Here is a 57,671-nt window from a genome sequence, read left to right as displayed (position 1 = left end):
GTGGCCGACGATCTCGTGGCAGTCGCGGAACGGCAGGCCCTTGCGCACCAGGTAGTCGGCCAGGTCGGTGGCGGTGGAGAAGCCGCGCAGCGCCGCCTCGCGCATGATCTCGCGCTTGGGCTTGATCGCCGGAACCATGTCGGCGAAGGCACGCAGGCTGTCGCGCAGGGTGTCGGCGGCATCGAACAGCGGCTCCTTGTCTTCCTGGTTGTCCTTGTTGTAGGCCAGTGGCTGGCCCTTCATCAGCACCAAGAGGCCTGCCAGCGCGCCAAATACGCGGCCGGTCTTGCCGCGCACCAGCTCGGGTACGTCCGGGTTCTTCTTCTGCGGCATGATCGAGGAGCCGGTGCAGAAACGGTCGGGCAGGTCGATGAACTGGAACTGCGCGCTGGTCCAGAGCACCAGTTCTTCGGAGAAGCGCGACAGGTGCATCATCGCCAGCGAGGCGGCGGCGCAGAATTCGATGGCGAAGTCGCGATCCGAGACGCCGTCCAGCGAATTGCCGGAGATCGCTTCGAAGCCCAGCAGTTCGCAGGTGATCTCCCGCTGGATCGGGTAGGTGGTGCCGGCCAGCGCCGCCGAGCCCAGCGGCATACGGTTGGTGCGCCGGCGGCAGTCGACCAGGCGCTCGTAGTCGCGGCTGAGCATCTCGAACCAGGCCAAGAGATGATGGCCGAAGGTCACCGGCTGGGCAGTCTGCAGGTGGGTGAAGCCGGGCATGATGGTCTCCGCCTCGGCTTCGGCCAGGCCCAGCAGGCCCTGCTGCAGGCGGGTGATTTCGCCGAGGATCAGGTCGATCTCGTCGCGCAGCCAGAGGCGGATGTCGGTGGCGACCTGGTCGTTGCGACTGCGTCCGGTGTGCAGCTTCTTGCCGGTGACGCCGATGCGGTCGGTCAGGCGCGCCTCGATGTTCATGTGCACGTCTTCCAGGTCGACGCGCCAGTCGAAGGTGCCGGCCTCGATCTCGCTCTGGATGTCCTTCAGATTGGTGATGATCTGCTCGCGCTCATCGGCGCTCAGCACGCCGGCCTTTTCCAGCATGGTGGCGTGGGCGATGGAGCCCATGATGTCGTGGCGGTAGAGGCGCTTGTCGAACTCGACGGAGGCGGTGAATCGGGCGACGAAGGCGTCGACGGGCTCGCTGAAACGGCCGCCCCAGGACTGGTTGGTCTTGTCGGTGCTCATGTTTGCGCTCGCTGAAATCCGAAGGCTGAGGAAAGGCGGCGATGATAACAGGGATGGCGCTGCTATCGGGGACCTCGGCGCGGTGCTGGCGAAGGGTGAGCTGGCTGGCAATTCCGCATTATTCCCCCTGGCTGACCGGCGCCCGGCTTGCCGTTGTCCGGGTGTGCAAGGAAACTGCCGGACAGGTAAACCACAGGCTGAAGCGCGTGAAATCCACTGCCGTATCCGATGATTTCTTCGTCCCCGAGCTGTGCCAGCCCGATGCCTTGCTTGGCCTGGTCCTGCTCGCCGAACTGCTGGTGTTCGTGCTGGTACTGGCCGAGCCGATGCAGCCGGGCTTCGACTGGATGCGCCTGGCGCTGACCTCGTTGTTCGTGCAGTGGATCGTGCTGCTCTCGGCCGGCACCATGTGTCTGCTGCGGCCCGTGCTGGCGCGTCTGCGCACGGCCTTCGCCGGGCTCGCCTGTTGCGCGCTGGTGGTCGGCCTGACCCTGGCCTGTACCGCCGTGGCGGACATCTACCAGCTCGGCGGCCCGCTTTCACGCGACGGCGAGGTCAACCTCTACCTGCGCCACGCGCTGATCAGCCTGATCATGTCCGGGCTGCTGCTACGCTATTTCTATCTGCAGAGTCAGTGGCGCCGGCAGGAGCAGGCCGAACTGCGGGCACGGATCGAATCGCTGCAGGCGCGCATCCGTCCGCATTTTCTGTTCAACAGCCTCAACAGCATCGCCGCACTGGTGGCCAGCGATCCGGCCAAGGCCGAGCAGGCCGTGCTGGATCTGTCCGACCTGTTCCGTGCGAGCCTGGCGCGGCCCGGCACGTTGGTGGCCTGGCGCGACGAGCTGGAGTTGTCGCGGCGCTACCTGTCGATCGAACAGTATCGCCTGGGCGACCGTCTACAGATGGACTGGCAGGTCGACGGCGTACCGGACGATCTGCCGATTCCGCAGCTTACGCTGCAACCCTTGCTGGAGAATGCGCTGGTGTATGGCATCCAGCCCCGTATCGAGGGAGGTGTGGTGAGCGTAACCGCCGATTATGTCGATGGCGTGTTTCAGTTGGTGGTCAGCAACCCCTTCGACGAAACCGCTCAAGCGCAGGCTTCACGCGGGACACGTCAGGGTCTGCAGAACATCGACGCACGATTAGCGGCACTTTTCGGTCCGCTAGCGAGTCTCAGCGTGGAGCGCCGTGAAGGCCGCCATTACACATGTCTACGCTATCCATGTGCGAGACAAACGCAGGAAGCCAGATCTATATGAATGTCCTGATTGTCGATGACGAACCTCTAGCCCGCGAGCGCCTCAGCCGACTGGTAGGTGACCTCGACGGCTATCGTGTCCTCGAGCCCGCCGCCAGCAATGGCGAAGAAGCACTGACGCTGATCGAGGAACTGCGCCCTGATGTCGTGCTGCTGGATATCCGCATGCCGGGGCTAGATGGCCTGCAGGTTGCAGCCAGGCTTTGCGAGACGGATGCGCCGCCTGCCGTGATCTTTTGTACTGCCCATGATGAATTCGCGCTGGAGGCTTTCCAGGTCAGCGCGGTTGGCTATCTGGTCAAGCCGGTGCGCCCGGAACACCTCACCGAGGCGTTGAAGAAGGCGGAACGGCCGAACCGGGTGCAGCTCGCCGCGCTGACCCGGCCGGCGGCGGTTTCCGGTGCCGGACCACGCACCCACATCAGCGCGCGTACCCGCAAGGGCATCGAGCTGATTCCGCTGGACCACGTGATCTACTTCATCGCCGACCACAAGTACGTCACCCTGCGCCACGTTGGTGGCGAGGTACTGCTGGACGAGCCGTTGAAGTCCCTGGAAGACGAGTTCGGCGAGCGCTTCGTGCGTATCCACCGTAACGCGCTGGTGTTCCGTGATCGCATCGAGCGCCTGCAGCGCACGCCGCTCGGGCATTTCCAGCTGTTCCTCAAGGGGCTCGACGGCGAGGCGCTAACCGTGAGTCGGCGTCATGTGGCCGGCGTGCGCAAGTTGATGCAGAACCTCTGAGCCAGCACGGCTCGCTGCGTTGGTGACCGTCAGCTGGTACGGCTGGCGGGCTCCGGCGTGGTGGCATGACAGCGCGCTTTACTTGATTCCGGCCAACCCAGGCTGGTTGTCCGGCCTGTTATCATCGCCGGCAATTCACTGTTCTGGAATTGTCCATGTCTCGCGAAATTCGCATCGCCACCCGCAAGAGTGCCCTGGCCCTGTGGCAGGCCGAATACGTCAAGGCGCGCCTGGAGGCGTCGCACCCGGGGCTGAAGGTCAGCCTGGTGCCGATGGTCAGCCGCGGCGACAAGCTGCTTGACGCGCCGCTGGCGAAAATCGGCGGCAAGGGCCTGTTCGTCAAGGAGCTGGAAACGGCGCTGATGGAGAACGAGGCGGATATCGCCGTGCATTCCATGAAGGACGTGCCGATGGAGTTTCCCGAAGGGCTGGGTCTGTACTGCATCTGCGAGCGCGAAGACCCGCGCGATGCCTTTGTCTCCAACCGTTTCGACGACCTCGATGCGCTGCCGCCCGGCAGCGTAGTCGGCACCTCGTCGCTGCGCCGTCAGGCCCAGCTGCTGGCACGCCGGCCGGACCTGAAAATCCAGTTCCTGCGCGGCAACGTCAACACCCGTCTGGCCAAGCTCGATGCCGGCGAATACGACGCCATCATCCTCGCCGCCGCCGGGCTGATCCGCCTTGGTTTCGGCGAGCGCATCCGTTCCAGCATCGGCGTCGACGAGAGCCTGCCGGCCGGCGGCCAGGGCGCGGTCGGCATCGAATGCCGTACCACTGATAGCGAACTGCACGCGCTGCTGGAATGCCTGAACCACGTGCCGACCGCGACTCGCGTCGTCGCCGAGCGCGCCTTGAACAAGCGCTTGAACGGCGGCTGCCAGGTGCCGATCGCCTGTTACGCGGTGCTCGAAGGCGAGCAGCTGTGGTTGCGCGGATTGGTCGGCCAGCCGGACGGCACCGTGCTGCTGCGCGCCGAGGGCCGTGCGCCGGCCGCCGATGCCGAAGCGCTGGGTGTGCAGGTAGCTGAAGCGCTGCTGGATCAGGGCGCGGAGCAGATTCTCCAGGCAGTTTACGGCGAGGCTGGTCACGCGTGACCGGCTGGCGTCTGCTGCTGACCCGGCCAGCCGAGGAGTGCGGCGCGGTTGCGGCAGCATTGGCTGAAGCCGGAATTCACAGTGCCAGTCTGCCGCTGCTGGCGATCGAGCCGCTGCCGGAAACTGCCGAGCAGCGTGCGACGATTCTCGAGCTGGATCGCTACTGCGCGGTCATCGTGGTCAGCAAGCCCGCGGCCCGGCTGGGCCTCGAGCTGCTCGACCGCTACTGGCCGCAGCCGCCGTTCGCCCAGGCCTGGTTCAGCGTCGGTGCCGCCACCGGCGCAATACTCGCCGACTACGGGCTGGACGCCAGCTGGCCGGAGCGCGGCGACGACAGCGAGGCGCTGCTGGCGCTGCCGCGGCTCGGCGAGGCATTGGCAAGGTCCGATCCGAAGGTGCTGATCCTGCGCGGTGAGGGCGGCCGCGAGCTGCTCGCCGAGACATTGCGCGCACGCGGGGTGCAGGTGGATATCCTCGAACTGTACCGGCGCTACCTGCCCGATTACCCCGCCGGAACACTCGCCGCCACGCTCCGCTCGGAACGGCTCAACGGCCTGGTGGTCAGCAGTGGGCAGGGTTTGCTGTCGCTGCGTGAGCTGGCGGCCGATACCTGGCCCGAAATGCTTGAGCTACCCTTGTTCGTACCCAGCCCGCGGGTAGCGGAGATGGCTCGGCAGTTGGGCGCCAAACGAATTGTGGATTGCCGCGGCGCAAGCGTCGCGGCCTTGCTGGCGGCGTTGCGGGAAACCGCGGTGACCGCCTCCTGAAGCAAAGGATGGAAACGTGAGCGAAGCAGACTCCAAGAAAGACCCGCTGCAACCCCCCGCCAGTGAGCCGACCCCCGCCGTCGATCCCGTCAAACCCGCCAAGCCTTCCCCGTCCAGGCCGGCTTCCAGCGGTGGCGGGAAGTCTCTTGCGGCGCTGGCCTTGCTGGTCGGTTTGGGCGGTGTGGCGCTTGGCGGTTATGGCGTCTGGCAGCTGCAGCAGCTCGGCGCCAACGAGGATCGTCAGCTCGAAGCCTTGCAGAGCGCCGATGAGAAGACCCGCCAGCTGGCCGAGCGTGAGCGTGAGCTGGCGGCACGTCTCGGTCGTCTGGAGCAACTGCCTTCGGCCAGCGAACTGGAGGAGCGGCGGCGCTTGCTGGCGACATTGCAGAGCGATCAACAGCGCCTTTCCGGGCGTGTCGAGCAGGTGCTCGGTGCCAGTCGCGAGGAGTGGCGCCTGGCCGAAGCCGAACATCTGCTGCGCATGGCGATGTTGCAGCTGTCGGCCATGCAGGATGTGAAAAGCGCCGAAATGCTGGTGCACGAAGCCGACCTGATCCTGCAGAAGCAGGACGACCCCGGCGCCTACAGTACGCGGCAGAAGCTGCTGGAGGGGCTCGAGGCCCTGCGCAGTCTGCCGGAGCTCGATCGCACCGGGTTGTTCCTGCAGCTCGGCGCCTTGCGCGGGCAGACCGCTCAGCTCAGCGCGCTGGCACCGGAATTCGTCAATGGCGCGGCGCAGCCGGAAAGCGCGCAGGACAGTCGCTGGCAACGCTGGCTGAGCGAGCTGACGCGCTATGTGCGGGTGGAGTTCGATGCCAGTGGCGACGTCAAGCCGCTGCTCGCCGGGCAGACCCTGGGGCAGGTGCGACTCGCCCTTTCGCTGGCCATCGAGCAGGCCCAGTGGGCGGTGCTCAATGGCAATGCCGAGGTCTATCGGCAGTCGCTGGGGCAGGCCAGCTCGGTGCTCAAGGATCACTTCAGCGAGGATAACGGCCAGGCGAGTGGCCTGCGCAAGCGTCTCGATGAGCTGTCGCAGCGCGAGGTGGAGGTGACCCTGCCTGATCTTGCGCCAGCATTGCAGGCGCTACAGGGCTACGTGCAGAAGCGTGAGCGCGGCGATGGGGCGCAAGCGCCGGCATCGCCGGCTCAGCCCGAGGCGGAGAATGAGGCGCAGGAGGCTCAGCGCACATGAAACGTCTGGCCCTTGTATTCATCCTTCTGCTGGCGATCGCGGGCTTTCTCGGCTGGGCGATCAGTCAGAGTGCCGGCTACGTGCTGATCACCTACGACCAGTTCCGTTACGAATCCAGCTTCTGGGTATTCCTCGCCCTCGTCGCCTGCCTCTGGCTGGTGGCCATGGCGGTGCACTGGTTGCTCGGGCTGCTGCAGGTCTCGGGGGCGCTGGTAAACCCCTGGTCGCGCCGGCATCGCGCCCGGCGGGTGGAAAAGGCCTCTCGCCGTGGGTTGCGCGAGCTTGCCGAGGGCCAGTGGGCACCGGCGCTGGGTCACCTGCAGCTGGCGGCAGAAAAGGATCAGCAGCCGCTGGTGCATTACCTGGGCGCTGCGCGCGCGGCCAACGAGCTGGGTGAATATGCGCAGAGCGACGAGCTGTTGCAGAAGGCGCGCGAGCGCGAGCCCGAGGCGGCGCTGGCGATAGGCCTGACGCAGGCGCAGCTGCAGATCGCCCGCGGCCAGTATGTCGAGGCGCGCGCATCGCTCGGTGAGCTGCAGAACGATCACCCACGTCACCCTTACGTTCTAACCTTGCTCCAGCAACTCTATGTGCAGCTGGAGGACTGGTCGGCGCTGTGCCGGTTGCTGCCGGAGCTGCGCAAGCACCGCGTGCTGCCACCGGCACGCCTGAACGAGTTGGAAGTGCTGGCCTGGACTGCTGCGGTGGAGCAGGCCGGTCAGCCGTCCGAACTGGCTGCCGAGACCAGTCTCGAAGCGTTGAACCAGCGCTGGCAGACCGTGCCCAGCGCGCTGCGCGGCGAGCCATTGGTGGTGCGTGCCTATGCTGACGGGCTCGCTCGTCTCGGCGCCCAGGCGAAGGCCGAAGAGGTGCTCTACGCGGCGATCAAACGCCAGTTCGATGATCGCCTGGTCGAGCGCTATGGAAGGGTGCAGGGTCGCGATCCGGCGCGCCAGCTCGCGCATGCCGAGGGCTGGCTCAAGGATCATCCGCAGAACCCGGTGCTGCTGCTGGCGCTGGGGCGGATCAGCCTGCGCAACGAGCTGTGGGGCAAGGCGCGTGATTACCTGGAGGCGAGTCTGCGCTTCGATCACCGTCCGGAAACCTGTGCCGAGCTGGCGCGGTTGCTGGCTCAGCTGGGTGATACCGAAAGCAGCAACCGGCTGTTTCAGCAGGGCGTGGTTCTGCTCGATCGCAACCTCCCGGCCACCTTGTGATCGGTTAGTCAGGTCCGCCATGTGGCGGGCCTGACGCTATCGCGCGGCTTGTAAGCCTATCGACGTTTCCACTACCGTAGCGAACTTTTCCAGCTAGTGGAGCCATCATGCGCCTGGCCAGCCCTCGTTCCCTATTCGCTCTCGCTTTTCTGGGCAGCGCCCTGCTGATCGCCATCGCGCTCTACATGGAGCATGTGATGGGGCTTGCACCTTGCCCACTGTGCATTGTCCAGCGCATCTGCGTCATCGGCTTCGGCTTGATCTGTCTGGCGGCGGCGATTCACGGGCCGGCGAAAACAGGAAGACGTGTCTACTCCGGTTTCGCCTTGCTCTTCGTGGTGGCCGGCGCGGCCACGGCGATTCGCCAGATCTGGTTGCAGAGCGTGCCGGCCGATCAGCTGCCGAGCTGCCTGCCAAGCCTGGAATACATGATGGAGGCGCTGCCGTTCCAGGAGATCGCGCGGCTGGTGCTGCACGGTACCGCCGAGTGCGCCGAGGTGAGCTGGACCATGCTCGGCCTGAGCATCCCCGAGTGGAGCCTGCTGGGCTTCATCGGCATGGCCATCGTCTGCGTATGGCAGCTGCTGCGCCGCGACTGAGCCGATCTTTACCTTCCCCTGGCGAACTCCCGTCACGCTTGTGCGGTCTTCTTCTCGACGTGCGGCATCCACCCGGTGCCGTTGCGCTCGCAAGATTCGTCGGCATTTTGCTTGATGCATCGAGCAGCGCGGCATAGTCTGCTCGTGCGGTGACGGATTCTTGCCACTTGTCACCGTCACTCACCCAAAGGCCGATACCGAAAGACAAAAACGTCTCGGAATGGCGTAAAGCAATATCGATTAGGGAAGTGAGGTCATCATGCTCGAGAGCTGTCGGAATGCCCAGGAACGCTGGGGTGGTGTACATCTGCTGATCGACCGTTGGTTGAACGAGCGCCACGCGCTGATCAATGCATACGACGGGCTGCATACCGAGCGTGACGATGCCGCCGCTCGCCAGGCCCTGCAGCGATTCTGCGAATATCTGGTCGACTACGTCTCTGCCGGCCACTTCGAGATCTACGAACAACTGCTCGCCGAGGCCGAAGCCTTCGGTGATGCTCGCGCCATCGAACTGGCCAAGCAGATCTATCCGCGTATCGAAACCATCACCCAGGCCTCGCTGGGCTTCAACGATCGTTGCGAGAAGGGCGATTGCCTGGGTAGCCCGGGTTTGGCCGACGAGCTCAAGACGCTCGGCCAGCTGTTGCATGAGCGGTTCGAGCTGGAAGACTGCCTGATCGAGGTGCTGCATACCGCGCACAAGCAGGCGGCTGCTCCGGCCTGAGATCTTCCATCCGCTGCGGCGAGTGTGGCGCTTCGTGTCCACTGGCGGCCTCCTGGCGGGCCGTCTAGTATGGGGGCATCGTTCCCGCCAGGAGGCACTTCCATGCCCGCGAAGAAGAAGTCGGTCACCACTCCGCTACATCTGTTGCAGCAGCTTTCGCACAGTCTCATCGAGCATCTGGACAAGGCCTGCAGCCAGGCGATCAAGGATGCCGAAAGTGCGCTCGCCAAGCTGCAAAAGCAGCGTGGCAAGGCGCAGGACAAGTTGACCAAGGCGCGCGCCAAGCTTGACGAGGCCGGCAGCACGGGCAAAACCAAGGCGCAGACCAAAGCGCGCTCCCGGCTCGGCGAGCTGGAAGAATCGCTCGCATTGCTGCAGAGCCGGCAGAGCGAAACCCTGACCTACCTGGCCGACCTCAAGCGCGATGCCGAGCAGAGCCTGAAGCTGGCTCAGGGTATCCGGAAGGTCGCCGATGACGCTGACAAGGCCTTGCGCAGCCAGCAGCAGGCGACTACCGTCAAGTCCGCCGCAGCCTCTCGTCCGGCGCCGCGCAAGCCGGCCAGCAAGGCCACCCCGACCGCAGCCAAATCGGCAGCAGCATCCGTCAAAGCACCGACCACCAAGGCAGCGACAACGCCGGCCGCTAAAACGCCAGCCAAGACTCCGGCGAAAGCACCGACCAAGACAGCAGCGAAGACATCAGCTGGCGGCGCTGCGGCCAAGCCTGCAGCTCAACGCCCCGCAACGGCCAAGGCACCGGCTCGCGCCCGCTCGGCCACTGCGGCCAAACCCGCTGCGGCCGCGCAATCCGCAGACAGCGCCGTACCCGCCCCGCCTGAGACGGCGGCCAAGCCTGCGACAGCCAGGCCCGCGGCGAAAAAGCCTGCTGCTCGCAAGCCTGCAGCCAAGCGCAGCGCGACTCAGACACCTGCCAGCTCCAGCTGAGTCTGATAGGCCGCGTTGCGCAGTGTTTCCAGCGCAGCGCGGCAACTACCTTTCGGCGCAACAGCGCTCAACCACTGATTGGCGCCAGCGCTTGCGCTCCATTCGCGGCTCGCCATCTGCAGCCGTTCCAGCAGGTAGCGCTCGGCTTGCAGTTCCAGCATCTTGAGCGCTTCGCGCAGTTCTCGCAGCGCATCGTCCTGTTCAGCCGGCGAGCGCCACGCCTGGCGCAGTTCGCGCAGTGGCTCCACCACCCTGCGTCGCCAGGGCGCGGCGACTTCCTCCAGCGCACGCATCCGCTCTTGATTGCATGCGACCCCGCGTGCCTCCAGCCAGGCCGCGCAGATCAGCACACAGACATCCGCCCCCTGACTCTGTAGGTCCAGACAGGCAGTCTCGACCCCCTCTCGTGCGTAGCAGTGCAGGGCGAACGTCCAGAGATCCGGGTTGGGCATAAGTGGTACGCCTTTTTTTGCGGGTGGCCCGGCTGGCTTTCCAGGCGAACTGATAAACTTGCCGGCATTATGATCCGACTCCAGAACCTCACTCTACAGCGTGGCCCTCAGCGATTGCTGGACGGCGCCGAGCTGACCCTGCACCCCGGCCAGAAGGCCGGCCTGATCGGCGCCAATGGCGCTGGCAAATCCACCCTCTTCGCGCTGCTGCGTGGCGAGCTGGTGCCCGACGGCGGCGATTGCCAATTGCCGCCGGACTGGCGCATCGCGCACATGCGCCAGGAGATCGATACCCTCGATCGCCTGGCCGTGGACTATGTGCTCGATGGCGACGTCGAGCTGCGGCGCATTCAGCGCGAGCTTGCCGCCGCCGAGCAGGCACACGATGGCAACGCACTGGCGCGTCTGCACACCGAATTGGACAACGTCGACGGCTACAGCGCCGACGCCCGCGCGCGCAAGCTGCTCGCCGGGCTGGGCTTTGCCAACGAGCAGATGACGCTGCCGGTCAGCAGCTTCTCCGGTGGCTGGCGCATGCGTCTCAACCTCGCCCAGGCACTGATGTGCCCGTCCGACCTGTTGCTGCTGGATGAACCGACCAACCACCTGGATCTCGATGCGATCCTCTGGCTCGAGGACTGGCTCAAGGGCTACCCCGGCACCCTGCTGCTGATTTCCCACGACCGCGACTTCCTCGACTCGGTGGTCGATCACGTCATCCATCTGGAACAGCGCAAACTGACGCTCTACCGTGGCGGCTACTCGGCCTTCGAGAGAACCCGCGCCGAGCGTCTGGCGCAACAGCAGCAAGCCTTCGAGAAGCAGCAGGCGCAGCGCGCGCACATGGAAAGCTATATCCGCCGCTTCAAGGCCCAGGCGACCAAGGCACGCCAGGCCCAGAGCCGGATCAAGGCGCTGGAACGTCTGGAAGAACTGGCGCCGGCGCACGTGGACTCGCCGTTCGACTTCCGTTTCCGTGAAGCGGACAAGGTTTCCAGCCCGTTGCTGGACCTTGCCGAAGGGCGCCTCGGCTACGGCGAAAAGGTGGTGCTGGACAAGGTCAAGCTGCAGCTGGTGCCCGGCGCGCGTATTGGTTTGCTGGGGCCGAACGGTGCCGGCAAGTCAACGCTGATCAAGACGCTCTCCGCCGAACTGCCCCCGCTGGCCGGCCGCTTGCAGCGCGGCGAGAACCTGGCGGTCGGCTATTTCGCCCAGCATCAGCTGGATTCGCTCGATCCCAAGGCCAGCCCCTTGCTGCACCTGCAGCGCATCGCTCCAGCCGAGCGCGAGCAGACGCTGCGTGATTTCCTCGGCGGCTTCGATTTCCGCGGCGCTCGCTGCGACGAGCCGGTGCTGAATTTTTCCGGCGGCGAGAAAGCGCGCCTGGCCCTGGCGCTGATCGCCTGGGGCAAGCCCAACCTGTTGCTGCTCGACGAACCGACCAACCACCTCGACCTGGAAATGCGCCTGGCGTTGACCCTGGCCCTGCAGGATTTCGAAGGTGCGGTACTGGTCGTATCCCACGACCGTCATCTGCTCAAGAGCACCACCGACGAGTTCCTGTTGGTCGCCGACGGCCAGGTGCAGAGCTTCGATGGCGATCTCGAAGACTACGCGTGCTGGCTGGTGGATTACCGGGCGCGGCAGCAACCCGTGGCAAGCGGCGAGCCTGCAGCGGACAAGACCGACAAGCGCGCCCAGCGTCAGGCCGCTGCCGCCCTGCGCCAGCAGTTGGCGCCGCACAAGCGTCAGGCGGACAAGCTGGAGAAGGACCTGGCGACGGTGCACGAAAAGCTGACCGAGCTCGAAACGCGCCTGGGCGACAGCGCGCTTTACGAAGCGGCGCGCAAGGATGAGCTGCGCCAGCTGCTGGCCAAGCAGGCCGAGCTGAAGGTTCGCGAAGGTGAGCTGGAGGAAGCCTGGCTGGAGGCGCTGGAAATACTGGAGAGCCTGCAGGCGCAACTGGAGGCCAGCGCATGAGCGAGCCCTGGCTGACATTGGTCGAAGAATGGCGCCTGCAGTGGATGCTCGGCCTGCAGGTGCTGTTGATTCTGCTGGTGGCCTATGTGCTGCAACGTCTGGTCGCCCGTGGGCTGACTCGGTTGTCGTCACGTTATCCGCTGCCGCCGGAGTTGCTGATTCCGGTGCGCGGCGGCATCCGCTGGTTCATCATCGGCGGCGCGCTGATCATGGTGTTGGAACGCTTCGGCGTTTCCGCCACGGTACTGTGGACAGCCATCTCCGGTTTCGTCGCGGTGGCGGCCATCGCCTTCTTCGCGATCTGGAGCGTGCTGTCCAACCTGCTCTGTGCGGTGCTGATCCTCACCGTCGGCCCGTTCCGGCTGGGTGATGTGGTGGAAATCGTCGAGGCGTTCGACAAGCCGATCGTCAAGGGCCGGGTCATCGACATCAATCTGGTCTACACCACATTGGAAGAGGTGGCCGAAGCCGGCACCGGCGCCATCGTGCAGGTGCCCAACAGCCTGTTCTTCCAGAAGGCCGTACGCCGTTGGCGTGGCAGCGAAGTGCAACTCTATAACCGTAACCCCAACGAGTAAGAACCCTCATGGAATGGCTCAGCAACCCTGAGATATGGGTCGCCTTTCTGACCCTGACCGCCTTGGAAATCGTCCTCGGCATCGACAACATCATCTTCATTTCGATTCTGGTCAGCCGGCTGCCCAAGGAGCAGCAGCCGAAGGCGCGCTTCTTCGGCCTGGCGCTGGCCATGGGCACGCGGATTCTGCTGTTGCTATCCATCGCCTGGGTGATGCGTCTGACCAGCGATCTGTTCACGGTGCTGGGCGAGGGCGTTTCCGGGCGCGACCTGATCCTGTTCTTCGGAGGCCTGTTCCTCCTGTTCAAGAGCACCATGGAGATCTGGCACAGCGTCGAAGGCGAGGAAGAGGAGCAGGCTGCTGGCAGCGGCGCGGTGAAGGCGGGTTTCATCGGCATCATCCTGCAGATCGCGGTGATCGATATCATCTTCTCGCTGGACTCGGTGATCACGGCCGTTGGCCTGGTGCAGAATGTGCCGGTGATGGTCGCGGCGATCGTCATCGCGGTGCTGGTGATGATGCTGGCCGCCGGCACCATCAGCGAGTTCATCGACAAGCACCCGACACTGAAGATTCTCGCCCTGTCGTTCCTCATCGTCGTCGGTACGCTGCTGATCGCCGAAGCCTTCGACGTGCATGTGCCCAAGGGCTACGTCTACTTCGCCATGGCGTTCTCGCTGGGCGTCGAGGCGCTGAACATCCGCATGCGCAAGGCCATGAAGCGCAAGCTCAAGGACCCGGTAAAGCTGGGCAAGGGCTCACCGGACTGAACCGAAGCGCCGGGCGGCCGGCGCTCGTTGAATGGAGGTAATCAGTATGTCCCTGGAAACCTGGCTCGCGTTCTTCGTTGCCTGTTGGGTGATCAGTCTCTCGCCGGGCGCCGGCGCCATCGCGTCGATGTCCTGCGGCCTGCAGTACGGTTTCTGGCGCGGCTACTGGAATGCCATTGGCCTGCAGCTGGCCCTGGTACTGCAGATCGCCGTGGTCGCGGCCGGCGTCGGCGCGGTGCTGGCCACCTCGGAGCTGGCATTCAGCCTGATCAAGTGGTTTGGCGTCGGTTATCTGCTCTGGTTGGCCTGGAAGCAGTGGCAGGCGCAGCCCGAGGCGCTGGACGATTCCGCCGCCCCGCGGCCCATCGGCAGGCCGCTGAGCCTGATGTTGCGTGGGTTTGTGGTCAACGCCAGCAACCCCAAGGCGATCGTCTTCATCCTCGCCGTGCTGCCGCAGTTTCTCGATCCGCAACGGCCGTTGCTGCTGCAATACAGCGAGATGGCCGCGACCATGGTGGTGGTCGATCTGATCGTCATGGCCGGCTACACCGGGCTGGCGGCGAAAGTGCTGCGGCTGTTGCGCACGCCGCGTCAGCAGCGCCTGGTCAATCGCAGTTTCGCCGCCATGTTCGCCGGCGCGGCGGCGCTGCTGGCGACGGTCAGGCGCGCGGCGGCATGAGCGAGGCGACCGCCATGCGCGTGTGGATCGATGCCGATGCCTGTCCACGCGCGGCCAAGGACCAGGTGATCAAGTTCGCCCTCAAACGCCGGTTCGAGGTGCTGCTGGTTGCCGGGCAGAGCCAGGTCAAGCCGGCGTTCGCCTGCGTGCGGCTGATCGTGGTGCCGAGCGGGCCGGATGCCGCCGACGACTACCTGGTCGAGCACGCCGTTCCGGGTGACCTGGTGGTCTGCAGTGACGTTCCGCTGGCCGATCGACTGGTGAAGAAGGGTGTCGCGGCGCTCGACCCGCGCGGTCGCGAGTTCGACGAGCGCAACATGGGCGAGCGGCTGGCGGTGCGCAACCTGTTCACCGATCTACGCGATCAGGGCCAGATGGGCGGCGGTCAGGCGGCCTACAGCGAGCGTGACCGTCAGGCCTTCGCCAACGCCCTGGACCGCCTGCTCACGCGGTTGTCGCGGCCGCGCTGAGGGTCCGCCGCGCGGCCAGCCAGCCGCGCAGCTCCGTCAGTGGCAGCGGGCGGCTGTAGTAGTAGCCCTGGATGTAATCGCAGCCGTTCTCGCGTAGATAGGCCAGTTGCACCTCCTCCTCGACACCTTCCGCCACTACCCTGAGGCCGAGCTTGTGCGCCATGGCGATGATCGCTGCGGTGATGGCACGGTCATTGGCCTGCTCGGCGATTTCCTGAACGAAGGCGCGGTCGACCTTCAGGGTGTTCACCGGCAGCTTGCGCAGGTAGGCCAGCGAGGAATAGCCGCTGCCGAAGTCATCGATGGAAACCTTCACCCCGAGTTCGCGGACGGCATTGAGGGAGCGCACCGCCGCGCCAAGGCTGTTCATCAGCGCATTCTCGGTGACTTCCACGGTCAGTCGCGCCGGGTCGAGGCCGGTGCGTTCAAGAATGTGCGCCACGACCTCCGGCATCTGTGGATTTGACAGGTTGAGCGCCGAGCAATTGACCGCGACCCGCAGGTCGTAGCCCTCATCGAGCAAGGTGACCAGGTCGACACAGGCGCGACGCGCGACCCAGGCGTCCAGTTCGGCGACGAAACCGTGCTGCTCGGCCAGCCCGACAAAGCGCTCGGGGCTTATGAAACCCTGCTGCGGATGCTGCCAGCGCACCAGCGCTTCGAGGCTCACCGGCTCGCCGCTGCGACCGTCGACGATGGGCTGATAGTTCACGCTGAGCAGGTTTTCGTTCAGCGCTCGGCGCAGGTCTTGTTCCAGCGACAGATCTTCCTGGGCGCGCAGTTCGAGCGCCGGGTTGAAGCGCAGGCTGCGGTTGCGACCACTGGCCTTGCACTGGCCTACCGCGAGGCCAGCGTGGCGGAACAGCGCGTCGAAGCTGAGCCCGTCTTCGGGGTACTGGCTGATACCGATGCTGGCGGTCAGGTGCAGCTGAGTGTCGCCGAGGGTGAAGGGCGGGCGCAGCTGTTCGAGGATGTGGTTGGCGAGCGCCTGGGCATGCTCCCACTGGCCGAGCGTCAAGACGCAGAACTCGTCGCCGGAGAAGCGCGCCAGCATATCGTGCTGTCCGAGTACCGCGCGGATTCGATGCGCCGCCTGCTGCAATGCCAGGTCGCCGCTGCGGTGACCGAGGCTGTCGTTGATCCGCTTAAAGTTGTCCAGGTCCACCACCAGCACGGCCAGCGCCTGGCGTTCCTCGCGCGCGGCCAGGACCTGGGTGACCATCTCGGTGAAGGCGCGGCCGTTGAACAGATTGGTCAGCGGGTCGTAATGGGTCATCGCGTTGAGCTGGTGCTCGGCCTGGTCGAGTGCCTGGCGTTGCTCGCTGAAGCGCTGTTCGGCCCAGCTGGCGGCGATGCCGGTGACGATTACCAGCAGGGCGACCAGACCGATTGCCGAGGCGAGGACGGCATGCTGGCCGCCGTGACTGCCGAATGGGGCGGTGTGCTCCAGCATGTGGGCGGGGACTGCCAAGGTCAGCGCATGCATGCCGGTGTAGTGCATCGAAACGATCGCCGCACCCATCAACAGGCTGCAGAGCAGGCGCTGCCAGTGCTGATGCCGGCTCTGGCTGGCGCGGAAGTGAAACCCCAGCACCAGCGCGGCGATCGAGGCGCCGATGGCGATCAGCACCGAGGCGGCGAAGGCCAGCGGTGCGTAGTAGAGCGTGGCCAGCGAGCGGATCGCCGCCATTCCGGTGTAGTGCATGGCGGCAATGCCGATGCCGGCGGCCGTTCCGGCCATCGCGTACTGCGGAATGCTGAGGCGATCGCGGCCGAGCAGATGCATCACCACATAGGACACGGCTATGGCGATCAGCAGCGAAAGCAGGGTAATGCGATGGTCGTAGCTGATGTCCAGCGGTGCGCTGAAGGCCAGCATGCCGATGAAATGCATCGACCAGATGCCGCCGCCCAGGGCGAACGCACCGACCCAACGCCACAATTCGCGACCGCGCGGGCTGCCGCTGCGGCTGACCCGCTTGGCCAGCGCCAAGGCGGTGAACGCCGCCGCGCTGGCGACCAGGTAGGAAAGAACGACCAGCAGCGGGTCGTGACTGTGGCCAAGCAGAGCGATCTGGTCGGCGGGAAGCTCGGAAAACAGGAGTCTGGACACGCGGCGGCACTCGAACAGTTCGGGCGTCCTGCCTCGTGGAGATAGTGGCTCATGGCCATCTTGGGCCGGAGTGTACGAGAGGTCACTCTGGCCGCCAATCTCCTATCGGCCGATCAGCCGCAAAGATAAGTGCCGGTGCCCACGGCGATCAGAGTGCCCAGTTCGTTGTGCAGCTCCGAACGCACCACCGCGACCTTGTTGCCCGAGCGCAGCAGCACCGCGCTGGCGCTGAAGCGCGTGCCTCGACCTGGGCGCAGGTAGTCGATGCGCAGGTCGATGGTACCCAGCCGGGAAAGCCGTGCGGCGCGCTGCTGGGTGGTCAGATGGCGATGCTTGTCGAAGGCGCCGAGCATCGCCATCGCCCCGCCGGCCACGTCCAGCAGCGAGGCGATGACCCCGCCATGCAGGATGCCGTGGACGAAGTTGCCGACCAGCTCCGGCTTCATCGGTAGATGCATGACGACCTGGGAGGTCGATACCTCGTCGAGTTCGATGCCCAGCGCCTGGTTGAAGGGAATGCGTTCGAACATCTGGCGTACCGCCTGGGTCTGCTCGGCGAGCAGTGCGTCGTCGTGGTTCATGGTCGGCGTTCCTGTGGATGAGCGATCAAGCTGCCCGAGGATGTTCGTGCTGAACAGGGCTGCGGCACGAGCAGCCGCGGCTTTGGCGACTTTCGCGCAAAAAAAAATCCCGGGCGGACCCGGGATCATTCGGCGGCGTTCGGATCACTCCTCGGTGGTCATCTCCAGTACCCGGTCGACCAGCTTGTAAATGCCCGAAGCGGCTTCGCTGATGGACTGCGCCAGCATGTACGCCGGGGTGGTCACCAGTCGATGCTGCTTGTCCACGACGATGTCGCTGACCTCGCACGCCTGATGCTCGGCGCCCATCTGCGCGACCGCCTTGGCGGCATCGGCCTCGTCACTGCCGAGGGTGCAGACCACGCCGGCGCCGAAGATCTGCGCGGCCATGGTCGGTGCGATGCACATCATGCCGACCGGCTTGCGTGCCTCGGCAAAGGCCTGGGCCAACGCCACCACATCCGGCAGTGCCTTGCTGCTGGCGCCTTCGGTCGCGAAATTGGAGAGGTTCTTCGCGGCGCCGAAACCGCCGGGAATGATCAGCGCGTCGAAGTCCTCGGCGCGCGCCTCGCGCAGGTCCTTGATCTCGCCGCGGGCCAGGCGAGCCGACTCGGTCAGCACGTTGCGCGACTCTGGCATCTCCTCGCCGGTCAGGTGATTGATCACGTGCATCTGCGCGATGTTCGGTGCGAAGCACTGCACCTTGACGCCACGCTGGTCCAGGCGCAGCAGGGTGATGACGCTTTCGTAGATCTCCGAGCCGTCGTAGACGCCACAGCCGGAGAGGATCACGGCGACTTTCTTGTTCATGGTGGTACTCCTGGTCAAGTTCAGCGGCCCTGCGTCGGGCACGGCGGATGCGTTCGATGCTAATACCTGGGACGGTTCCAGGTAAGCCCCACACGTTCCGTTGGATTCGCGCGATGCGCCGGTGTTCATTGCCGCAGGTCTGGCGCGGCAGTTTGCGCCTGATCAAAGCACTGGCAGTCGCCGGCATGGCTGGCGACAATGGGCGCGGTTTCGGAGGCTCGACGGCCTGGCGTTGTCATCATTTCGTCATGTGTCGGGCCTATAAACGTCATATTCGCCCGTTCTGCGGGCCAGGAGTCCGTCGTGAGTTTCGTTCCTGCCAGCCGGCTGTTCCCCGCTACTCGTCTGCGTCGCAATCGTCGTGACGATTTTTCCCGCCGTCTGGTGCGCGAAAATGTGCTGACCGTCGATGACCTGATCCTGCCGGTGTTCGTGCTCGACGGCGAGAACCGCCGCGAGCCGGTGCCGTCGATGCCGGGAGTGGAGCGCCTGTCCATCGACCTGCTGCTCGAGGAGGCCGAAGAGCTCGTGGCGCTGGGCATTCCGGCGCTGGCGCTGTTTCCGGTGACACCGCTGGAGAAGAAGTCCCTCGATGCGGCCGAAGCCTGGAACCCGGAGGGCATCGCCCAGCGCGCCACGCGCGCCTTGCGCGCGCGTTTCCCTGAGCTGGGGATCATCACCGACGTAGCCCTCGATCCATTCACCACGCACGGCCAGGACGGCATTCTCGACGACAGCGGATACGTGCAGAACGATGTCACTGTCGACGCGCTGGTCCGCCAGGCGCTATCCCACGCCGAAGCCGGCGCTCAGGTGGTCGCGCCGTCGGACATGATGGATGGTCGTATCCAGGCGATTCGCGAGGCGCTGGAAGTGGCCGAACACCACAACGTGCGCATCATGGCCTACTCGGCGAAATACGCCAGCGCCTACTACGGCCCGTTCCGAGATGCGGTGGGCTCTGCCGCCAACCTCGGCAAGAGCAACAAGAATACCTATCAGATGGACCCGGCCAACGGTGACGAGGCGCTGCACGAAGTGGGCGCCGACCTGGCCGAAGGCGCGGACATGGTGATGGTCAAGCCCGGTCTGCCCTACCTGGATATCGTCTGGCGGGTGAAAGATGCCTTCAAGGCGCCGACCTTCGTCTATCAGGTCAGCGGCGAGTACGCCATGCACATGGCCGCCATCCAGAATGGCTGGCTGAGCGAGGCCGTCATCCTTGAGTCTTTGGTCGGCTTCAAGCGTGCCGGGGCCGATGGCATCCTGACTTACTTCGCCAAACAGGCGGCACAACAATTAAAACGGGGCCAGTGAGCCCTTTCGAGGCAAAGCGATGATCAACCAGGGACTCAGCGAAAAGGATCTGCAGGACGCCGTGGTCGGCGAGGTGCTGGAACAGACGTTGCCCGAGGTGGTGTCTGCGCCACTGGAAGTCGTCGAGGAGACGCCGGTCGCGCTGGTGACCAACCTGGACGACAGTGCGCTGTACATCCATCGCGAGCTTTCGCAGCTTCAGTTCAACGTCCGCGTGCTCGAGCAGGCGCTGGATGAGTCCTATCCGCTGCTGGAGCGGCTGAAGTTCCTGCTGATCTTCTCCAGCAACCTCGATGAGTTCTTCGAGATTCGCGTCGCCGGACTGAAGAAGCGCGTCACCTTCGCCCGCGAACAGGCGGGCGCCGACGGCCTGCAGCCGCATCAGGCGCTGGCGCGCATATCCGAGCTGGTCCACGAACAGGTCGACCGCCAGTACGCGATCCTCAACGACGTGCTTCTGCCAGCGCTGGCCGAGCATCAGATCCGCTTCATTCGCCGCAGGCACTGGACGGCCAAACTCAAGACCTGGGTGCGCCGCTATTTCCGCGACGAGATTGCGCCGATCGTTACGCCGATCGGTCTCGATCCGACCCATCCGTTCCCGCTGCTGGTGAACAAGAGCCTGAACTTCATCGTCGAGCTGGAAGGCGTCGATGCCTTCGGCCGCGACTCCGGTCTGGCGATCATCCCGGCGCCACGCCTGCTGCCGCGGGTGATCCGCGTGCCGGAGTCGGTCGGCGGCGCCGGCGACAACTTCGTCTTCCTCTCCTCGATGATCCATGCCCATGCCGACGACCTGTTCCACGGCATGCGGGTCAAGGGCTGCTACCAGTTCCGCCTCACCCGTAACGCCGACCTTTCGGTTGACACCGAGGACGTCGAGGACCTGGCACGCGCGCTGCGTGGCGAGCTGATCTCGCGTCGTTATGGCGATGCCGTGCGCCTGGAAGTGGCCGATACCTGCCCGCAGCACCTGGCCGATTTTCTGCTCAAGCAGTTCAACCTCGGCGAAAGTGAGATGTACCGGGTCAATGGCCCGGTCAACCTGACCCGGCTGTTCAGCATCACCGGCCTGGACAGCCACCCCGAACTGCAATACAGCCCGTTCACGCCGTCGATTCCCCGACTGCTGCAGAACAGCGACAAGATCTTCAGCGTGATCAACAAGCAGGACATCCTGCTGCTGCATCCCTTCGAGTCCTTCACGCCGGTGGTCGACCTGCTGCGCGAGGCGGCCAAGGACCCCTGCGTGCTGGCGATCAAACAGACGCTGTATCGCTCCGGCGCCAATTCCGAGATCGTCGATGCGCTGGTCGACGCGGCGCGCAGCGGCAAGGAAGTCACCGCGGTGATCGAGCTGCGCGCCCGGTTCGACGAGGAATCCAACCTGCAGCTGGCCAGCCGTTTGCAACAGGCCGGCGCGGTGGTGATCTACGGCGTGGTCGGCTACAAGACCCACGCCAAGATGATGCTGATCCTGCGCCGAGAGAACGGCGAGCTGTGCCGTTACGCGCATCTGGGCACCGGCAACTACCACGCCGGCAACGCGCGGCTGTACACCGACTACAGCCTGCTGACTTCCGACGACGCGCTCTGCGAGGACGTCTCCAAGCTGTTCAGTCAGCTGATCGGCATGGGCAAGACCATGCGCATGAAGAAGCTCTTGCATGCGCCGTTCACGCTGAAGAAGACGCTGCTCGACCTGATCGCGCTGGAGACCCAGCACGCCGCCGAGGGCCGGCCGGCGCACATCATCCTCAAGGTCAACGCGCTGACCGATCCGAAGATGATCAAGGCGCTGTACAAGGCCAGCCAGACCGGCGTGCGCGTCGACCTGATCGTGCGCGGCATGTGCTGCCTGCGCCCGGGCATCGCCGGGGTCTCGCACAACATCCATGTGCGTTCGATCATCGGCCGTTTCCTCGAGCACAGTCGGGTGTTCTATTTCCAGAACGATGGCGACGAGAAACTCTATCTCTCCAGCGCCGATTGGATGGAACGCAACCTCGATCGGCGGGTGGAAACCTGCTTCCCGGTCGAGGGCAAGAAGCTGGTGATGCGGGTGAAGAAGGAGCTGGAGGGTTTCCTCAGCGACAACACGCAGAGCTGGATCCTGCAGCCGGATGGCAGCTACGTACGCAACAGCCCGACTGGCAACCAGCATCCGCGCAACGTGCAGAACATACTGCTGGAAAAGCTCACCGCGCCGGTGATGAGCACCCGTTAGGCTGTTGCCGTTTCGGTGCGGCCGGCCCCGGAGATGATCGCGCAAAGGTTTTAGCGGCGGCGGCAAACCTTTGCCAGCCGGGGCCATGGCAGACTCGTGGCCCCGATCATTCACGCCGGAGGCCCGCATGTGGGCAACCCTGGGTGCCGCGTTGAGCCTGCTGGGCGCGCTGGCCCTCTACCTCGCCTCACCCCACCAACGCCTGCTCGTCCGCTCCTGGCCGCCTTTCGCGCGGGCGGGGGGAGCAGGCTGCCTGGGACTGGCGTTGCTGGCCTGGTCGCAGGCGCAGCCACGCGAATCGCGATGCTTTTTCGGGTGCGCTACGCGCACCGCCAGGCCCCGGTGCCCGCGGTGCGCGCAGCGCACCCTAGATCAGGCCCGTGCCGAGCCGGCTTCTGGTCATTTCATCCGCAGTTCGTAGCCGACCCGTGCGAGCCAGGCGGCTTCGGCCTCGAAGTCGGCGCGGGTCAGCGGGTTGGCGTCCAGCCAGCCAGCCGGGAAGACCAGCTCGAGGCCGCGCTCGCTGGCCTCCAGCTGCACCTCGGAAACGGCATTGGCGCCGCGGATATGGTGGAACAGGATGGCGAAGCGCAGCAGGATGCATAGGCGCACCAGGGCATCGGCGTCGGTGCCGATCTCGCCGAACTTGTCCTGCGGGATGTTGCGTCGGTGGCCGCGTACCAGCAACGCCAGCATCAGCTGATCTTGACGTGAGAAGCCGGGCAGGTCGGAATGTTCGATCAGGTAGGCGCCATGCTTGTGGTAGTGGTAATGAGCGATATCCAGGCCCACTTCATGCACCCGGGCGGCCCAGGCGAGCAGCTCGCGGTGCCAGTCCTGATCAAGGTTCCAGGCTTGCGCCACCTGGTCGAACGCCTCCAGTGCCTTGGCTTCGACTCGCGCGGCCTGCTCCATGTCGACGTGGTAGCGCTCCATCAGGAAGCTCAGCGAGCGGTCGCGGATGTCCTCGTCATGGTGCCGGCCGAGCAGGTCGTACAGCACGCCTTCGCGCAATGCGCCTTCGGAGTGGGTCATGCTGCTGATCTCCAGGGCATCGAAGATCGCCTCCAGAATCGCCAGGCCGGCCGGGAACACGCCGCGGCGGTCCGGCTTGACGCCATCGATGTCGATCTTCTCCACGTCGCCGAGCTTGAACAGCTTGCGCTTGAGCCATCCCAGCCCTTCGACATTGACTTCGCCGTTGCCGAAGCCGCCGCTCTTGATCGCCAGACCGACGGCGCGGATGGTGCCGGACGCACCGATGGATTCCTGCCAGCCGAGCCGGCGCAGGCCATGCTCGATGCCCATCAGTTCGACCCGCGCGGCGGTATAGGCCTGGGCGTAGCGTGCCGGGGTGATCTTGCCGTCGCGGAAGAAGCGTTGGGTGTAGCTCACGCAGCCCATCTGCAGGCTTTCGCGCAGCTGCGATTCGAAGCCCTCGCCGATGATGAATTCGGTACTGCCACCGCCGATGTCGGCCACCAGGCGCCGGCCGGAACTGCTCGGGATGGTGTGCGACACGCCGAGATAGATCAGACGCGCCTCTTCGCGGCCGGAGATGACCTCGACCTGATGATTGACGATCTCTTCGGCGCGGCGGATGAAGGTGGCGCGATTGCGTGCTTCACGCAGTGCGTTGGTGCCGACGATGCGCACCGCGCCCTGCGGCAGATGATTGACCAGTTGCGCGAAACGGCGCAGGCAGTCGAGCCCGCGCTGCATCGCCGCTTCGTCGAGCAGGCGGTTCTCGTCGATGCCCGCGGCCAGCTGTACCTTTTCGCCGAGCCGTTCGAGTATGCGCATCTCGCCGTTGCTGGTGCGTGCCAGCACCATGTGGAAACTGTTCGAGCCCAGGTCGAGGGCGGCGATCATGGGAAAACTTTCGGCGGGGGATTGGGGCATGTTAACGGCGTCTCGTTCGATTACGGCGCCATCCTGCCACGAGCCGGCGGATGAGCCAACGCAAAAGGACGGCGCCGGCACTTGTCTAGATGACCTGCTCTGCCCGGCCCAGGCTTGGCCGGGGAGCGTTGCAGTGACTGCTCGTCGCATGCGACAACCTTTCCGAAGGCTATGTCTTCGTCATGGATCGCGAGTAGGTTGGCGCTGAGCGTAGCGAAGCCCGACTGGGATCGGCATGGAGTCGGCACGAATCTGTTGGGCTTCGTCGCTAGGCTCCTCAGGCTGCGCGCCCCGACCCAACCTATGTGCCCCGATCCAACCCGTGCGTTTCCGTGATGCACGGCTTCACAGGTTCACCGAGCCGATGAAGTTGCGCAGCTCCTCGGTCTGTGGCGCGGCGAACAACGCCCTGGGATCACCAATCTCGTGCACCTTGCCCTGGTGCATGAACACCAGCTTGTCGCCCACTTCGCGGGCGAAGCGCATTTCGTGGGTGACCATGACCAGGGTCATGCCCTCGCTGGCCAGTTGCTTGACCACCGCCAACACCTCGTTGACCAGTTCCGGGTCGAGCGCCGAGGTGATCTCGTCGCACAGCAGCACCCTGGGCGACATGGCCAGGGCGCGGGCGATGGCCACGCGCTGCTGCTGGCCGCCGGACAGGCGCTCGGGGTAGGCATCGAACTTCTCCGCCAGGCCGACGCGCTCGAGCATCTGCCGGGCGATCCGCTCGGCCTCGGCGCGCGGCGTCTTCTTCACCACCTGCGGCGCCAGCATGACGTTCTCGCCCACCGTCAGGTGCGGGAACAGGTTGAACTGCTGGAACACCATGCCGACCTTCTGCCGCAGGCTGCGCAGGTCGGCGCGGGCGGCGTCGATGTACTCGCCGTCCACCTCGATGACGCCGTCGTCGATCGATTCCAGGCCGTTGAGGGTGCGCAGGAAGGTGCTCTTGCCCGAGCCGCTGCGGCCGATGATGGCGACCACTTCGCCTTCCTCGACGGCCAGGTCGATGCCCTTGAGCACGTGGTTGTCGCCGTAGTACTTGTGCAGGGCGGTGACGTTAAGCAGTGACATTCAGCCTCCTTTCCAGGCGGTATGCAGCGAGCGAGAGCGGGTAGCAGAGCAGGAAGTAACCGAGGGCGACGAAGCCGTAGACCATGAACGGCTCGAAGGTGGCGTTGGCCAGCATGCTGCCGGTCTTGGTCAGTTCGGTGAAGCCGATGATCGAGGTCACCGCGGTGCCCTTGACCACCTGCACCGAGAAGCCGACGGTGGGCGCCACGGCGATGCGCAGCGCCTGCGGCAGCACGACGTGGCGCAGGGTTTCCAGGCGGCTCATGGCCAGGCTTTCGGCGGCCTCCCACTGGCCGCGGCCGATGGCTTCGACGCAGCCGCGCCAGATCTCGGCGAGAAAGGCGCTGGTGAACAGGGTCAGCGCGATCGCGGCGGCCAGCCAGGGCGAGACGTCGATGCCGAGCAGGGCGATGCCGAAGAACACCAGGAACAGCTGCATCAGCAGCGGCGTGCCCTGGAACAGCTCGATATAGCCCTTGGCCAACAGGCGTGGCAGCCGTAGCGGCGCGATGCGTGCCAGCAGCACCAGCAGGCCGGCGAGGCCGCCGCAGACGAAGGCCACCAGCGACAGCAGCAGGGTCCACTGCAGGCCCACCAGCAGGTTGCGCAGGATGTCCCAGAGGGTGAAGTCCATCAGCGCGCTCCCATGACGAAGCGGCGGCCGAACCAGGCCAGCAGCTGGCGGATGAGGATGGCCATGAGCAGATACAACGCGGTGGTGACCAGGTAGGTCTCGAAGGCGCGGAAGTTGCGCGACTGGATGAAGTTGGCGGCGAACGACAGCTCCTCGGTGGAGATCTGCGAGCACACCGCCGAGCCGAGCATGACGATGATGATCTGGCTCGACAGCGCCGGCCAGACTTTGGCCAGCGCCGGGCGCAGGACCACGTGGCGGAAGGTCTCGAAGCGGCTCATGGCCAGTGCCGCCGCAGCCTCCAGTTGCCCGGCCGGGATGGCCTGGATGCCGGCGCGGATGATCTCGGTGGAGTAGGCGCCGAGGTTGATCACCATCGCCAGCACCGCAGCTTCCCACTCGCCCAGGCGAAAGCCCAGCGAGGGCAGGCCGAAGAAGATGAAGAACAGCTGGACGATGAACGGCGTGTTGCGGATCAGCTCCACGTAGGCGCCGAAGATGCGGTCGAACGGGCGGATGCGCCAGGCGCGCAGGATTGCCCCGACGATGCCGAGAGCGACGCCGAGCAGGGTGCCGATCGCGGTCAGGCCGAGGGTGAAGGCCGCGCCCTGCAGCAGCAGGTCGCTGTGCTGCAGGACGGCGGCGAAGTCGAACCGGTATGCCATGTCTCAGACCTCCGCGCGCGGGCTCAGAGTTCGGCCGGCAACGGTTGCTTCAGCCACTTCTGGCTGATCGCGTCGAGGCTGCCGTCGGCCTTGGCGGCGGCGATGATGGCGTTGACCTTCTCCAGCAGGGCCGGCTCGTTCTTGTTCAGGCCGACATAGGTGGGCGAGTTCTTCAGGTTGAGCTTCATCACCGGCACGCGCCTGGGGTTGCGCTCGGCGATGGCGGCCATCACCACGTTGCCGCTGGCGATCAGCTCGACCTGGCCGGAGAGGTAGGCGGCGATGGTCGAGTTGTTGTCCTCGAAACGCTTGAGCGTGGCCCCTTTGGGGGCGACGTTGCTCAGCTCGATGTCCTCGACCGAGCCACGGGTGACGCTGATGGTCTTGCCGTCGAGATCGTCGAGGCTGGCGACTGCCGCTTCTTCCGGGCCGAACACGCCGAGGTAGAAGGGCGCATAGGCGGCGGAGAAGTCGATCACCTGCTCGCGCTCGGGATTCTTGCCGAGGCTGGAGATCACCAGGTCGACCTTGCCGGTGGTGAGGAAGGGGATGCGGTTGGTGCTGTTGACCGGGGTCAGCTCCAGTTTCACCGCCAGCTTGTCGGCCAGCAGTTGCGCGGTGTCGATGTCCAGGCCGCGTGGCTTGAGGTCCGGGCCGACCGAGCCGAATGGCGGGAAATCCTGCGGCACGGCGACCTTGAGCACGCCGCGGGCGCCGATGTCGTCGAGGGCGTCGGCGTGGGCCGGGGTCAGGCCGAAGGCCAGGGCGGCGAACAGGGTGCCCAGCAGGCTGCGGTGGATTCTGCGCATGTCGATCTCCAGCAAGAAATGAAGTGTTTTGCCGGTTCGCGCAGTGCATTGCCCATGCCAAGTCCCAGGCAATTCATGGCTTCGGCCGGTCCGCCAGTGGAAAAACAAGGTCTTACTGGTCTGAACAGTTGCGGTATTTGACCGAACGGTCATATGTGCGCGTGCCTCATTCGGGGGCGTGCCCGGAATGGGTGTTTCATAAGGGGGCGTCGCTTGCCTGCGGCGGGGTTCTGGTCGTACAAAGGCGACTCCACTGGACTGACCGGCCCGAACAGCCATGCATGCTTCCGCCCCCCGTGCCGTACCCGAATATGCCTTGCAGGCGATCCGCCGTCTGATCGACGAGCAGGGCTACCGCCCGGGCGATGCCCTGCCGTCGCAGCGCGAGCTGGCCGAGCGTCTCGGGGTCAGCCGGGCTTCGCTGCGCGAGGCGCTGTCCTCGCTCAGCGCGCTGGGGCTGGTCAGTGTGCAGGCGGGCAAGGGCGTGTTCGTACAGGAGCCGCAGCGGCTGGAGGCGGCCACGGGCTTCGCCTGGCCCTTCGCCGCCGTGTCGGCGGCCGATACCTTCCAGCTGCGTTTCGCCCTGGAGGGGTTCGCCTGCGGTTTGGCCGCCGGGGTGCTGACCGCCGAGGAGCTGGACGTGCTGCAGGACAATGTCGAGCGGATGCGCGGCGAGTTGCGCGCCGGGGATTTCGAGCAGGCGGCGCGGCTGGACTTCGAATTCCACCAGCGCATCCTCGCCGCCAGCGGCAACCAGGCCATGTTCGGCCTGGTCGCATCCCGTGCGGAGATCTTCCTGGAAAGCCAGAAACTGCCGTTCATTCGCCCGGAACGGGCGCTGGAAACCTGGCAGGAGCACCGCAAGATCCTCAAGGCCCTGGCCCGGCACGCCGCCGGCCCGGCGCAGAAGGCGATGCAGCAGCATATCCGCGCGGCGGCCCTGCGCACCGGTATCGCGTTCGCCACGCTCGGCGACTGAGGCCCGGACCGTTTTCCGTTTCGGCCCGGTCCGCCGGGCGGGAACGGTCCCCGGAATATCGGGTCCATCGAGAGACCCAATCGTTCCGCGTCTTTCGGTACGGCTGAAGCCGGGCTATGATGTCGCCACTTTTTTGCTTCCGAATCACGGAGACTTCCCATGAGCGAATTCATCACCAAAGTCAGCGATGCCAGCTTCGAACAGGACGTCCTCCAGGCGGATGGCCCGGTGCTGGTCGATTACTGGGCCGAGTGGTGCGGTCCCTGCAAGATGATCGCTCCGGTGCTCGACGAGATCGCCAAGGATTACGAAGGCAAGCTCAAGGTCTGCAAGCTGAACATCGACGAGAACCAGGAAACCCCGCCGAAGTACGGCGTGCGCGGCATTCCGACGCTGATGCTGTTCAAGAACGGCAACGTCGAGGCGACCAAGGTCGGCGCGCTGTCCAAGTCGCAATTGGCGGCGTTCCTCGACAGCAATATCTGAGTTCCGAGCCTTCCGGGTTCACTCGAAAAGCCCCCGCAGACGCGGGGGCTTTTTTCATCGGCAGGGTGGACGCTGCGCCTGCACGGTGCTAAATTCGGCCTCGCGACGCATTCTTCCGTCGCCCTCTGCATGCCGTCGCCGACGCACTTCAGCCTCATAAAGCACAACGAATCCGTTCGTCTCCTGCTGCGCGGCTTCTCAAGCTAATCGCTTTCTACATCCTTCCTGACTCTCTCTATGAATCTGACTGAACTCAAGCAAAAGCCCATCACCGAACTGCTGGAAATGGCCGAACAGATGGGCATCGACAACATGGCCCGTTCGCGCAAGCAGGACGTGATTTTCTCCCTGCTCAAGAAGCACGCGAAAAGCGGCGAGGAAATCTCCGGTGATGGCGTGCTGGAGATTCTCCAGGACGGTTTCGGCTTCCTGCGCTCCGCGGATTCTTCCTACCTGGCCGGCCCGGACGATATCTACGTGTCGCCCAGCCAGATCCGCCGTTTCAACTTGCGCACCGGCGACAGCATCGTCGGCAAGATTCGCCCGCCGAAGGAAGGTGAGCGTTACTTCGCCCTGCTCAAGGTCGACTCGATCAACTACGATCGGCCGGAAAACGCGAAGAACAAGATCCTGTTCGAGAACCTTACGCCGTTGTTCCCCAATGAGCGCCTGAAGATGGAGGCCGGCAACGGCTCCACCGAGGACCTCACCGGTCGCGTGATCGACCTGACTGCGCCTATCGGCAAGGGCCAGCGCGGCCTGATCGTCGCCCCGCCGAAGGCGGGCAAGACGATCATGCTGCAGAACATTGCCAGCAACATCACCCGCAACAATCCCGAGTGCCATCTGATCGTCCTCTTGATCGACGAGCGCCCGGAAGAAGTGACCGAGATGCAGCGCACCGTGCGCGGCGAGGTGGTCGCCTCCACCTTCGACGAGCCGCCGACCCGTCACGTGCAGGTCGCCGAGATGGTGATCGAGAAGGCCAAGCGCCTGGTCGAGCACAAGAAGGACGTGGTCATCCTGCTCGACTCCATCACCCGTCTGGCGCGCGCCTACAACACCGTGATCCCCAGCTCCGGCAAGGTGCTCACCGGTGGTGTCGACGCCCACGCGCTGGAGAAGCCCAAGCGCTTCTTCGGCGCCGCGCGTAACATCGAGGAAGGCGGCAGCCTGACCATCCTCGCCACTGCGCTGGTGGAAACCGGTTCGAAGATGGACGAGGTGATCTACGAGGAATTCAAGGGCACCGGCAACCTGGAGCTGCAACTGGACCGCCGCATCGCCGAGAAGCGCGTGTTCCCGGCCATCAACATCAACCGCTCCGGCACCCGCCGCGAAGAGTTGCTGACCGCCGAGGACGAGCTGCAGCGCATCTGGATCCTGCGCAAGCTGCTGCACCCGATGGACGAGATCGCCGCCATCGAATTCCTCCTCGACAAGCTCAAGGACACCAAGACCAACGACGAATTCTTCATGTCGATGAAAAGGAAATAAAGCGGGAAGCCTGAAGCTGGAAGCTAGAAGTGGATTGGCTTCCAGCTTCCAGCTTCCAGCTTCCAGCTATGAAATACTCCGACCTGCGCGATTTCATGCGCGTCCTCGAACAACGCGGCGAGCTCAAGCGTGTGGCCGTGCCGGTTTCCCCCGTTCTGGAAATGACCGAAATCTGTGACCGCACCCTGCGCAAACAGGGCCCGGCGCTGCTCTTCGAGAACCCGACCGGTTTCGACATGCCGGTGCTCGGCAATCTGTTCGGCACGCCGCAGCGGGTCGCCCTCGGTATGGGTGCCGAGGATGTCTCCGAACTGCGAGAGATCGGCAAGCTGCTGGCTTTTCTCAAGGAGCCGGAGCCGCCGAAGGGTCTGAAGGACGCCTGGAGCAAGCTGCCGATCTATAAGAAGGTCATCAGCATGGCGCCCAAGGTGCTCAAGGATGCGCCCTGCCAGGACGTGATTCTCGAGGGTGACGATGTCGATCTGGCGAAGATCCCGGTGCAGCACTGCTGGCCGGGTGACGCGGCGCCGCTGATCACCTGGGGCCTGACCATCACCAAGGGACCGAACAAGGAGCGGCAGAACCTCGGCATCTACCGTCAGCAGGTCATCGGTCGCAACAAGGTGATCATGCGCTGGCTCAGCCATCGTGGCGGGGCACTGGATTTCCGTGAGTGGTGCGAGAAATATCCGGATCGGCCATACCCGGTCGCCGTAGCGCTGGGTGCGGATCCGGCGACGATCCTCGGTGCGGTCACGCCGGTGCCCGATACGCTGTCCGAATATGCCTTCGCCGGTCTGTTGCGCGGCTCGCGCACCGAGCTGGTCAAGGCGGTCGGTTCCGATCTGCAGGTACCGGCGTACGCGGAGATCGTCCTCGAAGGGCACATCCATCCGGGGGAGATGGCCGACGAAGGACCTTACGGCGACCATACCGGCTACTACAACGAGGTCGACCGCTTCCCGGTGTTCACCGTCGAGCGCATCACCCAGCGCAAGAACCCTATCTACCACAGCACCTATACCGGGCGTCCGCCGGATGAGCCGGCGATTCTCGGCGTGGCACTGAACGAGGTGTTCGTGCCGATCCTGCAGAAGCAGTTCCCGGAGATCGTCGATTTCTACCTGCCGCCGGAAGGCTGTTCCTACCGCATGGCGGTGGTGACCATGAAGAAGCAGTATCCCGGCCACGCCAAGCGGGTCATGCTGGGTGTATGGAGCTTCCTGCGGCAGTTCATGTACACCAAGTTCGTCATCGTCACCGACGACGACATCAACGCCCGTGATTGGAACGACGTGATCTGGGCTATCACCACGCGCATGGATCCCAAGCGCGACACGGTGATGATCGACAACACGCCGATCGACTACCTGGATTTCGCGTCGCCGATCTCCGGGTTGGGCTCGAAGATGGGCCTGGATGCCACCCATAAATGGCCGGGCGAGACCAACCGCGAATGGGGCCGGGCCATCGTCCAGGATCCGGCGATAAAGCAGCGGGTCGATGAACTCTGGTCGCAGCTGGGTATCGACTGACATAACCGAAGAGGCGGGCCCGAGCCCGCCCGAAGCCTTGGCGGGTCATCCCGTTCACTGATAAGACGTGCACATGAAAGTTACCTTGCAGCCATCCGGTGCCGTGCTCGACGTGCAGCCCGGCGAACGATTTCTCGATGCCGCCAAGCGCTTGGGCTACGAATGCCCGCAGAGCTGTCGCAACGGCAACTGTCACATCTGCGCCTCGTTGCTGGTCGAAGGACGCGTGCTTCAGGCTGGCGAAGTGCGGGATCACGGTGAGCTGTTGGCCTGCCTGGCCGAGCCGCTGGAAGACTGCGTGCTGCTCTGGGATGGCGTGCTGGCGCCTGGCGAACTACCGGTGCGCGAGTTGAGCTGTCAGTTGAGTGGCGACGAAGAGGTCGGTGGCGATGTGGTGCGCCTGCGCTTGCGCCTGCCGGCTGGCCGGCAACCGCGCTATCACGCTGGTCAGTACCTGTTGTTGCAGCGGGAGGATGGCGAGTGGTCGGCTTTCTCTCTCGCCTCGGCACCCGGCAGTGGCCGCGAGCTCGAACTGCATGTGCTGGCTCGTGAGGCGTCCGCGATCGAGCTGCTGGCATTCCTGCGACGACAGGGGTATGCACGGATTCAGCTGCCATTCGGCGACACCCACCTGGCCGAGTTGCCGGATGGCCCTTTGGTATTGATTGCGGCGGGCACCGGCATGGCGCAGATGCACAGTCTGATCGAATATTGCCGGGCCGCAGGGTTCTCGCATCCGGTGCACTTGTACTGGGGGGTGCGCCATCCCGAAGACTTCTACCAGCTGCCGCACTGGGATGAGTGGCAGGGCATGAGCAATCTGCATCTGCACCGTGTCGTCAGCGATATCTGCGGTTGGGAGGGTCGCTGCGGCATGCTGCACGAAGCGATTCGCGAGGATTTCAGCGATCTCAAGCCGCTGCATATCTACGCCAGCGGTTCGCCGTCGATGGTCTATGGCACGTTGGACGCGCTGGTGGAGGCGGGGATGGACCCGCATCAGATGCGCGCTGACGTGTTCGCTTACGCGCCGCGGGAAAGTTGACTCGTTTTGCTACGCCAGAATGAAAAACGCCGGGTCGAAAGCCCGGCGTTTTCGTTCAGCGCCTTCAGCGTGCCTGGCGCTGCTGTAGCAGCAGGTTCTTGTAACCACTGGCGGCTAGCGTCTTCTGTGCGCTGTTCAGCTGCTCGCGACTGCTGTACGGTCCGACCAGCACGCGATACCAGGGCTCGTCGCGCACCTTCACGTTCTCCACACGTACGTCCTGGCCGAGCAGGATGATCTGCGCGCGTACCCGATCGGCCTCAGCCTGCTGGCGAAACGAGCCGGCCTGCAGGAAGAACTGCGTCACCGGCGCCTTGGCCACCGTTGGGGGCGGTGGTGGCACCTGGCCGTTGAGCGCGGCCTGGGCGCGTGCCTCGTCGATCTTGGCCGCTTCCTCCGGTGTTACCGGCTTGGCCGGCGGTTCTGGCTGCTTGGTTTCCGGCGGCAGAATCACTTCCGACTCCGGCAGTAGGGTATAGAAGTCGTACTTCGGCTTGGTCGGTTGCTCGCTGGCTGGCGTGCGCTTGGGCTGCTCCTTGATCGCGGTCTTGGGCGCATCCTTGTTGCGTTTGACCTCTTCGCCACCTGGTTCGAGGCTCATCAGGAACATGATGAATCCGCCGATCACCAGGCCACATACCAGCCAGATCCAGCCTGGTACGGCCTGTTTGGCGGGCGCCTGATAGCGGCTGGCGCCTCGTTTGGGCGCGGCTTTCTTCCTTGCAGCCACTTACATGCGCTCCAGAGTTTCCAGGCCGAGAAGTTCCAGGCCCTGCTTGAGGGTCTTGCCGGTCAGGGCGGCGAGGCGCAGCCGGCTCCGCTTTTGCTCTTCCTGTTCGGCGCTGAGAATCGGGCAGTGCTCGTAGAAACTGGAGAACAGCCCGGCCAGATCGTACAGGTAAGCGCACAGCAGGTGTGGTTCGCCTTTCTCGCTGACGCTGTTCAGCACTTCGCCGAACTGGGCGAGCTTGGCGGCCAACGCCAGTTCCTGCTCGGCCTCGAGCTGGATCTGTCCGGCAGTCTCGTCGATGCCCTTGCCCAGCTTGCGGAACACACTGGCCACGCGGGTGTAGGCATAGAGCAGGTAGGGCGCGGTATTGCCCTCGAAACTCAGCATCAGTTCGAAGTTGAAGCGGTAATCGCTGGTGCGATGCTTGGACAGGTCGGCGTACTTGACCGCGCTGATGCCCACGGCACGGGCGATCTGGCGCAGCTCGGCCTCGTCGAGATCCGGGTTCTTGCCCTTGACCAGGGCATAGGCGCGCTGCTCGGCTTCGTCGAGCAGGTCGATCAGCTTTACCGTGCCGCCGTCGCGGGTCTTGAACGGGCGGCCGTCGGCGCCGTTCATGGTGCCGAAGCCCATGTGCTCCAGCTGCATGCCTTCATGCACGAAGCCTGCGCGGCGGGCCACTTCGAAGGCCATCTGGAAATGCAGGGCCTGGCGCTGGTCGACGAAATACAGCACACGATCGGCGTGCAACTGCTGGCTGCGGTAACGCATGGCCGCCAGGTCGGTGGTGGCGTAGAGGTAGCCGCCGCCAGCCTTCTGCACGATCACCGGCAGCGGATTGCCTTCGGCGTTCTTGAATTCGTCGAGGAAGACGCACTGCGCGCCGTTGTCCTCGGTGAGCAGGCCCTTCTCGCGCAGGGACTCGACGATGCCCGCCAGGTCGGCGTTGTAGGCGCTCTCGCCCTTGACGTCGGCCGGGGTCAACTTGACGTTGAGGCGGTCATAGATCTTCTGGCAGTGCGACAGCGAGATGTCGTTGAAGCGTGTCCACAGGCCCAGACACTGGGCATCGCCAGCCTGCAGTTTCACTACCAGTTCTCGGGCGCGGTCGGCGAACTCGGCGGACTCATCGAAGCGCTGCTTGGCGGTGCGATAGAACTGTTCCAGGTCGGACAGCTCGCTTTCCGCGGCGGCCGGTTTCTCCTCGAGATAGGCCAGCAGCATGCCGAACTGGGTGCCCCAGTCGCCGACGTGGTTCTGCCGGATCACCTCGTCGCCGAGGTGCTCGAGCACGCGACCGACGGCGTCACCAATGATGGTCGAGCGCAGGTGGCCGACGTGCATCTCCTTGGCCAGGTTCGGCGACGACAGGTCGATCACCACGCGCTGCGCGGCGCCGGCCTTGCGCACCGAAAGATGCGGATCGGCCAGGGCGGCTTCGAGGCGCCCGGCCAGGGCGTCGCTGTTCTGGAAGAAGTTCAGAAAGCCTGGTCCGGCGATTTCCACCTTGCTGATCTGCGCGTCCTGCGGCAGGGCGGTGATCAGCTTCTCGGCCAGGTCGCGCGGCTTCAGCCCGGCCGGCTTGGCCAGCATCATGGCGATATTGCTGGCGAAGTCGCCGTGACTCTTGTCCCTGGTGTTTTCCACCTGAATCGCCGGCGTCAGGCCTGCGGGCAGCACGCCTTCGTCGGTCAGGCGGACAAGGGCTTGCTGGATCAGGTGGCGAATGCTGTCTTTCATGGTCGGCTCGGTCCGCAGGAGTGCGCGAAAACCCGGCATTATAAAAGCAGCGGCAAGCTGCAAGCCATAAGCTTCAAAACGCAGCCTCGAGCTGCAAGCCATAAGCTGCAAGAAAAAGCTTGGCGGGCATTTGGCGCCGGCCGCCACACTGATTCGCTTGCAGCTGTAGGTCGGATCACGCTTCACCGATCCGACGAGCGGAGCCACGGTGGATGTAAAAAACGACATCCACCCTACGCTCGCTTCCAGCTTCCAGCTCAAAAAAGATCGATCGGGTCGACATCCAGGCTCCAGCGCACGGCGCGACCGCCGGGCAGTTGTTCGAGCAGCGGGACCCAGGTGCCCATCAGCCGGTGCAGGGTCGCCCGCGCGTTGCCCTGAAGCAGCAACTGCGCGCGGTATCGACCGGCACGCCGTTCCATTGGTGCGGGAACCGGTCCGAGCAGTTCGACGCCGTTGAGGTGCAGCTGCTCGAGCAGCTGTTCGGCGAGGCTGCAGGCATCGTCGAGGAAGGTTTCGGCCTGGCCGGGCTTCTGTGCTTCGGCACGCAGCAGTGCCAGATGGCTGAACGGCGGCAGACCGGCTGCGCGGCGCTCGGACAGGGCCTGCTCGGCGAAGGCGAAATAGCCCTGTTCGGTCAGCTGCACCAGCAGCGGATGGTCGGCCAGATGCGTCTGGATGATCACCTTGCCAGGCTCCTCCGCACGCCCGGCGCGCCCGGCGACCTGGACAATCAGCTGGGCCATGCGCTCGCTGGCGCGGAAGTCGGCAGAGAACAGTCCGCCGTCCGCATCGAGAATCGCCACCAGCGTGACGCGCGGAAAATGGTGACCCTTGGCGAGCATCTGCGTGCCGACCAGCAGGCAGGGCTCGCCGCGGTTGATGGTGCCGATCATCTGCTCCATCGCGCCCTTGCGCGCGGTGCTGTCGCGATCGATGCGCAACACCGGATAGTCGGGGAAGAGAATGCCCAGGCGCTCTTCGGCACGTTCGGTTCCGGCGCCCACCGGGCGCAGGTCCACTTTGCCGCAGTCCGGGCAGTTGCGCGGCGGCCGCTCGACGTGCCCGCAGTGATGGCAGCGCAGCTCGTTGTGGCGCTGATGCAGGGTCATCCGTGCATCGCAGCGTGGACACTGGCTGAGCCAGCCGCAGTCATGGCAGAGCAGGGTGGGGGCGAAGCCGCGCCGGTTGAGGTAGACCAGCACCTGCTGGCCGGCGCCAAGGGTCTGGCCGATGGCCTGCTGCAATGGGCCGGATATACCGGCGTCCAGCGGGCGGCTCTTCACGTCCAGGCGCAGGAAGCGCGGCGACTGTGCATTGCCGGCCCGTTGCGTGAGCTTGAGCAGCGCATAGCGGCCGCTGTGTGCGTTGTGCAGGCTTTCCAGCGAGGGCGTGGCCGAACCAAGCACGATCGGCAGGTTTTCCTGGCGTGCGCGCAGCAGGGCCAGATCGCGGGCGTGGTAGCGCAAGCCTTCCTGCTGTTTATAGGAGGCGTCGTGCTCCTCGTCGATGATGATCAGGCCCGGATTCTTCATCGGGGTGAACAACGCCGAACGCGTGCCGATGATGATGTCCGCCTCGCCGTCGCGGGCAGCGAGCCAGGCATCGAGTCGTTCACGATCATTGACGTTGGAATGCAGGAGCGCGATCCGGGCATTGAAGCGTTGCTCGAAACGGGCGAGCGTCTGTGGTCCCAGATTGATCTCGGGGATCAGCACCAGGGCCTGTTTGCCGGCTTCCAGTACGCGGTGAATCAGTTGCAGATAGACCTCGGTCTTGCCGCTGCCGGTCACCCCGGCCAGCAGGAACGCCTGAAATCCTCCGAGGCCGGCGCTCACCGCTTCGAAGGCTGCGCGTTGCTGTGCATTCAAGGTGAGTTCGGCCTGCAGCAGCCAGCTGCCACTGTGCCCGCGGGGCGGCTTGCTGCGGCGCGATTCGATACGCACCAGGCCCTTTTCCAGCAGCAGGTCGAGGCTGTCCTTGTTCAGCTGCAGTTTGCTGAGTAGTGCGTGCGGCAGGCCGTGAGCGTGCTGGGCGATGGTCTTCAGGGCTTCGCGCTGCCGGGGCGCGCGGGTCAAGCGTGGGTCGTCAGGACTGGCGCCTTCCACCAGGCGCCAGTAGCGCTCCTGGCGCGCTTCGGCGGGTTCGCCCTGGCGCAGCAGTACCGGCAGTGCCCAGCTGAGGGTGTCGCCCAGGCTGTGCTGGTAGTACTGCGCCGTCCACAGGCAGAGCTTGAACAACGGGGCGGGCAGCGGTGGCTTGGCGTCCAGCAACTCCAGCGCCGGCTTGAGCTTTTCCGCCGGTACTTCGCTCTGTTCGCTCAGCTCGACCAGAACGCCGACGACTTCGCGTCGACCGAAGGGCACGCGCAGGCGCACGCCTGGTTGCAGAGCGGCGCGCGACACGCCAGCCGGCGGCAGGTAATCGAACAGGCGACGCAGGGGCGAGGGCAGCGCCAGGCGGAGGATGCAGGAAGACACGCGATGATCCTTGGTGATGTGCGGCGATGGTAAACGATGACGCGATTCGGCGTCGTCGCGAGCACGCCTCCGGCGGCTCTGTACATCTGTCGCCCGCGCTTGCATCACCCTAGCGCTCTGGTATGATTCGCGCCCTACTTCGTGCGGTACTCGACATAGGGTCGGGTGGCGGCACGCAATCTTAGAGGATTCATCATGAAAGCCGATATCCATCCGAATTACGTCGAAATCGAGGCCACCTGCAGCTGTGGCAACGTCATCAAGACCCGCTCCACGCTGGGCAAGAACCTGAACATCGACGTGTGCTCCGAGTGCCACCCGTTCTACACCGGCAAGCAGAAGGTGCTGGATACCGGCGGCCGTATCGATCGCTTCAAGCAGCGTTTCGGTGTGTTCGGCGCCAAGTAAGCTGGCGTACCGGGAATCCGATGGGGTTTTCCGAGCACATGAAGAAGGCGTCCCTGGTGGGCGCCTTTTTCGTTTCCGTCTTCTGGCAAATTCAGGCACTGGCGTTCTGTCCATCGCCGGGGCACTTATCGATGCTGGAGGTGGCGCAGGTCGTCGACGGCGACACGCTGCGTCTGGTCGATGGTCGCAGCGTGCGGCTGATCGGTATCAACACGCCGGAACTGGGGCGTGACGGGCGCAAGGCCGAGCCGTTCGCGGTAGCCGCGCGGCGCCGACTGCAGGGGGTGGTGCGGGCCAGTGACGGGCGGGTCGGTCTGGTCCTGGGCGAGGAGCGACAGGATCGTTATGGGCGTACGCTGGCCCATGCCTATGATGTGCAGGGGCGTAATCTCGAAGCCGTACTGCTTGCTGATGGCCTTGGCTTCATGGTCGCTGTGGCGCCGAATACGCGGCTGGTGGCCTGTCAGCAGCGGGCGGAGCGGCAGGCGCGGCAAAGCGGTCTGGGTGTCTGGCGCGAGCTGAAGCCCGCCTCGCCGCAATCGTTGAGGCGCGGTGGCTTCACGCTGCTCGAGGGCAGGGTCGAGCGGATCGAGCGCAATCGCGGCGGCTATTGGCTGGAAATGGATGGTCCGCTGGTGGTGAACATACCGCCGCAGGCGCTTGACGCATTCGATGCCCGGGCAATGACTGCGCTTGCCGGGAAGCGACTCCAGCTAAGGGGCTGGGTGGTCGATCGCCGCGGGCAGGCTGGTGCCGGGCAGGCCCGCTGGATGCTGCGCGTTACCCATCCGGCGATGCTGGGGTTGTCGCGCTGAATCGGTTGTTCGTACTGGCGCGTGAATCTACCCGGAAAGTCGTAGCGGCTTGGGCTTGACAGTCAGCCGGCCTGCTGGCTTGTGAGTGCGCTTGTTCTTGGCGTATGCTCGACCGCCTGTCTGTCCCAGTAAAAATAAGCGGAAATGCCACATGACTGACCTGAAAACTGCCGCTCTCGAGTATCACGCCCAGCCCCGTCCAGGAAAACTGAGCGTCGAGCTGACCAAGCCCACCGCCACCGCTCGCGACCTTTCCCTGGCTTACAGCCCAGGTGTCGCCGAGCCTGTCCGCGAGATCGGTCGCGATCCGGAACTGGCTTACCGCTACACTGGCAAGGGCAACCTGGTGGCGGTGATTTCCGATGGCACCGCTATTCTCGGCCTGGGTAACCTGGGCCCGCTGGCCTCCAAGCCGGTCATGGAGGGCAAGGGCGTGCTGTTCAAGCGCTTCGCCGGTGTCGACGTGTTCGACATCGAGGTCGATGCCGAAAGCCCGCAGGCCTTCATCGATACCGTCAAGCGCATCTCGATCACCTTCGGTGGCATCAATCTGGAAGACATCAAGGCGCCCGAGTGCTTCGAGATCGAGCGCGCGCTAATCGAACAGTGCGACATTCCGGTGTTCCATGACGACCAGCATGGCACCGCCATCGTGACGGCTGCCGGTATGCTCAATGCGCTGGAAATCGCCGGCAAGACTCTCGAGCAGGCCAAGATCGTCTGTCTCGGTGCCGGGGCTGCCGCGACTTCGTGTATGAAACTGCTGGTCAGCATGGGGGCGAAGATCGAGAACATCTTCATGATCGATCGCAAAGGCGTCATCCATGCTGGCCGTGACGACCTGAATCAGTACAAGGCTGTGTTCGCCCACGAGACCGACAAGCGTACTCTGGATGACGCCCTCGATGGCGCCGATGTTTTCGTCGGCCTGTCGGGTGCCAATCTGCTGAGCCCGGAGGGCCTCAAGCGCATGGCGGCCAATCCGGTGGTGTTCGCTTGCTCCAATCCGGATCCGGAGATCAGCCCTGAGCTGGCACATTCGACGCGTTCGGACGTCATCATGGCGACTGGTCGTTCGGACTACCCGAACCAGGTCAACAACGTATTGGGCTTCCCGTTCATCTTCCGCGGAGCGCTGGACGTGCGTGCCAAGCGCATCAACGAGGAAATGAAGATCGCGGCCGCCCTGGCCCTTCGCGATCTCGCCAAATTGCCGGTGCCGGCTGAAGTGGCTGCTGCATATGGTGTGGATAGCCTGGAATTCGGCCGCGAGTACATCATTCCGAAGCCAATGGACCCGCGTCTTATCACGTTGGTGTCTGACGCCGTGGCCAAGGCTGCCATCGAAAGTGGCGTGGCGACATTGCCTTATCCGTCGCATTACCCGCTGCAGTCGGTGAACGACGTTTTCAACGGCTGATCTGCGCTGAAAAACAAACCCCGCCAAGGCGGGGTTTTTTGTTGGTTGGCGAAGGCCGGTTCGATCAGAACAGATCGAGTGGGGCGGCTTCATCGGCCGGAAGAGGGCTTCCAGGCGCCTGGGTTCCAGAATCGAATTCACCCATGGGGGGCGGCGAATCCTCGCTCTTGAAGACCTCGAAATAGGCATCAGGCGTGCTGGGCGTGGCAGCGCGACCGCTGACCGGATCTATGCGTAGCTTGAGCAGTCCGTCCGGTTCCGCTGGCGGATGCTCGGGCATGTCCTTGAGCACTGCGCTCATGTAGCTCATCCAGATCGGCAGCGCGACCGTTCCGCCGTACTCGTTGCGCCCCAGGCTCTGTGGCTGGTCGAAGCCCGCCCATACCGTGGTGACGATGTCGGCGTTATAGCCGGAGAACCAGCTGTCGATGGAGTCGTTGGTGGTGCCGGTTTTACCCGCGATGTCACCGCGACCCATGGCCAGCGCACGCCGTCCTGTACCGCGCTTGATGACGTCCTGCAGCATGCTGGTCATGATGTAGGCGGTACGTTCATCGAGTACCTGCTCGGCAAAGCGTGGCTCGTTGTCGAGTTCTTCGCCGTCATTCAGGTCTCGATTGTCAGGCGCTGCGTAAACCTCGGTTTCCGTTTCCTGGGTATCGGTACTGCGCGATGGCACTCGTGCCGGGTTGGCCTCGAAGAGCAACTTGCCTTCACGGTCTTCTATGCGCTGGATCAGGTATGGCTCGATCTTGTAACCACCGTTGGCAAAGGTCGTCCAGCCGGTGGCGATCTCCATTGGTGTCAGCGTCGCCGTTCCCAATGCCAGAGACAGGTTGCGCGGTAAGTCCTGCGAATTGAAACCGAAGCGGCTGATGTAATCGATCGTGTGATCGATGCCCATGGTCTGCAGTAGACGAATCGAAACCAGATTCCTCGATTTGTACAGCGCCTCGCGCATGCGAATCGGTCCGAGGAACGTATTGTTGTCGTTCTTCGGGCGCCAGATGCGGTCCATGCCCTGCTCGACGAACACGATGGGGGAGTCGTTGACCAGGCTTGCGGCGGTGTAACCCGCGTCCAGCGCTGCGCTGTAAATGAATGGTTTGAAGCTCGATCCGGGCTGGCGCTTGGCTTGAATGGCCCGGTTGTAGTTGCTCTGGCCAAACGAGAAGCCGCCTGCCAGCGCTTCGATCGAACCATCCTGGGGGTCGAGTGAAACCAGTGCCGCCTGCGCCTGCGGCACTTGGCTGAATACGGCAGTCTCATCATCCTGCCAGCGAATGCGTACTACGTCGGCTAGCTTGACCACATCGGCTGGGCGTTGCGGCCTTGGTCCCATGCTGTTGATGCCGAGGTAGGGACGGGCCCACTTCATGCTGTCCCAGGCAACTGCGTGCTCGTTTCCGTCGCGCGTCAGCACCAGAATTCCGCTGGTCTCTACCTGCGTGACGACGGCCGGCTGCAAGCCGGAAAGGCTTCGGTACTTGGCCAGCTCACTGGGCCAGCTGTCGCGCGGTAGTTCTGTGAGGCGCGCTTCCGGCCCGCGGTAGCCGTGTCGCTGGTCGTATTCAATCAATCCGTTGTCGAGTGCGAGGTTGGCGGCAAGCTGTCGCTCGCTGGATACCGTAGTCTGCACCCGGAAGCCATCCGTGTAGGCCGCGCTGCCGAAGCGGCCTACCATCTCGGCGCGGGCCATCTCGGCTATGTAAGCGGCATCCAGCTCGGGTGCTGCGCCGTGGTACCGAGCGGTCTCAGGTTCGGCGAGTGCTTGCCGATAGCTAGTTTCATCTAGTGAGCCAAGTCTGTGCATGCGGCCCAGGATCCAGTCCCGTCGTTCTTTGCTACGGGTCGGATTAACCAGTGGGTTGAATGCGGAAGGCGCCTTCGGCAGGCCGGCGATCATCGCCAGCTGAGCGACGCTAAGCTCCGAAATGGGCTTGCCGTAATACACCTGAGAAGCCGCCTCGATTCCATAGGCACGATTGCCGAGGTAGATCTTGTTGACATACAGCTCGAGAATCTCGTTCTTGCTGAGCTCGCGCTCTATCTGCAGGGCCAGCAGGATCTCGTTGATCTTGCGCGAGAAACTTCGCTCACTGGTAAGGAAGTAATTTTTCGCCACCTGCATGGTGATGGTGCTGCCGCCGGTCTGAATCTGGCCACTTTTCAATAATTGCGTGGCAGCGCGCATCAGGCCGGTGATGTCGACGCCATAATGATTAGCGAAATTGTCGTCCTCGGCAGCCAGCAGTGCGTGGATGAATTCCTCGGGGATGTCCTCGAAGCGGATCGGTGAACGTCGCATTTCCCCGAACTCGGCGATCAGCTTGTCATCTGCGCTATAGACCCGCAGCGGAATTTGAAGCTGTATGCTCCGCAGGGAATCGACGGAGGGGAGGTTGGGGCTGAGGTAGAGAAATGCGCCGCTGATGCTCAGCAAGAGTGCGCAAAAAACTGCGAAGCACGACCAGAGAAGAAATTTCAAAAAACGCATCAGGGTTCTTGGAATCCAGGATTTGGGGGAGGAAGACTGCGGCGATGCTGAAAGGGAAAACCGTTCACATTATATGCGTTTTTTTTGCCGGGTAGCCATTTGCGCTTCTGTCAAGGCTGTTATCTAATGTGGATAAACATAATTAATCCGTAAGTTGCGGATAAAGATAGGAAATCGGTCGTGCTAGGGCTCTTCACTAAGAAAGCGAACACGCTGCTTGGGATCGATATCAGTTCGACCTCAGTCAAGCTCCTCGAATTAAGTCGATCAGGTAGCCGTTACCGCGTCGAGGCGTATGCTGTCGAGCCGCTCCCAGCAAACGCCGTAGTTGAAAAGAACATCGCCGAGCTCGAGGGCGTCGGTCAGGCATTGCAGCGGGTGGTCGCCAAGGCCAAGACTGGATGCAAGTCGGCGGTGGTGGCTGTTTCCGGTTCTGCGGTAATCACCAAGATCATCGAGATGGACGCTGGATTGTCCGACGAAGAGCTCGAGAATCAGCTGAAAATCGAGGCCGACCAGTACATTCCTTATCCGCTGGAAGAAGTGGCGATTGATTTCGAAGTTCAGGGCCCGGCTCCTCGCTCTCCTGGCCGAGCAGAAGTCCTGCTCGCGGCTTGCCGCAAGGAGAACGTCGAAATCCGTGAGGCAGCGCTCGCACTGGCGGGGCTCACTGCCAAGGTGGTTGATGTCGAGGCCTATGCGCTTGAGCGGTCCTACGGTCTGCTAGCACCACAGCTGGGCGCGGGGCATGGTGAGTTGACCGTTGCCGTTGTTGATATCGGGGCTACCATGACTACCCTGAGCGTTTTGCATAACGGCCGTACTATTTATACCCGTGAGCAACTTTTCGGAGGGCGTCAGCTGACGGAGGAAATCCAACGGCGCTACGGCCTATCCCAGGAAGAGGCTGGCCTTGCCAAAAAGCAAGGTGGTCTCCCAGACGACTACGACAGTGAGGTTCTGCTTCCGTTCAAAGAAGCAGTCGTGCAGCAGGTTTCTCGCTCGTTGCAGTTCTTCTTCGCGGCAGGGCAGTTCCATGATGTCGATTGCATCCTATTGGCAGGCGGGACGGCATCGATACCTGGGTTGGATCACATGATCCAGCAGAAGATCGGTACTCAGACTCTAGTTGCGAATCCATTCGCCGATATGGCTTTGAGCAGCAAGGTAAATGCTGGAGCGCTGGCTAGCGATGCGCCGGCCTTGATGATTGCTTGTGGCCTGGCGCTAAGGAGCTTCGACTGATGGCGCAGATCAACTTACTCCCGTGGCGTGAACAGCTGCGTGAAGAGCGGAAGCAGCGTTTCCTCGCGTCCCTTGTCGGTGTGCTCGTAGTGGCGGCTGGTCTAGTGTTTCTTGGTGATCGTTATTTCCAAGCGGCAATTGAGGAGCAGAGCGCGCGTAACGAGTTTGTCAAAAAGGAAATTGCGGTTCTTGATGCTCGTATTAAAGAAATCAAGGAATTGAAAGAGCGTCGTCAGCAACTGCTGGAGCGAATGAAGATCATCCAGGACTTGCAGGGCAATCGTCCCATTATCGGGCGGGTTTTTGATCAGCTTGTAAGGACGCTACCGGATGGGGTGTATTTCACTTCTGTAAAAATGACCGGAAAGAACATTGCGATTATTGGCGCAGCCGAATCGAACAATCGTGTCTCCAACCTCATGCGAAATCTTGATGCCTCTGATTGGCTCGAGGCGCCGAATCTGAACGAGGTGAAAGCCGTCACCGCTGGTGCCGTGGATCAGGAGAATGTGTTCCAGCTGACAGTTCAGCAAACGCAGCCGGTCGCCGCTACGGAAGGAGCAAAGCCATGAGCCTGGCTGAATCGTTAGATAGTTTTCGCAAGATAGACTTCGCTGATCTCGATCTTAATAACCTCGGGTCCTGGCCTGCACCGGTCAAGTTCATTGCTGGCGTGATGCTTCTCGCTGCGGTGCTTGCGCTAGGTTATTACTTTCATTTGCAGGATATGCAACTGCAACTGGAGCAGCAGCGCGCCCAGGAAGAAACCTTGAAGCAGCAGTTCTCGACCAAAGCCTTCCAAGCTGCCAATTTGGAGGCTTATAAAGCGCAAATGGCCGAGATGGAAACGTCGTTTGGTGCGTTGTTGCGGCAACTGCCGAGCGATACTGAGGTCCCCGGGCTTCTGGAGGACATCACTCGAACGGGGCTCGGTAGCGGGCTGGAGTTCGAGGAAATTAAGTTGCAGCCGGAGGTGGCTCAGCAGTTCTATATCGAGTTGCCGATAAATATTAAGGTCGTTGGGGGATATCACGATCTGGCAACTTTCGTGAGCGGTGTAGCAAGCCTTCCGCGTATCGTCACGCTGCATGATTTCGAGATCAAGACTGAAAAGAACGAAGCTACATCCAAATTACGGATGAACATCGTCGCTAAGACTTATCGTTATAACGACAAGGGGCTGCAGAAATGAATCGCGCGAGACTTACTGCGTTGGGCTTAAGTCTGGTTGCGCTGACTGGCTGCGGCAGCAGCAACGACTTCGGCGATCTGCAGCAATATATGAATGAGGTAAGGGCGAAGCCGAAAGGGACTATTGAGCCGCTACCGGCATTTATTCCCTACGAAGCCTTTACCTATAGCGCTGCCGCCTTGCGGCATCCGTTTCAGCCTCCGGTCAAGCTTGATTTAACCCAACGGCAAAAGGGCTCAAAAGATATCCAGCCCGATGAGTCTCGAGTTAAGCAGTTCCTTGAGGGGTTCAATATCGAGAACTTCACCATGGTAGGTACGTTGGCCAATGGTGGGGGGCGGTACGCCTTGATCAAGGGCGGCGACGGGGTTCATCGCGTCAAGATTGGCGACTATTTAGGGCGCAACCATGGCCGTATCGTCGAGATCAGCGATGCGGGAGTGGATGTAGTGGAAATCGTACCTGATGGAGAGGGTGGGTGGCTCGAGCGCCCGCGCAGTCTGACCTTGAAAGAGCGCACCTAGCGCGGGGCAAAAGCATGGAAAACCTTTACCGGTCTGCACAACGGAAGCAATTTATGAACACTACCCTTTCACGCCTAGGTATCTCTTTGCTGGCGGCGTTTATTTCCCCTGCCCTGCTGGCGGCCAACCTGAACGCCCTCGATGTCGCTTCGCTGCCCGGCGACCGTGTTGAGTTGAAGCTTGCGTTCGACGAACCGGTGACAACCCCGCGTGGTTATACCCTTGATCAGCCAGCGCGAATCGCGCTCGACCTGCCGGGCGTATCCAATAAGCTCGGAGCGAAGAATCGCGAACTGGGAGTCGGTAACGCGCGGAGCGTGACCGTCGTTGAAGCTCAGGGCCGTACCCGACTGATCGTTAATCTGAATACACTGGTGCCCTACTCTACGCGAGTGGATGGTAACAACCTCTTTGTAGTACTGGGCGAAAGTTCGGGGGCCGTCCGTGCCCCGGCTGTTTCAGCTGCGCCCATTGCTCCAGTGGCTGCGCCTGCCAAGGCGGCAGCTGTAGGTAAGGCAATCGAGAATATCGATTTCCGTCGGGGTGAAGATGGTGCCGGGAACGTGGTTATTACCCTCTCTGACCCATCGGTAGGCTCGACCATCGAGGAGCAGGGCGGAAAGATTCGTGTCCTCTTCGACAAGGCACAGCTGCCAGAGGCGCTGCGTGTTCGTCTTGATGTTCAGGATTTCGCTACGCCCGTGAAGTTTGTCGATTCGTCCGCTCAGGCCGGTGGAGCTAGTGTCGCCATCGAGCCGACCGGCCGATACGATTATCTGGCGTACCAGACAGACAACAAGCTGACCATCAGCATCAAGCCTCTGACCGAGGATGAAGCCGAGAAGCGCAAGGCTGAGCGTTTTGCTTATTCGGGTGAGAAACTCTCGCTCAACTTCCAAGATATCGACGTTCGTTCCGTGCTGCAGCTGATCGCTGACTTTACCGATCTGAACTTGGTGGCGAGCGATACCGTAGCTGGCAATATAACCCTGCGTTTGCAAAACGTGCCTTGGGACCAGGCGCTTGATCTGGTGCTGAAAACCAAAGGCCTTGATAAGCGTCAGGTTGGTAACGTGTTGCTGGTCGCGCCTGCCGACGAGATTGCTGCCCGTGAGCGTCAGGAACTTGAGTCGCAGCGGCAGATCGCCGAGCTTGCTCCGCTGCGTCGCGAGGTCGTTCAGGTCAATTATGCAAAGGCTGCCGATATTGCACGGTTGTTTCAATCGGTGACGGGTAGTGATGCCCCCACAGCGGATCGCGGTTCCATCGCAGTTGATGATCGTACCAACAACATTATTGCGTATCAAACGCAAGATCGACTTGATGAGTTACGTCGCATTGTTGCGCAGCTAGATATTCCTGTGAGACAGGTAATGATCGAGGCGCGCATAGTTGAGGCTAACGTTGGATACGACAAGGCGCTTGGAGTGCGTTGGGGAGGCAGCTATACCAATGATAATTGGGGCTTCTACGGTAAAGATGGCGCAATTGGCGTTGACGAGGAAACTGGGCGTGCAGGTTTGCCTGGAACTGACAAGGTCGGTAATTTCACTCTAAAGGATGCGCTGGCGCCTGTTCCATTCGTTGACCTAGGTGTGGCGAATAGTACCGCCGGCATCGGGATCGGTTACGTGTCCGACTATGGCATCTTGGATCTCCAGCTGTCGGCAATGGAAAAGACTGGGAATGGGGAGATCGTTTCGCAGCCCAAGGTCGTAACCGCTGATAAAGAAACCGCCAAGATCCTAAAGGGCTCCGAGATACCCTATCAAGAGGCTAGTTCGAGTGGGGCTACCTCTACGTCCTTCAAAGAAGCAGCTCTCTCGCTAGAGGTGACGCCGCAGATTACCCCTGACAATCGCATCATCATGGAGGTGAAGGTTACAAAGGATGCCCCTGATTTCGCGAATGCACTGAATGGAGTGCCCCCGATTAATAAGAATGAAGTCAATGCGAAGGTTCTTGTTACGGATGGCGAGACGATAGTCATCGGCGGTGTCTTCTCCAATAGTCAGATCAGCAGTATCGAAAAAGTTCCTTTCTTGGGTGATGTTCCGTTCGTTGGCCGCTTGTTCCGGCGAGATATAGTCGAAGATACAAAATCCGAGCTTTTAGTGTTCCTAACGCCTAGAATCCTTAACTACCGAGCGGTCGCCGTAGGGCAATAGTCGTTGCACAATTTCATTCTCGTAGGCCCGATGGGTGCTGGCAAAAGCACCATCGGGCGTTTGCTTGCCAAAGAGCTTCGTCTCCCATTCAAGGATTCCGATAAGGAGATCGAGCAACGGACCGGCGCCAGCATTCCACTGATCTTTGACGTGGAGGGTGAGGGTGGTTTTCGCGAGCGGGAGCGGGCGGTGATCGCCGATCTCTGTCAGCTCGAGGGAGTGGTGCTGGCCACTGGCGGGGGGGCGGTGTTGCGAGAGGATAATCGGCAGGCCCTTCGTGCGGGCGGGCGAGTCGTCTATCTCTGCACGTCGGTCGACCAGCAACTCGAACGCACCGCTCGCGACCGCAACCGGCCGCTATTGCAGGCTAGCGACCCTCGCAGCGTTCTGTCCGGCCTCATGGCCATTCGCGATCCGCTATATCGGTCGATAGCGGACATCATCATCGAAACCGACGAGCGACCGCCGCGCATGGTGGTGACGGAGATTCTCGACCGGCTCGCGTCTTTGCCGCCTCGTGAAAGCCGAGATGAATCTGCGCTATCCTAGACCCCTTTATTATTGGGGGCCCCATGCAGACTCTTCAGGTCGATCTCGGTGAGCGTAGCTATCCCATTCATATTGGCGAGCGGTTGATCGATTGCGCCGAGCTGTTTTCCGACAGGATCCGTGGTCGACAGGTGGCCGTTGTCACCAACGAAACCGTTGCGCCGCTATATCTCGATCGACTGACTCAGACCCTTTCCGACTACGCTGTCACTCCGGTGATTCTTCCCGACGGAGAAGAGCACAAGAATTGGCAAACCCTGCAGCTGATCTTCGACGCTCTGCTCGGAGCCAGGCACGACCGCAATACTACTGTCATCGCACTGGGTGGTGGCGTCATTGGTGACATGGCGGGCTATGCCGCGGCCAGCTATCAGCGCGGCGTGGACTTCATCCAGGTTCCCACCACGCTGCTGTCGCAAGTGGATTCTTCGGTTGGCGGCAAGACCGGTATCAATCACCCTCTAGGCAAAAACATGATCGGGGCGTTCTATCAGCCCCGAGCGGTCATCATCGATACCGCGACCCTGAAGACATTACCGTCTCGTGAGCTTTCTGCTGGGCTGGCTGAGGTGATCAAGTATGGACTTATTTGCGATGAGCCCTTCCTTGGGTGGCTTGAGGCAAATATTGATCGACTTCGAGCGCTTGATTCTGCGGTGCTGACGGAAGCGATCCATCGCTCCTGCGCTGCAAAGGCCAAGGTAGTGAACGCTGATGAGCGCGAGTCCGGCGTGCGCGCAATTCTCAATCTAGGTCACACATTTGGCCACGCGATAGAAACTCATATGGGCTATGGCGTCTGGTTGCATGGAGAGGCTGTAGCGGCGGGAACCGTGATGGCGTTGGAGATGTCTTGTCAGCTGGGCTGGATCACGCGGATGGATCGTGATCGGGCCATCAGATTGCTGCAGCGCGCGGCGCTTCCGGTCGTGCCTCCTGCGCAGATGAAGCCGCAGGACTTTCTCGAGCACATGGCCGTCGACAAGAAGGTTCTGGACGGTCGGCTACGCCTGGTTTTGTTACGGCAAATGGGCGAGGCAGTTGTGACCGGGGACTTCCCTCGCAACGTGCTGGATACCACCTTGAGCGCCAATTACGGTGCAATGACGGAACACCTGGGAGCATAAGAAAATTTCCATGACCAGTTTGTCTGCGGACGACGCGTTTCTGAATCACTATGGCTTCAGCCATGACCCGTTTGCTGCCCGCGTGCCGGGCTTCAAATTCTTTCCCGCGCAGCGCAAGCCGGTGCTTGGGCAGCTTCATCATCTGGCGCGCTACAGCCAGCTGCTGCTGCTAGTGACGGGGCCGGAGGGAAGTGGCAAAACCTTGTTGCGTCAGGCGCTGGTTGCCAGTAGCAACAAGCAGGCGGTTCAGAGCGTGGTCATTACCCCTCAGGCTACGATGGACGCGAGCGCGCTGCTGGCGCAGATCGCCCAAGCCCTGAACAGCCAGGACGCCGATTTTGACGGCGTGATGGCGCAGGTGGTCCAGCTGGCGCTGACGGGCCAGGAAGTCTACCTGCTGGTGGATGACGCCGAGCAGTTGACCGGTGCTGCGGTGGAGACTCTTTTGCGTCTGTCTACGGGCACCCCTGAGGCCCGGCCGCATGTGTTCCTGTTCGGTGAGTCTGCGCTCAGCGGGCGGCTCGAGGCCTTGAGTGATGGCGAGGAGCGCTACCATGCCATCGCGCTGCAACCGTATGAAGAGGATGAAACCAGAGAGTATCTGGCTTTGCGACTCGAGGGGGCTGGTAGCGGCCTCGAGTGTCTGAGCGAAGAGCAGATCGGACGTATCCATGAGCAGTCTGGTGGTTGGCCGGGGGCGATCAATCAGTTGGCTCGAGACGAGCTCATCGCCGCGATGCAAAGCAAGCGCGGGCGGCGGAAATCGGGCGGTATCGGATTTCCGCTACCAAAAAAACATTTGGTCGCTGTAGTCGCAGTGCTTGTACTTATAGCCGTCGGCTTTCTTTTCTTGCGTGGCGGCGATTCCGAGCGCCCGTCGGTCCCTGAAGTGACCTCCCTGCCGCTCGATGGCTCGTCTGCCTCGGGGCCGGTTGCTGAGACCGGGGAGCAGGACCCGACTGCCATCGAGTTCGATGGGCAAGAGCGGCCGTTGTCCCTGCCGCTGGGGGGCGACGCACAGCCGGTGGTGCGTGAGCCGCTGGCAGCTGCGGCTGGTGGCGAGAGCGAGGACGAGAGCGGCAGGCCCACCGCGAATGCCGCCGCCCCTACAATTCCGGCACCAGCACCAGCACCAGCACCAGCACCAGCACCAGCACCAGCACCAGCACCAGCACCAGCACCAGCACCAGCACCAGCACCGAGCGAGCGTGTTCAGCCCGCACCTGCACCCGCTCCGCAAGTTGCTGCACCTGCTCCGGCTCCCGCGTCACCCCAGGTGCGGCCGAATGCCGCAGAGCGTGCGCCTGCTGTAGCAACTCCCTCGGGTTCAACCAATGGCGCTTGGTATGCGAGCCAGCCGGGAAGCAATTATCTGGTTCAAATCCTGGGAACCCGTGTCGAGAAGAATGCTCAGGCCCTCGTCCAGCAGCATGGCGGCAACTACCGATACTTCGTCAAGGTTCACGAAGGCAAGCCGCTCTACGTCGTGACTTATGGCAACTTCGCGAATCGTGCTGCTGCGGTTGCGGCGGTCAAGACGCTGCCCGCTTCGTTGCAGACTGGCAAGCCGTGGATACGAAATTTGGCAAGCGTGCAACAGGAAATCAAACAGTCTCGTTAGAAAAACGCCCCAAAAAAGTGCGCAATGCACCTTTTTGGGGCTTGCAAAAATAAATTGTGTCGCTCTAGCTGGCTTTGTAAACTGCTCCCCCTTTTGCCCACGTGAATGACGGGGTGAGTCTCTGCCCGTCAATAAGGGGTTGATTTACAACGCATTTAGCTGGTGGAGTGCCTATGAGAGCAGGTCTGTTTCGTCCTGAAGAGTTCAAGGATAACTGCGGCTTCGGTCTGATTGCCCACATGCAGGGCGAGGCTAGCCATCACCTGCTAAAGACTGCCATTCAGTCCCTGACCTGCATGACTCACCGCGGTGGCATCAACGCTGACGGCAAAACCGGTGACGGTTGCGGTCTGCTGATGCAGAAGCCCGATGCCTTTCTGCGCGCCAAAGCTCTGGAGCATTTCAGCGCCGAGCTGCCTGCGCAGTATGCCGTCGGGATGATCTTTCTGGATCAGGACGCCAGCAAGGCGGACCAGGCCCGCGCTCGTTTGAGCGAAGAGATTCTTGCCCAAGGTCTGACACTGGTCGGCTGGCGTGAAGTGCCGGTCGATACCAGCGTGCTGGGCCAGCTTGCTCTTGAGCGTCTGCCGCGGATCGAGCAGGTCTTTGTCTCCGGCGATGGCTTGGATGAGCGCGAGTTCGGCATCAAGCTGTTCTTCGCACGCCGCCGGGCCGAAGTCGCGCTCGCCGACGACAGCGCCTTCTACGTTTGCAGCCTCTCCGACAAGGACATCATCTACAAAGGCCTGATGATGCCTGCCGACCTGGCGCAGTTTTATCCGGACCTGGGCGATGAGCGTCTCGCCACGGCGATCTGCGTGTTCCACCAGCGTTTCTCCACCAACACCATGCCGCAATGGCGTCTGGCCCAGCCGTTCCGCTTTCTCGCGCACAACGGCGAGATCAACACCATTACCGGTAACCGCAATTGGGCACAGGCGCGTCGCCTGAAGTTCGCCAACGAGCTGCTGCCCGATCTGGAAAGCCTGTCGCCGCTGATCAATCGCACCGGCTCGGATTCCTCCAGCATGGACAACATGCTTGAACTCTTGGTCACCGGCGGAATGGATCTGTTCCGTGGTCTGCGTATGATCATTCCGCCAGCGTGGCAGAACGTCGAGACCATGGACCCCGATCTGCGTGCGTTCTATGAATTCAACTCCATGCACATGGAACCCTGGGATGGCCCGGCTGGCGTGGTGTTGACCGACGGTCGCCATGCGGTGTGCCTGCTCGACCGCAACGGCCTGCGTCCGGCGCGCTGGGTGACCACCAAGAACGGCTATATCACCCTCGCGTCCGAAGTCGGTGTCTGGGACTACAAACCGGAAGACGTTCTGGCCAAGGGCCGCGTCGGGCCTGGGCAGATCCTCGCTGTGGACACCCACACCGGCAAGGTGCTGCACACCGATGACATCGACAACCGCCTGAAGGCACAGCAGCCCTATAAGAAGTGGCTGCGCCAGAACGCCCTGCGCATTCAGTCGACGCTGGACGACAACGACCACGGTTCGGCCTTCTACGATGCCGACCAGCTCAAGCAGTACATGAAGATGTACCAGGTCACCTTCGAGGAGCGTGATCAGGTGCTGCGTCCGTTGGCCGAACAAGGCCAGGAAGCGGTCGGTTCGATGGGAGACGATACGCCCATGGCGGTCCTGTCGCGTCGCGTGCGCTCGCCCTACGACTACTTCCGTCAGCAGTTCGCGCAGGTCACCAACCCACCGATCGATCCGCTGCGCGAAGCTATCGTCATGTCGCTGGAGACCTGCCTAGGTGCCGAGCGCAATGTTTTCGAGGAAACAGCCGAGCACGCCAATCGCGCGATTCTGACCACTCCGGTGATCTCTCCGGCGAAGTGGCGCACGATCATGAACCTGGAGCGTCCGGGCTTCGAACGTCTGGTCATCGACCTGAATTACGACGGGACCATCGGCCTCGAGGCGGCGATTCGCAATATTGCCGACCAGGCCGAGGAAGCCGTACGTGGCGGCAAGGTCCTGCTGGTCCTCAGCGATCGTCATATCGCACCAGGCAAGTTGCCGGTGCATGCTTCGCTGGCCGTGGGTGCGGTTCACCACCGTCTGGTGGAAACCGGCCTGCGCTGCAGCTGCAACATCCTGGTGGAAACCGCCACCGCCCGTGATCCGCACCATTTCGCCGTGCTGATCGGCTTCGGCGCGACTGCGGTCTACCCGTTCCTTGCCTTCGAGGTGCTGGGCGATCTGATCCGCACCGGCGAGGTGCTGGGCGATCTCTACGAAGTGTTCAAGCACTATCGCAAGGGCATCTCCAAGGGGCTGATGAAGATCATCTCCAAGATGGGCATCTCGACCATCGCCTCCTACCGCGGTGCGCAGCTGTTCGAAGCCGTCGGCCTGTCCGACGAAGTCGTGGAGCTCAGTTTCCGTGGCGTGGCCAGCCGTATCAAGGGCGCGCGTTTCGAGGATCTGGAGGCCGAGCAGAAGGCGCTGGCTGCCGAAGCCTGGAGCAGCCGCAAGCCGATCCAACAGGGTGGCCTGCTGAAATTCGTCTACGGTGGCGAGTACCACGCGTACAACCCGGACGTGGTGAGTGCGCTGCAGATGGCGGTGCAGAGCGGCGACTACAGTCGCTTCAAGGAATACACCGCGCTGGTCGACCAGCGTCCGGTGGCCATGCTGCGCGACCTGCTCAAGGTCAAGGTGGCCGAGCAGCCGCTGACGTTGGAAGAGGTCGAGCCGCTGGAGGCGATCCTCAAGCGTTTCGACTCTGCCGGTATCTCGCTCGGTGCGCTATCGCCGGAAGCCCACGAAGCCATCGCCGCGGCGATGAACCGCATCGGCGCGCGCTCGAACTCCGGTGAGGGTGGTGAAGATCCGGCCCGCTACGGCACAGAGCGCAGCTCGAAGATCAAGCAGGTCGCGACCGGTCGCTTCGGGGTTACGCCGGAGTACCTGGTCAACGCCGAAGTGCTGCAGATCAAGGTCGCCCAGGGCGCCAAGCCTGGCGAAGGCGGCCAACTACCAGGCGGCAAGGTCAACGGCCTGATCGCCCGACTGCGCTATGCCGTGCCTGGCGTAACGCTGATCTCGCCACCGCCGCACCATGACATCTACTCGATCGAGGATCTGGCGCAGCTGATCTTCGACCTCAAGCAGGTCAATCCGCAGGCGCTGGTTTCGGTCAAGCTGGTGGCCGAGCCTGGCGTCGGCACCATCGCCGCTGGGGTGGCCAAGGCCTACGCCGACCTGATCACCATCTCCGGCTACGATGGCGGTACTGGCGCCTCCCCGCTGACGTCGATCCGCTATGCCGGCTCGCCGTGGGAACTCGGCCTCGCGGAAACCCACCAGACCCTGCGCGGCAACGACCTGCGCGGCAAGGTCCGGGTACAGACCGACGGTGGTCTGAAGACTGGTCTGGACGTGATCAAGGCGGCGATTCTCGGCGCCGAGAGCTTCGGCTTCGGTACTGCGCCGATGATCGCGCTGGGCTGCAAATACCTGCGCATCTGCCACCTGAACAACTGCGCCACTGGTGTTGCCACGCAGAACGAGCAGCTGCGCAAGGATCATTTCATCGGCACCGTCGACATGGTGGTCAACTTCTTCCAGTTCGTCGCCGAGGAAACCCGCGAGTGGCTGGCCAAGCTGGGCGTGCGCAGCCTCGGTGAGCTGATCGGCCGCACCGATCTGCTCGAGGTGCTGCCGGGCGATACCGCCAAGCAGAACAATCTGGATCTGTCGCCCCTGCTCGGCGGCAGCAACATCCCAGCAGACAAACCGCAGTTCTGCGAGGTCGAGAAGAACCCGCCATTCGACCAGGGCCTGCTGGCCGAAGAGATGGTCAAGCTGGCCAAGGGCGCCATCGATGCCAAGAGCGGCGGCGAGTTCGAACTGGAGGTCTGCAACTGCGACCGTTCCATCGGCGCCCGTGTCTCCGGCGAGATCGCCCGCCAGCATGGCAACCAGGGCATGGCCGGCGCGCCGATCACCTTCCGCTTCAAGGGCACGGCCGGCCAGAGTTTCGGCGTCTGGAACGCCGGTGGTCTCAATCTGTACCTGGAAGGCGATGCCAACGATTACGTCGGTAAAGGCATGACCGGCGGCAAGCTGGTGGTCACTCCGCCGCAGAGCGCCAGCTATCGCTCGCAGGACTCGGCGATCATCGGCAATACCTGCCTGTACGGCGCCACCGGCGGCAAGCTGTTCGCCGCCGGTACCGCGGGCGAGCGTTTCGCGGTGCGCAACTCCGGTGCCCACGCCGTCGTCGAGGGTACTGGCGACCATTGCTGCGAGTACATGACCGGCGGCTTCGTCTGCGTGCTCGGCAAGACCGGACACAACTTCGGTTCGGGCATGACTGGCGGTTTCGCCTATGTGCTGGATATGGACAACAGCTTCGTCGACCGCGTGAACAACGAGCTGGTCAACCTGCAGCGCATCACCGGCGAGGCGATGGAAGCCCATCGCAGCCATCTGCAGGACGTGCTGCGCGAATACGTTGCGGAAACCGCGAGCGAGTGGGGGCTGAGCTGCTGGATAATCTCGACGACTACCTGCGTCGGTTCTGGCTGGTCAAGCCCAAGGCGGCCAACCTGGCTTCGCTGCTGTCGAGCACCCGGGCCAACCCGCAATAACAATAAGCCGCTTCAGGCAGCGGCCCCGTCAACCCGGGACCGCTGCTCACCCTGATTGTCTTGCAGCCGTATGTATCGTCTACGGCCGCTGTTGAGAGGTTTTGAAATGACTGAACGTCTGAATAACGACTTCCAGTTCATCGAGGTCGGGCGCAAGGATCCGAAGAAGAAACTGCTGCGCCAGCGCAAAAAGGAGTTCGTCGAGATCTACGAACCCTTCAAGCCGCAGCAGGCCTGCGAACAGGCCCACCGCTGCCTGGGTTGCGGCAACCCCTATTGCGAGTGGAAGTGCCCGGTGCACAACTACATTCCCAACTGGCTCAAGCTGGTCTCCGAGGGCAACATCCTCGCTGCTGCCGAGCTGGCGCACCAGACCAACACCCTGCCGGAAGTCTGCGGCCGCGTCTGTCCGCAGGACCGCCTCTGCGAGGGTGCCTGCACGCTGAACGACGGTTTCGGTGCGGTGACCATCGGCTCGGTGGAGAAGTACATCGCCGATACCGCCTTCGCCATGGGTTGGCGGCCGGACATGTCCAAGGTCAAGCCGACCGGCAAGAAGGTCGCGATCATCGGTGCCGGTCCGGCAGGCCTCGGTTGCGCCGATATCCTCGTGCGCAACGGCGTGACGCCGGTGGTGTTCGACAAGAACCCTGAGATCGGTGGCCTGCTGACCTTCGGCATTCCCGAATTCAAGCTGGAAAAGACCGTGCTCAGCCGTCGTCGCGAAATCTTCGGCGGCATGGGCATCGAGTTCCGTCTGAACACCGAGGTGGGCAAGGACATCAGCATCGACCAGCTGCTGGCCGATTACGACGCCGTGTTCATGGGCATGGGCACCTACACCTACATGAAGGGCGGCTTCCCCGGGGAAGACCTGCCGGGTGTGTACGACGCACTGGATTTCCTCATCGCCAACGTCAACCGCAACCTCGGCTTCGAGAAGTCTGCCGAAGACTTCATCGACATGAAGGGCAAGAGGGTCGTGGTGCTGGGCGGTGGTGATACCGCGATGGACTGCAACCGCACTTCCATCCGCCAGGGCGCCAAGAGCGTGACCTGTGCCTACCGCCGCGATGCGGCGAACATGCCGGGTTCGCGCCGCGAAGTGAAGAACGCCAAGGAAGAGGGCGTGAAGTTCCTCTTCAACCGCCAACCCATCGCCATCGTCGGCGAAGGCAAGGTCGAAGGTGTGAAAGTGGTCGAGACGCGTCTCGGCGCGCCGGATGCCCGCGGCCGCCGCAGCCCCGAGCCGATTCCCGGTTCCGAGCAGGTGCTGCCGGCCGATGCGGTGGTCATCGCCTTCGGTTTCCGCCCGAGCCCGGCACCGTGGTTCGAAGCTCAGGGCATTCAGATCGACAACCAGGGCCGCGTTGTCGCGCCCGAGGTGGGCAAGTTCAAGCACCAGACCAGCAATCCCAAGATCTTCGCCGGCGGCGATATGGTCCGCGGTTCCGATCTGGTAGTGACGGCGATCTTCGAGGGTCGTCAGGCTGCCGAGGGAATCATGGATTACCTTGGCGTCTGAAGGCAGCTTCAAGCTGCAAGCCACAAGCTTCAAGTAAAAGCGGGAAAAGCAGCGGCAGGCTTCAGGCCACAGGCTTCAAGAGAAAAGCTTGACAGGCGTTAGGCGCCGCCCCTGACACTGATCCGACGAGCGAAGCCACGGTGGATGTAAAAAACGACATCCATCCTACGCTCGCTTGCAGCTTGCAGCTTGCAGCTTGCAGCTTGCAGCTTGCAGCTTGCGCTGTCTGACCTGAATCAAGACCCGGGATAAAAGGCACGGCGCTCGCCGTGCCTTTTTTTTTCCGCTTTGCGACAATGCACGGCACTTTTACGCTGGAACCCTGCCATGACCGCCCTGAAGAACGACCGCTTCCTTCGTGCCCTGCTCAAGCAGCCTGTTGACGTCACCCCGGTGTGGATGATGCGCCAGGCTGGCCGCTATCTGCCCGAGTACCGGGCCAGCCGCGCCAAGGCCGGTGACTTCATGAGCCTGTGCATGAACCCCGAACTCGCCTGCGAGGTGACGCTGCAGCCGCTGGAGCGCTATCCGCTGGATGCCGCGATCCTGTTCTCCGACATCCTCACCGTGCCGGACGCCATGGGCTTGGGTCTGTACTTCGAGACCGGCGAGGGGCCGCGCTTCAAGAAGGTGGTGAGCACCGTTGCGGACATCGAGGCGCTGCCGATC

General features: G+C 63.0%; 48 protein-coding genes and 1 pseudogene (2 of these 49 running past the window's edge). 35 read left to right on the top strand and 14 right to left on the bottom strand.

What is annotated here, in order from left to right; translation table 11 throughout:
- Positions 1 to 1,185, bottom strand: the 5' portion of a protein-coding gene (gene argH / locus P5704_010960; GenBank protein ID WOF80944.1) for an argininosuccinate lyase. 210 nt of this gene lie to the left of the window's left edge; 1,185 of the gene's 1,395 nt are visible here — the first part of the coding sequence; it begins with the start codon at positions 1,183 to 1,185; its stop codon lies off the left edge, out of view.
- 206 nt (positions 1,186 to 1,391) lie between these two features.
- On the opposite strand from argH, the gene P5704_010955 reads away from it, so the two are divergent.
- From P5704_010955 to P5704_010915, 9 genes are all read left to right on the top strand, one after another.
- Positions 1,392 to 2,450, top strand: a complete 1,059-nt coding sequence (locus P5704_010955; protein ID WOF80943.1) for a sensor histidine kinase — start codon at positions 1,392 to 1,394, stop codon at positions 2,448 to 2,450.
- A complete protein-coding gene (locus tag P5704_010950; protein WOF80942.1) occupies positions 2,447 to 3,193 on the top strand; it encodes a LytTR family DNA-binding domain-containing protein in 747 nt (248 codons plus the stop codon). Before P5704_010955 ends, P5704_010950 begins: the two co-directional genes overlap by 4 nt.
- A 155-nt stretch (positions 3,194 to 3,348) precedes the next feature.
- Positions 3,349 to 4,287, top strand: coding sequence for a hydroxymethylbilane synthase (gene hemC / locus P5704_010945; protein WOF80941.1), 939 nt, complete (start codon positions 3,349 to 3,351; stop codon positions 4,285 to 4,287).
- Positions 4,284 to 5,054, top strand: coding sequence for a uroporphyrinogen-III synthase (locus P5704_010940; protein WOF80940.1), 771 nt, complete (start codon positions 4,284 to 4,286; stop codon positions 5,052 to 5,054). Before hemC ends, P5704_010940 begins: the two co-directional genes overlap by 4 nt.
- 16 nt (positions 5,055 to 5,070) lie before the next feature.
- A complete protein-coding gene (locus tag P5704_010935; protein WOF80939.1) occupies positions 5,071 to 6,246 on the top strand; it encodes a uroporphyrinogen-III C-methyltransferase in 1,176 nt (391 codons plus the stop codon).
- Entirely contained in the window at positions 6,243 to 7,463 is a 1,221-nt protein-coding gene (locus tag P5704_010930) for a heme biosynthesis HemY N-terminal domain-containing protein (GenBank protein ID WOF80938.1), read from the top strand. The genes P5704_010935 and P5704_010930 overlap by 4 nt, the downstream gene beginning before the upstream one ends.
- 107 nt (positions 7,464 to 7,570) lie before the next feature.
- Complete coding sequence (locus P5704_010925; GenBank protein ID WOF80937.1) at positions 7,571 to 8,062, top strand: disulfide bond formation protein B; 492 nt, start codon at positions 7,571 to 7,573, stop codon at positions 8,060 to 8,062.
- A gap of 259 nt (positions 8,063 to 8,321) precedes the next feature.
- Positions 8,322 to 8,789, top strand: a complete 468-nt coding sequence (locus tag P5704_010920) for an Rsd/AlgQ family anti-sigma factor (protein ID WOF80936.1) — start codon at positions 8,322 to 8,324, stop codon at positions 8,787 to 8,789.
- Positions 8,790 to 8,891: 102 nt separating this feature from the next.
- Entirely contained in the window at positions 8,892 to 9,734 is an 843-nt protein-coding gene (locus P5704_010915) for an AlgP family protein (protein WOF80935.1), read from the top strand.
- On the opposite strand, the gene P5704_010910 is transcribed toward P5704_010915, so the two are convergent.
- Positions 9,710 to 10,186, bottom strand: a complete 477-nt coding sequence (locus P5704_010910) for a TIGR02444 family protein (GenBank protein ID WOF80934.1) — start codon at positions 10,184 to 10,186, stop codon at positions 9,710 to 9,712. The genes P5704_010915 and P5704_010910 overlap by 25 nt on opposite strands.
- Before the next feature lie 69 nt (positions 10,187 to 10,255).
- Here P5704_010910 and P5704_010905 point away from each other — a divergent pair, with 69 nt between their 5' ends.
- From P5704_010905 to P5704_010885, 5 genes are read left to right on the top strand one after another with little or no spacing between them, the layout of a single operon-like run.
- Positions 10,256 to 12,166: an ATP-binding cassette domain-containing protein gene (locus P5704_010905; GenBank protein WOF80933.1), complete on the top strand. Its 1,911-nt coding sequence runs from the start codon at positions 10,256 to 10,258 to the stop codon at positions 12,164 to 12,166.
- On the top strand, positions 12,163 to 12,744 hold the full coding sequence (locus P5704_010900; protein WOF80932.1) for a mechanosensitive ion channel family protein: 582 nt from the start codon (positions 12,163 to 12,165) through the stop codon (positions 12,742 to 12,744). Before P5704_010905 ends, P5704_010900 begins: the two co-directional genes overlap by 4 nt.
- Positions 12,745 to 12,752: 8 nt before the next feature.
- The gene (locus P5704_010895) at positions 12,753 to 13,514 is read left to right on the top strand and encodes a TerC family protein (protein WOF80931.1); all 762 of its coding nucleotides are present in this window, start codon (positions 12,753 to 12,755) and stop codon (positions 13,512 to 13,514) included.
- A gap of 46 nt (positions 13,515 to 13,560) precedes the next feature.
- The gene (locus P5704_010890; GenBank protein ID WOF80930.1) at positions 13,561 to 14,193 is read left to right on the top strand and encodes a LysE family transporter; all 633 of its coding nucleotides are present in this window, start codon (positions 13,561 to 13,563) and stop codon (positions 14,191 to 14,193) included.
- A 14-nt stretch (positions 14,194 to 14,207) separates the two neighbouring features.
- Positions 14,208 to 14,663: a YaiI/YqxD family protein gene (locus P5704_010885; protein WOF81210.1), complete on the top strand. Its 456-nt coding sequence runs from the start codon at positions 14,208 to 14,210 to the stop codon at positions 14,661 to 14,663.
- On the opposite strand, the gene P5704_010880 is transcribed toward P5704_010885, so the two are convergent.
- From P5704_010880 to elbB, 3 genes are all read right to left on the bottom strand, one after another.
- Positions 14,638 to 16,776 carry an EAL domain-containing protein gene (locus P5704_010880; GenBank protein ID WOF80929.1) on the bottom strand — a complete coding sequence of 713 codons (2,139 nt, stop codon included), beginning with the start codon at positions 16,774 to 16,776 and terminating at the stop codon, positions 14,638 to 14,640. The genes P5704_010885 and P5704_010880 overlap by 26 nt on opposite strands.
- Before the next feature lie 113 nt (positions 16,777 to 16,889).
- Positions 16,890 to 17,357: a thioesterase family protein gene (locus tag P5704_010875; GenBank protein WOF80928.1), complete on the bottom strand. Its 468-nt coding sequence runs from the start codon at positions 17,355 to 17,357 to the stop codon at positions 16,890 to 16,892.
- 144 nt (positions 17,358 to 17,501) lie between these two features.
- Entirely contained in the window at positions 17,502 to 18,167 is a 666-nt protein-coding gene (elbB, locus tag P5704_010870; GenBank protein WOF80927.1) for an isoprenoid biosynthesis glyoxalase ElbB, read from the bottom strand.
- A gap of 303 nt (positions 18,168 to 18,470) precedes the next feature.
- On the opposite strand from elbB, the gene hemB reads away from it, so the two are divergent.
- The gene (gene hemB, locus P5704_010865) at positions 18,471 to 19,484 is read left to right on the top strand and encodes a porphobilinogen synthase (protein ID WOF80926.1); all 1,014 of its coding nucleotides are present in this window, start codon (positions 18,471 to 18,473) and stop codon (positions 19,482 to 19,484) included.
- Between the two features lie 19 nt (positions 19,485 to 19,503).
- Positions 19,504 to 21,711, top strand: a complete 2,208-nt coding sequence (ppk1, locus tag P5704_010860; GenBank protein WOF80925.1) for a polyphosphate kinase 1 — start codon at positions 19,504 to 19,506, stop codon at positions 21,709 to 21,711.
- 399 nt (positions 21,712 to 22,110) lie between these two features.
- On the opposite strand, the gene ppx is transcribed toward ppk1, so the two are convergent.
- From ppx to P5704_010835, 5 genes are all read right to left on the bottom strand, one after another.
- Positions 22,111 to 23,613 carry an exopolyphosphatase gene (gene ppx, locus P5704_010855; protein ID WOF80924.1) on the bottom strand — a complete coding sequence of 501 codons (1,503 nt, stop codon included), beginning with the start codon at positions 23,611 to 23,613 and terminating at the stop codon, positions 22,111 to 22,113.
- A 345-nt stretch (positions 23,614 to 23,958) separates the two neighbouring features.
- Entirely contained in the window at positions 23,959 to 24,690 is a 732-nt protein-coding gene (locus P5704_010850) for an amino acid ABC transporter ATP-binding protein (protein WOF80923.1), read from the bottom strand.
- Positions 24,677 to 25,327, bottom strand: a complete 651-nt coding sequence (locus tag P5704_010845; GenBank protein WOF81209.1) for an amino acid ABC transporter permease — start codon at positions 25,325 to 25,327, stop codon at positions 24,677 to 24,679. The genes P5704_010850 and P5704_010845 overlap by 14 nt, the downstream gene beginning before the upstream one ends.
- Entirely contained in the window at positions 25,324 to 25,989 is a 666-nt protein-coding gene (locus tag P5704_010840; protein ID WOF80922.1) for an amino acid ABC transporter permease, read from the bottom strand. The genes P5704_010845 and P5704_010840 overlap by 4 nt, the downstream gene beginning before the upstream one ends.
- Positions 25,990 to 26,012: 23 nt before the next feature.
- A complete protein-coding gene (locus tag P5704_010835; protein WOF80921.1) occupies positions 26,013 to 26,798 on the bottom strand; it encodes a transporter substrate-binding domain-containing protein in 786 nt (261 codons plus the stop codon).
- Positions 26,799 to 27,075: 277 nt separating this feature from the next.
- Here P5704_010835 and P5704_010830 point away from each other — a divergent pair, with 277 nt between their 5' ends.
- The 5 genes from P5704_010830 (at position 27,076) to P5704_010810 (ending at position 32,340) form a co-directional block, all read left to right on the top strand.
- On the top strand, positions 27,076 to 27,777 hold the full coding sequence (locus P5704_010830) for an FCD domain-containing protein (protein ID WOF80920.1): 702 nt from the start codon (positions 27,076 to 27,078) through the stop codon (positions 27,775 to 27,777).
- 159 nt (positions 27,778 to 27,936) lie between these two features.
- A complete protein-coding gene (gene trxA, locus P5704_010825) occupies positions 27,937 to 28,263 on the top strand; it encodes a thioredoxin TrxA (protein ID WOF80919.1) in 327 nt (108 codons plus the stop codon).
- Positions 28,264 to 28,500: 237 nt separating this feature from the next.
- Entirely contained in the window at positions 28,501 to 29,760 is a 1,260-nt protein-coding gene (gene rho / locus P5704_010820) for a transcription termination factor Rho (protein WOF80918.1), read from the top strand.
- Between the two features lie 68 nt (positions 29,761 to 29,828).
- Complete coding sequence (gene ubiD, locus P5704_010815; protein ID WOF80917.1) at positions 29,829 to 31,295, top strand: 4-hydroxy-3-polyprenylbenzoate decarboxylase; 1,467 nt, start codon at positions 29,829 to 29,831, stop codon at positions 31,293 to 31,295.
- A gap of 73 nt (positions 31,296 to 31,368) precedes the next feature.
- Entirely contained in the window at positions 31,369 to 32,340 is a 972-nt protein-coding gene (locus tag P5704_010810) for a CDP-6-deoxy-delta-3,4-glucoseen reductase (protein WOF80916.1), read from the top strand.
- A 64-nt stretch (positions 32,341 to 32,404) separates the two neighbouring features.
- Here P5704_010810 and P5704_010805 read toward each other — a convergent pair whose 3' ends face one another.
- From P5704_010805 to P5704_010795, 3 genes are all read right to left on the bottom strand, one after another.
- Positions 32,405 to 33,070, bottom strand: coding sequence for an SPOR domain-containing protein (locus P5704_010805; protein ID WOF80915.1), 666 nt, complete (start codon positions 33,068 to 33,070; stop codon positions 32,405 to 32,407).
- A complete protein-coding gene (gene argS / locus P5704_010800) occupies positions 33,071 to 34,810 on the bottom strand; it encodes an arginine--tRNA ligase (protein WOF80914.1) in 1,740 nt (579 codons plus the stop codon).
- A 257-nt stretch (positions 34,811 to 35,067) separates the two neighbouring features.
- Positions 35,068 to 37,290 (bottom strand): primosomal protein N', encoded by a 2,223-nt coding sequence (locus tag P5704_010795; GenBank protein WOF80913.1) that lies wholly within the window; start codon positions 37,288 to 37,290, stop codon positions 35,068 to 35,070.
- Positions 37,291 to 37,485: 195 nt separating this feature from the next.
- Between P5704_010795 and rpmE the strand changes: the two genes are divergently transcribed.
- From rpmE to P5704_010780, 3 genes are all read left to right on the top strand, one after another.
- Positions 37,486 to 37,698, top strand: a complete 213-nt coding sequence (rpmE, locus tag P5704_010790) for a 50S ribosomal protein L31 (GenBank protein ID WOF80912.1) — start codon at positions 37,486 to 37,488, stop codon at positions 37,696 to 37,698.
- A 20-nt stretch (positions 37,699 to 37,718) separates the two neighbouring features.
- Positions 37,719 to 38,513, top strand: coding sequence for a thermonuclease family protein (locus tag P5704_010785; protein WOF80911.1), 795 nt, complete (start codon positions 37,719 to 37,721; stop codon positions 38,511 to 38,513).
- Positions 38,514 to 38,664: 151 nt separating this feature from the next.
- Positions 38,665 to 39,933, top strand: coding sequence for a malic enzyme-like NAD(P)-binding protein (locus P5704_010780; GenBank protein ID WOF80910.1), 1,269 nt, complete (start codon positions 38,665 to 38,667; stop codon positions 39,931 to 39,933).
- A gap of 64 nt (positions 39,934 to 39,997) precedes the next feature.
- Here the strand turns inward: P5704_010780 and P5704_010775 are convergent, their stop codons facing one another.
- The gene (locus P5704_010775; protein ID WOF80909.1) at positions 39,998 to 42,430 is read right to left on the bottom strand and encodes a penicillin-binding protein 1A; all 2,433 of its coding nucleotides are present in this window, start codon (positions 42,428 to 42,430) and stop codon (positions 39,998 to 40,000) included.
- Between the two features lie 180 nt (positions 42,431 to 42,610).
- Between P5704_010775 and P5704_010770 the strand changes: the two genes are divergently transcribed.
- The 11 genes and pseudogenes from P5704_010770 to hemE form a co-directional block, all read left to right on the top strand.
- Positions 42,611 to 43,675: a pilus assembly protein PilM gene (locus tag P5704_010770; GenBank protein WOF80908.1), complete on the top strand. Its 1,065-nt coding sequence runs from the start codon at positions 42,611 to 42,613 to the stop codon at positions 43,673 to 43,675.
- Entirely contained in the window at positions 43,675 to 44,247 is a 573-nt protein-coding gene (gene pilN / locus P5704_010765) for a type 4a pilus biogenesis protein PilN (protein ID WOF80907.1), read from the top strand. Before P5704_010770 ends, pilN begins: the two co-directional genes overlap by 1 nt.
- Positions 44,244 to 44,867 (top strand): type 4a pilus biogenesis protein PilO, encoded by a 624-nt coding sequence (gene pilO / locus P5704_010760; protein ID WOF80906.1) that lies wholly within the window; start codon positions 44,244 to 44,246, stop codon positions 44,865 to 44,867. Before pilN ends, pilO begins: the two co-directional genes overlap by 4 nt.
- Positions 44,864 to 45,391: a type 4a pilus biogenesis lipoprotein PilP gene (pilP, locus tag P5704_010755; protein WOF80905.1), complete on the top strand. Its 528-nt coding sequence runs from the start codon at positions 44,864 to 44,866 to the stop codon at positions 45,389 to 45,391. Before pilO ends, pilP begins: the two co-directional genes overlap by 4 nt.
- 53 nt (positions 45,392 to 45,444) lie before the next feature.
- A complete protein-coding gene (gene pilQ / locus P5704_010750; protein ID WOF81208.1) occupies positions 45,445 to 47,559 on the top strand; it encodes a type IV pilus secretin PilQ in 2,115 nt (704 codons plus the stop codon).
- Between the two features lie 3 nt (positions 47,560 to 47,562).
- The gene (aroK, locus tag P5704_010745; protein ID WOF80904.1) at positions 47,563 to 48,108 is read left to right on the top strand and encodes a shikimate kinase AroK; all 546 of its coding nucleotides are present in this window, start codon (positions 47,563 to 47,565) and stop codon (positions 48,106 to 48,108) included.
- Positions 48,109 to 48,131: 23 nt separating this feature from the next.
- Entirely contained in the window at positions 48,132 to 49,235 is a 1,104-nt protein-coding gene (gene aroB / locus P5704_010740) for a 3-dehydroquinate synthase (GenBank protein WOF80903.1), read from the top strand.
- Positions 49,236 to 49,245: 10 nt separating this feature from the next.
- A complete protein-coding gene (locus tag P5704_010735) occupies positions 49,246 to 50,856 on the top strand; it encodes an SPOR domain-containing protein (protein ID WOF80902.1) in 1,611 nt (536 codons plus the stop codon).
- 173 nt (positions 50,857 to 51,029) lie between these two features.
- Positions 51,030 to 55,477 (top strand): annotated as a pseudogene (gene gltB / locus P5704_010730) (glutamate synthase large subunit).
- A 106-nt stretch (positions 55,478 to 55,583) separates the two neighbouring features.
- Positions 55,584 to 57,002, top strand: a complete 1,419-nt coding sequence (locus P5704_010725) for an FAD-dependent oxidoreductase (GenBank protein ID WOF80901.1) — start codon at positions 55,584 to 55,586, stop codon at positions 57,000 to 57,002.
- A gap of 327 nt (positions 57,003 to 57,329) precedes the next feature.
- A protein-coding gene (hemE, locus tag P5704_010720; GenBank protein WOF80900.1) for a uroporphyrinogen decarboxylase crosses the window boundary here: on the top strand, positions 57,330 to 57,671 show its start. The gene runs 723 nt beyond the window's last position; 342 of the gene's 1,065 nt are visible here — the first part of the coding sequence; its start codon is at positions 57,330 to 57,332; its stop codon lies beyond the right edge, outside the window.

It is taken from the genome of Pseudomonas sp. FeN3W (assembly GCA_030263805.2).
GTDB lineage: Bacteria > Pseudomonadota > Gammaproteobacteria > Pseudomonadales > Pseudomonadaceae > Stutzerimonas > Stutzerimonas stutzeri_G.
This window is presented reverse-complemented; position numbering and strand designations above follow the sequence as displayed.

What these genes read in the sequence shown, in the direction of transcription:
- P5704_010840 (WOF80922.1), bottom strand. Translation starts at nt 25,989, where the DNA reads ATGGCATACCGGTTCGACTTCGCCGCCGTCCTGCAGCACAGCGACCTG.
- P5704_010895 (WOF80931.1), top strand. Translation starts at nt 12,753, where the DNA reads ATGGAATGGCTCAGCAACCCTGAGATATGGGTCGCCTTTCTGACCCTG.
- elbB (WOF80927.1), bottom strand. Translation starts at nt 18,167, where the DNA reads ATGAACAAGAAAGTCGCCGTGATCCTCTCCGGCTGTGGCGTCTACGAC.
- P5704_010890 (WOF80930.1), top strand. Translation starts at nt 13,561, where the DNA reads ATGTCCCTGGAAACCTGGCTCGCGTTCTTCGTTGCCTGTTGGGTGATC.
- P5704_010925 (WOF80937.1), top strand. Translation starts at nt 7,571, where the DNA reads ATGCGCCTGGCCAGCCCTCGTTCCCTATTCGCTCTCGCTTTTCTGGGC.
- argS (WOF80914.1), bottom strand. Translation starts at nt 34,810, where the DNA reads ATGAAAGACAGCATTCGCCACCTGATCCAGCAAGCCCTTGTCCGCCTG.
- ppk1 (WOF80925.1), top strand. Translation starts at nt 19,504, where the DNA reads ATGATCAACCAGGGACTCAGCGAAAAGGATCTGCAGGACGCCGTGGTC.
- P5704_010785 (WOF80911.1), top strand. Translation starts at nt 37,719, where the DNA reads ATGGGGTTTTCCGAGCACATGAAGAAGGCGTCCCTGGTGGGCGCCTTT.
- pilQ (WOF81208.1), top strand. Translation starts at nt 45,445, where the DNA reads ATGAACACTACCCTTTCACGCCTAGGTATCTCTTTGCTGGCGGCGTTT.
- P5704_010875 (WOF80928.1), bottom strand. Translation starts at nt 17,357, where the DNA reads ATGAACCACGACGACGCACTGCTCGCCGAGCAGACCCAGGCGGTACGC.
- hemC (WOF80941.1), top strand. Translation starts at nt 3,349, where the DNA reads ATGTCTCGCGAAATTCGCATCGCCACCCGCAAGAGTGCCCTGGCCCTG.
- P5704_010920 (WOF80936.1), top strand. Translation starts at nt 8,322, where the DNA reads ATGCTCGAGAGCTGTCGGAATGCCCAGGAACGCTGGGGTGGTGTACAT.
- pilO (WOF80906.1), top strand. Translation starts at nt 44,244, where the DNA reads ATGAGCCTGGCTGAATCGTTAGATAGTTTTCGCAAGATAGACTTCGCT.
- P5704_010930 (WOF80938.1), top strand. Translation starts at nt 6,243, where the DNA reads ATGAAACGTCTGGCCCTTGTATTCATCCTTCTGCTGGCGATCGCGGGC.
- P5704_010775 (WOF80909.1), bottom strand. Translation starts at nt 42,430, where the DNA reads ATGCGTTTTTTGAAATTTCTTCTCTGGTCGTGCTTCGCAGTTTTTTGC.
- aroB (WOF80903.1), top strand. Translation starts at nt 48,132, where the DNA reads ATGCAGACTCTTCAGGTCGATCTCGGTGAGCGTAGCTATCCCATTCAT.
- P5704_010725 (WOF80901.1), top strand. Translation starts at nt 55,584, where the DNA reads ATGACTGAACGTCTGAATAACGACTTCCAGTTCATCGAGGTCGGGCGC.
- P5704_010850 (WOF80923.1), bottom strand. Translation starts at nt 24,690, where the DNA reads ATGTCACTGCTTAACGTCACCGCCCTGCACAAGTACTACGGCGACAAC.
- P5704_010950 (WOF80942.1), top strand. Translation starts at nt 2,447, where the DNA reads ATGAATGTCCTGATTGTCGATGACGAACCTCTAGCCCGCGAGCGCCTC.
- P5704_010905 (WOF80933.1), top strand. Translation starts at nt 10,256, where the DNA reads ATGATCCGACTCCAGAACCTCACTCTACAGCGTGGCCCTCAGCGATTG.
- trxA (WOF80919.1), top strand. Translation starts at nt 27,937, where the DNA reads ATGAGCGAATTCATCACCAAAGTCAGCGATGCCAGCTTCGAACAGGAC.
- P5704_010830 (WOF80920.1), top strand. Translation starts at nt 27,076, where the DNA reads ATGCATGCTTCCGCCCCCCGTGCCGTACCCGAATATGCCTTGCAGGCG.
- rho (WOF80918.1), top strand. Translation starts at nt 28,501, where the DNA reads ATGAATCTGACTGAACTCAAGCAAAAGCCCATCACCGAACTGCTGGAA.
- P5704_010900 (WOF80932.1), top strand. Translation starts at nt 12,163, where the DNA reads ATGAGCGAGCCCTGGCTGACATTGGTCGAAGAATGGCGCCTGCAGTGG.
- rpmE (WOF80912.1), top strand. Translation starts at nt 37,486, where the DNA reads ATGAAAGCCGATATCCATCCGAATTACGTCGAAATCGAGGCCACCTGC.
- ppx (WOF80924.1), bottom strand. Translation starts at nt 23,613, where the DNA reads ATGCCCCAATCCCCCGCCGAAAGTTTTCCCATGATCGCCGCCCTCGAC.
- P5704_010915 (WOF80935.1), top strand. Translation starts at nt 8,892, where the DNA reads ATGCCCGCGAAGAAGAAGTCGGTCACCACTCCGCTACATCTGTTGCAG.
- ubiD (WOF80917.1), top strand. Translation starts at nt 29,829, where the DNA reads ATGAAATACTCCGACCTGCGCGATTTCATGCGCGTCCTCGAACAACGC.
- pilN (WOF80907.1), top strand. Translation starts at nt 43,675, where the DNA reads ATGGCGCAGATCAACTTACTCCCGTGGCGTGAACAGCTGCGTGAAGAG.
- P5704_010885 (WOF81210.1), top strand. Translation starts at nt 14,208, where the DNA reads ATGCGCGTGTGGATCGATGCCGATGCCTGTCCACGCGCGGCCAAGGAC.
- pilP (WOF80905.1), top strand. Translation starts at nt 44,864, where the DNA reads ATGAATCGCGCGAGACTTACTGCGTTGGGCTTAAGTCTGGTTGCGCTG.
- P5704_010735 (WOF80902.1), top strand. Translation starts at nt 49,246, where the DNA reads ATGACCAGTTTGTCTGCGGACGACGCGTTTCTGAATCACTATGGCTTC.
- P5704_010835 (WOF80921.1), bottom strand. Translation starts at nt 26,798, where the DNA reads ATGCGCAGAATCCACCGCAGCCTGCTGGGCACCCTGTTCGCCGCCCTG.
- P5704_010810 (WOF80916.1), top strand. Translation starts at nt 31,369, where the DNA reads ATGAAAGTTACCTTGCAGCCATCCGGTGCCGTGCTCGACGTGCAGCCC.
- P5704_010780 (WOF80910.1), top strand. Translation starts at nt 38,665, where the DNA reads ATGACTGACCTGAAAACTGCCGCTCTCGAGTATCACGCCCAGCCCCGT.
- P5704_010910 (WOF80934.1), bottom strand. Translation starts at nt 10,186, where the DNA reads ATGCCCAACCCGGATCTCTGGACGTTCGCCCTGCACTGCTACGCACGA.